General features: G+C 37.3%; 34 protein-coding genes, 18 pseudogenes and 1 other annotated feature. Of the genes and pseudogenes, 27 read left to right on the top strand and 25 right to left on the bottom strand.

All coding sequences use genetic code 11. The features are described 5' to 3' along the window. Positions 1-201 precede the first annotated feature (201 nt). Together FTV31_RS12335 and FTV31_RS12330 are read left to right on the top strand one after the other, a co-directional pair. A protein-coding gene (locus FTV31_RS12335) for an IS3 family transposase (RefSeq protein WP_119285041.1) occupies positions 202-1,367 on the top strand; the annotation gives its coding sequence in 2 pieces (ribosomal slippage) (positions 202-460 and positions 460-1,367; 1,167 coding nt in all). Positions 1,368-1,417: 50 nt separating this feature from the next. After that, positions 1,418-1,579: pseudogene (locus tag FTV31_RS12330) on the top strand (DUF523 domain-containing protein); the annotation flags it as partial. Between the two features lie 126 nt (positions 1,580-1,705). Here FTV31_RS12330 and FTV31_RS12325 read toward each other — a convergent pair. Beyond that, positions 1,706-2,494 carry an aminoglycoside adenylyltransferase domain-containing protein gene (locus tag FTV31_RS12325; protein WP_038350081.1) on the bottom strand — a complete coding sequence of 263 codons (789 nt, stop codon included), beginning with the start codon at positions 2,492-2,494 and terminating at the stop codon, positions 1,706-1,708. Between the two features lie 277 nt (positions 2,495-2,771). Here FTV31_RS12325 and FTV31_RS12320 point away from each other — a divergent pair. Then, a protein-coding gene (locus tag FTV31_RS12320) for an IS3-like element ISAba14 family transposase (RefSeq protein WP_099046175.1) occupies positions 2,772-3,916 on the top strand; the annotation gives its coding sequence in 2 pieces (ribosomal slippage) (positions 2,772-3,036 and positions 3,036-3,916; 1,146 coding nt in all). A gap of 172 nt (positions 3,917-4,088) precedes the next feature. On the opposite strand, the gene FTV31_RS12315 is transcribed toward FTV31_RS12320, so the two are convergent. Next, positions 4,089-4,310: a helix-turn-helix transcriptional regulator gene (locus FTV31_RS12315; protein ID WP_004658364.1), complete on the bottom strand. Its 222-nt coding sequence runs from the start codon at positions 4,308-4,310 to the stop codon at positions 4,089-4,091. Positions 4,311-4,504: 194 nt separating this feature from the next. Between FTV31_RS12315 and FTV31_RS12310 the strand changes: the two genes are divergently transcribed. After that, positions 4,505-4,756 (top strand): hypothetical protein, encoded by a 252-nt coding sequence (locus tag FTV31_RS12310; protein WP_004658363.1) that lies wholly within the window; start codon positions 4,505-4,507, stop codon positions 4,754-4,756. Between the two features lie 252 nt (positions 4,757-5,008). Here FTV31_RS12310 and FTV31_RS12305 read toward each other — a convergent pair. Then, positions 5,009-5,152: pseudogene (locus FTV31_RS12305) on the bottom strand (antitoxin HicB); the annotation flags it as partial. Between FTV31_RS12305 and FTV31_RS12300 the strand changes: the two are divergent. Next, positions 5,152-5,376, top strand: a pseudogene (locus tag FTV31_RS12300) (efflux RND transporter permease subunit); the annotation flags it as partial. The pseudogenes FTV31_RS12305 and FTV31_RS12300 sit on opposite strands and share 1 nt — an antisense overlap. An 84-nt stretch (positions 5,377-5,460) precedes the next feature. On the opposite strand, the gene FTV31_RS12295 reads toward FTV31_RS12300, so the two are convergent. Continuing rightward, positions 5,461-6,348: a cation diffusion facilitator family transporter gene (locus FTV31_RS12295; protein ID WP_127800877.1), complete on the bottom strand. Its 888-nt coding sequence runs from the start codon at positions 6,346-6,348 to the stop codon at positions 5,461-5,463. Further along, positions 6,335-6,739, bottom strand: a complete 405-nt coding sequence (locus FTV31_RS12290; protein WP_180004480.1) for a hypothetical protein — start codon at positions 6,737-6,739, stop codon at positions 6,335-6,337. The genes FTV31_RS12295 and FTV31_RS12290 overlap by 14 nt, the downstream gene beginning before the upstream one ends. A gap of 79 nt (positions 6,740-6,818) precedes the next feature. Here FTV31_RS12290 and FTV31_RS12285 point away from each other — a divergent pair, with 79 nt between their 5' ends. Then, the gene (locus FTV31_RS12285) at positions 6,819-7,232 is read left to right on the top strand and encodes a Cd(II)/Pb(II)-responsive transcriptional regulator (RefSeq protein ID WP_005245163.1); all 414 of its coding nucleotides are present in this window, start codon (positions 6,819-6,821) and stop codon (positions 7,230-7,232) included. Between the two features lie 41 nt (positions 7,233-7,273). Here the strand turns inward: FTV31_RS12285 and FTV31_RS12280 are convergent, their stop codons facing one another. After that, positions 7,274-8,473 carry an integrase arm-type DNA-binding domain-containing protein gene (locus tag FTV31_RS12280; protein WP_005245164.1) on the bottom strand — a complete coding sequence of 400 codons (1,200 nt, stop codon included), beginning with the start codon at positions 8,471-8,473 and terminating at the stop codon, positions 7,274-7,276. A 642-nt stretch (positions 8,474-9,115) separates the two neighbouring features. On the opposite strand from FTV31_RS12280, the gene FTV31_RS12275 reads away from it, so the two are divergent. After that, a complete protein-coding gene (locus FTV31_RS12275) occupies positions 9,116-10,498 on the top strand; it encodes an IS200/IS605 family accessory protein TnpB-related protein (RefSeq protein WP_159153749.1) in 1,383 nt (460 codons plus the stop codon). Between the two features lie 30 nt (positions 10,499-10,528). Further along, on the top strand, positions 10,529-10,747 hold the full coding sequence (locus tag FTV31_RS12270) for a hypothetical protein (protein ID WP_000550047.1): 219 nt from the start codon (positions 10,529-10,531) through the stop codon (positions 10,745-10,747). Between the two features lie 144 nt (positions 10,748-10,891). Here FTV31_RS12270 and FTV31_RS17575 read toward each other — a convergent pair whose 3' ends face one another. Genes FTV31_RS17575 through FTV31_RS12255 form a run of 4 tightly spaced genes read right to left on the bottom strand, consistent with a single transcriptional unit; the run spans position 10,892 to position 17,082 of the window. After that, complete coding sequence (locus tag FTV31_RS17575) at positions 10,892-10,999, bottom strand: hypothetical protein (RefSeq protein WP_372551473.1); 108 nt, start codon at positions 10,997-10,999, stop codon at positions 10,892-10,894. Between the two features lie 60 nt (positions 11,000-11,059). After that, complete coding sequence (locus FTV31_RS12265; protein ID WP_127800785.1) at positions 11,060-14,260, bottom strand: site-specific integrase; 3,201 nt, start codon at positions 14,258-14,260, stop codon at positions 11,060-11,062. A gap of 4 nt (positions 14,261-14,264) precedes the next feature. Further along, entirely contained in the window at positions 14,265-16,604 is a 2,340-nt protein-coding gene (locus FTV31_RS12260) for a hypothetical protein (protein WP_127800787.1), read from the bottom strand. Beyond that, a complete protein-coding gene (locus tag FTV31_RS12255) occupies positions 16,591-17,082 on the bottom strand; it encodes a hypothetical protein (protein ID WP_000943375.1) in 492 nt (163 codons plus the stop codon). The genes FTV31_RS12260 and FTV31_RS12255 overlap by 14 nt, the downstream gene beginning before the upstream one ends. A 275-nt stretch (positions 17,083-17,357) precedes the next feature. Between FTV31_RS12255 and FTV31_RS12250 the strand changes: the two genes are divergently transcribed. The 7 genes and pseudogenes from FTV31_RS12250 to FTV31_RS12220 all read left to right on the top strand — a co-directional run. Then, positions 17,358-17,525, top strand: a complete 168-nt coding sequence (locus FTV31_RS12250; RefSeq protein WP_000946583.1) for a YhfG family protein — start codon at positions 17,358-17,360, stop codon at positions 17,523-17,525. Positions 17,526-17,537: 12 nt separating this feature from the next. Beyond that, on the top strand, positions 17,538-18,134 hold the full coding sequence (locus FTV31_RS12245) for a putative adenosine monophosphate-protein transferase Fic (protein ID WP_179990952.1): 597 nt from the start codon (positions 17,538-17,540) through the stop codon (positions 18,132-18,134). A 349-nt stretch (positions 18,135-18,483) separates the two neighbouring features. Then, complete coding sequence (locus FTV31_RS12240) at positions 18,484-18,741, top strand: hypothetical protein (RefSeq protein ID WP_004726728.1); 258 nt, start codon at positions 18,484-18,486, stop codon at positions 18,739-18,741. Between the two features lie 920 nt (positions 18,742-19,661). Next, on the top strand, positions 19,662-19,967 hold the full coding sequence (locus tag FTV31_RS12235) for a helix-turn-helix domain-containing protein (protein WP_000366814.1): 306 nt from the start codon (positions 19,662-19,664) through the stop codon (positions 19,965-19,967). After that, positions 19,967-21,232, top strand: coding sequence for a type II toxin-antitoxin system HipA family toxin (locus FTV31_RS12230; protein WP_000934717.1), 1,266 nt, complete (start codon positions 19,967-19,969; stop codon positions 21,230-21,232). Before FTV31_RS12235 ends, FTV31_RS12230 begins: the two co-directional genes overlap by 1 nt. A 748-nt stretch (positions 21,233-21,980) precedes the next feature. Further along, positions 21,981-22,175 carry a heavy-metal-associated domain-containing protein gene (locus FTV31_RS12225; protein ID WP_179990953.1) on the top strand — a complete coding sequence of 65 codons (195 nt, stop codon included), beginning with the start codon at positions 21,981-21,983 and terminating at the stop codon, positions 22,173-22,175. 176 nt (positions 22,176-22,351) lie between these two features. Then, positions 22,352-22,573, top strand: a pseudogene (locus FTV31_RS12220) (cation transporter); the annotation flags it as partial. Between the two features lie 113 nt (positions 22,574-22,686). On the opposite strand, the pseudogene FTV31_RS12215 reads toward FTV31_RS12220, so the two are convergent. The 6 genes and pseudogenes from FTV31_RS12215 to FTV31_RS12190 form a co-directional block, all read right to left on the bottom strand. Continuing rightward, positions 22,687-23,151 (bottom strand): annotated as a pseudogene (locus tag FTV31_RS12215) (reverse transcriptase N-terminal domain-containing protein); the annotation flags it as partial. Positions 23,152-23,726: 575 nt separating this feature from the next. Continuing rightward, positions 23,727-25,085: pseudogene (locus FTV31_RS12210) on the bottom strand (IS66-like element ISAba25 family transposase); the annotation flags it as partial. Between the two features lie 74 nt (positions 25,086-25,159). Further along, a complete protein-coding gene (gene tnpB, locus FTV31_RS12205) occupies positions 25,160-25,495 on the bottom strand; it encodes an IS66 family insertion sequence element accessory protein TnpB (protein ID WP_179990954.1) in 336 nt (111 codons plus the stop codon). Continuing rightward, entirely contained in the window at positions 25,492-25,875 is a 384-nt protein-coding gene (locus FTV31_RS12200) for a transposase (RefSeq protein ID WP_179990955.1), read from the bottom strand. Before FTV31_RS12200 ends, tnpB begins: the two co-directional genes overlap by 4 nt. Positions 25,876-26,305: 430 nt before the next feature. After that, on the bottom strand, positions 26,306-27,217 hold the full coding sequence (locus FTV31_RS12195) for a ParB/RepB/Spo0J family partition protein (protein WP_119879449.1): 912 nt from the start codon (positions 27,215-27,217) through the stop codon (positions 26,306-26,308). Between the two features lie 7 nt (positions 27,218-27,224). After that, entirely contained in the window at positions 27,225-28,004 is a 780-nt protein-coding gene (locus FTV31_RS12190) for a ParA family protein (protein WP_179990956.1), read from the bottom strand. Between the two features lie 856 nt (positions 28,005-28,860). Between FTV31_RS12190 and FTV31_RS12185 the strand changes: the two genes are divergently transcribed. From FTV31_RS12185 to FTV31_RS12155, 7 genes and pseudogenes are all read left to right on the top strand, one after another. Then, positions 28,861-30,033: a replication initiation protein gene (locus tag FTV31_RS12185; protein ID WP_127800989.1), complete on the top strand. Its 1,173-nt coding sequence runs from the start codon at positions 28,861-28,863 to the stop codon at positions 30,031-30,033. 162 nt (positions 30,034-30,195) lie between these two features. Then, positions 30,196-31,360: pseudogene (locus tag FTV31_RS12180) on the top strand (IS3 family transposase); the annotation flags it as partial. Then, positions 30,471-30,587, top strand: a sequence feature (AL1L pseudoknot). It overlaps the preceding pseudogene by 117 nt. 107 nt (positions 31,361-31,467) lie before the next feature. After that, positions 31,468-31,866 (top strand): annotated as a pseudogene (locus FTV31_RS12175) (aldehyde dehydrogenase family protein); the annotation flags it as partial. After that, a complete protein-coding gene (locus tag FTV31_RS12170; RefSeq protein ID WP_177155611.1) occupies positions 31,866-32,252 on the top strand; it encodes a carboxymuconolactone decarboxylase family protein in 387 nt (128 codons plus the stop codon). The pseudogene FTV31_RS12175 and the gene FTV31_RS12170, both read left to right, overlap by 1 nt. A gap of 301 nt (positions 32,253-32,553) precedes the next feature. Then, positions 32,554-32,872: pseudogene (locus tag FTV31_RS12165) on the top strand (helix-turn-helix domain-containing protein); the annotation flags it as partial. A gap of 214 nt (positions 32,873-33,086) precedes the next feature. After that, the gene (locus tag FTV31_RS12160) at positions 33,087-34,391 is read left to right on the top strand and encodes a type II toxin-antitoxin system HipA family toxin (RefSeq protein WP_180004308.1); all 1,305 of its coding nucleotides are present in this window, start codon (positions 33,087-33,089) and stop codon (positions 34,389-34,391) included. After that, positions 34,384-34,659: a helix-turn-helix domain-containing protein gene (locus FTV31_RS12155; protein ID WP_016658816.1), complete on the top strand. Its 276-nt coding sequence runs from the start codon at positions 34,384-34,386 to the stop codon at positions 34,657-34,659. Before FTV31_RS12160 ends, FTV31_RS12155 begins: the two co-directional genes overlap by 8 nt. A gap of 370 nt (positions 34,660-35,029) precedes the next feature. On the opposite strand, the pseudogene FTV31_RS12145 reads toward FTV31_RS12155, so the two are convergent. Then, a pseudogene (locus tag FTV31_RS12145) lies at positions 35,030-35,248 on the bottom strand (IS66 family transposase); the annotation flags it as partial. Between FTV31_RS12145 and istA the strand changes: the two are divergent. Next, a pseudogene (gene istA, locus FTV31_RS12140) lies at positions 35,246-36,091 on the top strand (IS21-like element ISAba8 family transposase); the annotation flags it as partial. The pseudogenes FTV31_RS12145 and istA overlap by 3 nt on opposite strands. Continuing rightward, positions 36,091-36,864 carry an IS21-like element ISAba8 family helper ATPase IstB gene (istB, locus tag FTV31_RS12135; protein ID WP_180004306.1) on the top strand — a complete coding sequence of 258 codons (774 nt, stop codon included), beginning with the start codon at positions 36,091-36,093 and terminating at the stop codon, positions 36,862-36,864. The pseudogene istA and the gene istB (FTV31_RS12135), both read left to right, overlap by 1 nt. A 22-nt stretch (positions 36,865-36,886) precedes the next feature. On the opposite strand, the pseudogene FTV31_RS12130 reads toward istB (FTV31_RS12135), so the two are convergent. The 3 genes and pseudogenes from FTV31_RS12130 to FTV31_RS12120 all read right to left on the bottom strand — a co-directional run. Then, positions 36,887-37,120, bottom strand: a pseudogene (locus FTV31_RS12130) (integrase core domain-containing protein); the annotation flags it as partial. An 863-nt stretch (positions 37,121-37,983) separates the two neighbouring features. Further along, positions 37,984-39,768 (bottom strand): hypothetical protein, encoded by a 1,785-nt coding sequence (locus FTV31_RS12125; RefSeq protein ID WP_180004305.1) that lies wholly within the window; start codon positions 39,766-39,768, stop codon positions 37,984-37,986. Continuing rightward, positions 39,761-41,197, bottom strand: coding sequence for a phospholipase D-like domain-containing protein (locus tag FTV31_RS12120; protein WP_174763292.1), 1,437 nt, complete (start codon positions 41,195-41,197; stop codon positions 39,761-39,763). The genes FTV31_RS12125 and FTV31_RS12120 overlap by 8 nt, the downstream gene beginning before the upstream one ends. 86 nt (positions 41,198-41,283) lie before the next feature. Here FTV31_RS12120 and FTV31_RS12115 point away from each other — a divergent pair. From FTV31_RS12115 to FTV31_RS12105, 3 pseudogenes are all read left to right on the top strand, one after another. After that, positions 41,284-41,556, top strand: a pseudogene (locus FTV31_RS12115) (integrase core domain-containing protein); the annotation flags it as partial. A gap of 85 nt (positions 41,557-41,641) precedes the next feature. After that, positions 41,642-42,091, top strand: a pseudogene (istB, locus tag FTV31_RS12110) (IS21-like element ISAba8 family helper ATPase IstB); the annotation flags it as partial. A 75-nt stretch (positions 42,092-42,166) separates the two neighbouring features. After that, positions 42,167-42,679 (top strand): annotated as a pseudogene (locus FTV31_RS12105) (DUF4113 domain-containing protein); the annotation flags it as partial. Here FTV31_RS12105 and xseB read toward each other — a convergent pair. From xseB to FTV31_RS12080, 5 genes and pseudogenes are all read right to left on the bottom strand, one after another. Continuing rightward, a complete protein-coding gene (gene xseB, locus FTV31_RS12100) occupies positions 42,676-42,870 on the bottom strand; it encodes an exodeoxyribonuclease VII small subunit (RefSeq protein WP_004644823.1) in 195 nt (64 codons plus the stop codon). The pseudogene FTV31_RS12105 and the gene xseB overlap by 4 nt on opposite strands. Continuing rightward, positions 42,863-44,125: an exodeoxyribonuclease VII large subunit gene (gene xseA, locus FTV31_RS12095; RefSeq protein ID WP_180004301.1), complete on the bottom strand. Its 1,263-nt coding sequence runs from the start codon at positions 44,123-44,125 to the stop codon at positions 42,863-42,865. Before xseA ends, xseB begins: the two co-directional genes overlap by 8 nt. Before the next feature lie 231 nt (positions 44,126-44,356). Further along, a pseudogene (locus FTV31_RS12090) lies at positions 44,357-44,944 on the bottom strand (recombinase family protein); the annotation flags it as partial. A 205-nt stretch (positions 44,945-45,149) separates the two neighbouring features. Then, positions 45,150-45,320: pseudogene (locus tag FTV31_RS12085) on the bottom strand (IS4 family transposase); the annotation flags it as partial. Between the two features lie 49 nt (positions 45,321-45,369). Then, positions 45,370-45,444 (bottom strand): annotated as a pseudogene (locus tag FTV31_RS12080) (IS6 family transposase); the annotation flags it as partial.

Here is a 45,444-nt window from a genome sequence, read left to right as displayed (position 1 = left end):
ATGAGGCATGTTCCGCGTCCTTGCAATACTGTGTTTACATACAGTCTATCGCTTAGCGGAAAGTTCTTTTACCCTCAGCCGAAATGCCTGCCGTTGCTAGACATTGCCAGCCAGTGCCCGTCACTCCCACTCTATTGATGTGTGCTTAAAAAACAGGAGGGTTTAACTTGGTAAACTATACATACTCATTAGGAGTTTACCATGAGCAAGAAACAGAAGACTTACACCGCAGAATTTAAAGCTGAAGCCATAAAAGCCATTGAAGAGAACCAAGGTAATGTATCGGAATCCGCTAGACAACTTGGCATTTCAATGCAAACCCTTTCGAACTGGAATAACAAAGCAAAGGCTGGAACTTTAGCAGGCACAAAACAGTATTCGCCCGATCTAAACGCCTTACTCGAAGAAAATAAGAAGCTTAAACAACAGCTCAAAACAGCTGAAATGGAACGTGAATTTTTAAAAAAGGCAGCAGCGTACTTTGCCAAAGAAAGTCAGTGAGGTACGCCTATATGAAATCGCAAAGCCACTTATTTCCGATTATTTTAATGGCTCGATTACTTCGTGTATCCGTTTCTCGCTTTTATGATTGGCTAAAGCGAGGCATGAGTAAAAGATCAATTCAGCGAAATCAGCAGACAATTTTGGTCAAAATAGCCCATGAAGAAACCAAACAAAGCTATGGCTATGTTCGATTAACCAAGCATTTACAAGCGCAAGGTATCAAAATAAGTACGTATGCTGTGCGCCAAATAAAAAAATCAAATCAGTTGTATTGTAAGCGCCATAAGCGTTTCAAAAGAACCACGAACAGTGATCACAACCGTTCTATTTATGACAATTTACTCAAGCAACAGTTTTCAATGACGAAGCCTAATCTTGCGTGGTCGAGTGACATTACCTACATTTGGACGGCTGAGGGCTGGTTGTACTTGGCAGCTGTCAAAGATCTTTACACGAAACAGGTTGTTGGCTATAGCTTAAATGAGCGCATGACAGCCAAGCTTGTTTGTGATGCATTGAATATGGCTATTCGCAATCAGAAACCTGCTAAAGATCTCATTGTACATTCAGATAGAGGCAGCCAATATTGCAGTAATGAATATCGAAACTTACTTGAGAAATTTGATTTTCAGGGTTCAATGAGCAAAAAAGGCGACTGCTTTGATAATGCACCGATAGAGAGTTTCTGGGGCATACTCAAAAATGAACTAGTCCATCATCGCAACTACAAAACAAGGGAAGAAGCCAAAGCGGATATTACAAAATATATAGAGTTATTTTATAATCAGCGAAGAATTCAAAAAGGCTTGGATTTTAAGACACCAAATCAAATGGCAGAAGACTTTTATCGGTTAGCTGCCTAGAATCTCCCAAGTGAAAGTCTCCTGCTAATTCAGCACACATCACTACTCTGGTAGTGCTTAAAGAAAATAGCCCTTCATGTGGTAGTTCAATGATTTACGATGGTCAATTTAATGGGAATAAGATCTATGGCAATGGAGTTACCTCCGCTTTGCTTAAACGTCATAATATAAAAGTCATTTCAGAAGAAACTTTTTGGCAACTTTTACCCTAGTTCCTCCGCTTTTATTTAAAATCTTCATGCAACTCCAACCACGCCCCCCTTTGCAATATCAAGTCTCTTCGGTATTTAGAGATATAGTGAGGTAATAATCTAAGAAGCATATCCATTACTTCCACATCAGTTAAAAAGTAGTGGTTCAATTTTATGCTGTAATTCTTTAACAATTTTAGCAAGCTGATCATGTAAAACTAACCAACATTGCTCATGACCTTGCCCAATATATTCATCTATTATGAGTTGCAAAATGTCTTGATCTATCTGACTTAAGAATTCTAAAAACCATGTCGCAGCAACATCCTTGGCAACTATTGTTTTATGATCTAATGTATAAGCTATACGGCATAGCGCTAAAATTTGATTACATTCATCCTGATCGTCTTTCCAATGAGCAATAATTTGTGGATAAGTTTTTTGCATGGCAAATATTAATTGTTCATAGCTAATTGGATTTAACCAATCGCAAATATCAGGTCCAAAGATAGTAATGTTATGTAATTGGGCAGTTTTAAGTAAAATACTAATATCTGGATCAGATTGACTATAAAGTAATTCACCTTTGAGTAATTCTTCTCTCAACCACTCGCCATATTGTAGCTGATATGTATATGGATGATTTTTATTGGTAATACTCCCTTTTTCTAATATCGTAATTTCTAAGGCACGCGCTGTAGCATGACCAATCGGAACAGATATATTTAGAAAATTCTGCGCTAATTGTTTTCTTTCCTGATCGGTAATTTCACGTTCAATAATAACTAAAATATCAAGATCACTTTTATGTTTTAAACCACCATCAACATACGAACCATATAAATAAATAGCATAAAGCTTATCTTTAAAATTTTTTTGTAAAAGCTGTTTTACACTTTCAACTTGGCGACACTCTTCATCATTTAAGCTTTGCATATGATTTTTAATTTAAAAAAATAAGTAATGAATTCATAGAGCATTATACAGAATAAGTGTAAATAATTTAATCAATTAGTAAATAACATACTATTTTTACAATATATTTACTTTCAATATAGAGTTTAATACATAAAACTCTATCAATCAAAAAAAGCTTGAAACAACATCTGAATAGTAAGAGTCATTTCCTCCTCACTTAGAGATGGATCCGGAAATTTGAACAACTCCTATAAGTGATACTCTGCTCCTCAAATGATGTTATAAACATCAATATATGGAGTATTTTATGGCACGTAGACCAAGAAGAAATCATTCAAACGACTTTAAGGCTAAGGTAGCACTTGCTGCGATCAAAGCAGAAAAAACACTTGCTGAATTGAGTTCTGAGTTTGATGTTCATCAAAACCAAATTATTGACTGGAAAAATCAATTGATCTCAGCTTCCTCACAAGCTTTCGATCAATCAAAAGCTCCATCAGAACCTCCCATTGATCTTAAAAAGTTACATGCAAAAATCGGTGAGCAGGCATTAGAAATTGATTTTTTAGAAGGTGTGTTGAAGAAACTGGGCCGCTTCAACCACAAAAGTTAATCGATCACTCACTTCAGATTTCAGTATCTAAACAAGCTAAGTTACTGAAAGTCTCTCGTGGTTGTTATTATTATCGCCCAAAACCTGTTAGCTCATCAGATCTGAAGCTGATGCGATGTATTGATGAATTACATATGCAATATCCTTTTGCAGGCAGTCGTATGATGCGTGATTTGTTGAATCGTCAAGGGCATCATATAGGACGACGTCATACACGTACTTTAATGAAGAAAATGGGTATTCAGGCGTTATATTGCAAACCAAATTTAAGCCAGGCTAATCAAGCTCACCGTAAATATCCATATCTGCTCAAAGGATTGGCTATTCAGCGCAGTAATCAAGTGTGGTCTACGGATATAACGTATATCCCTATGGCAAAAGGCTTTGTTTATTTATGTGCTGTGATTGATTGGCATAGCCGCAAGGTACTTGCGCATAGGGTATCGATTAGTATGGAGGTGGATTTTTGTATTTCGGCTTTAAATGAAGCGATTGAAAAATATGGATCACCTGAAATATTGAATACAGACCAAGGCAGTCAGTTCACCAGTGATGCATTTATTGATGTATTGAAATCAAATGGCATTCAAATCAGTATGGATGGTAAAGGTCGATGGGTAGATAATGTGATGGTTGAACGATTATGGCGGAGCGTTAAATATGAAGAGGTGTATCTCAAAGCTTATAGCAGTGTCACAGATGCGAAAAAGCAATTGAGTGCATATTTTGAGTTTTATAATCTGAAACGACCTCATTCGAGTCTAGACAAAATGACACCAAATGAGTTTTACTATGATCAGCTACCCCAACAAAACAAGGTGGCTTAACTAGAGCGGAATATCACTTATAAATACGCTTTTAGTTGTTCAAACAAGTGGAACCACCTCTGTTTGTAATGATATTTTATAAAATTCAATATTAGATCTGCAGAGAAAAACTTATCAAACTAAGTATTGGCTAGTCTTTTTCTTCGAAAAACTTATCAAACGAAGTATTAAGTTAATCTTTTTCTTCAACTTCTTCCTTAAACTCAAACAAATCATTCATCGTACAGTTAAAGTACTTACACAACTTATCGGCGACTGGTAATTCAATACGTACAGCACGGTCATAATACATACTTGTGAGCGTGTTGCGATTGATACCTGTTGCATGCACCACTTCACTTAATTTTAAAATTTTTCTATCGCCCATGAGGCTAGATAACTTACAAGTAATCATATTTAAATTAATTTACAAAAAATAACTTGCTGTGGGTTATTTGAAGTTGTTGACTGAGTAATACTTTGCTAAAATTAACCTACAGCAGGTTATTACAACTTATAGAAAGTATATTTTATCCATTTCAACTAAATTATAACTTTTTAAATATAAGGATTGAACCTGCATTAGATTATTTTGTGGAGATGACCGCCGTGTTACCAAATGAGTTATTGATCAGCCAGCAAGCTCGTGACTTAGGAAATCAATTAATTAAAGAAATGAACATCAATAGAAGTTATGGAATGGCTAATTTTCTTGGAGTAAATACTTGCTATGATAATCATCAGGCTGTACTTATTTGGACATTTCAACTGCTTGAAAGGGAACCTGCCTTAAATGAATTAGCAGAAATTAAAAAATATTTTCTTTTAATCTTTCCAGATAGTGTTTATCAATTAGCCTAAGTTGTTTTTAAAATTAATTTATTAAATAAAAAGCACTAAATCAAAGAAAGCTTTATTTAAAAATACCTATTAATTCAAAAACATACCATTTACTGAATATATGAAGCATAGGTTCCTGCTCTATCACTCACTCGTACTAAAATTACATCGCTCTTTTTACTGATACTAAACAATTTATGTCCACGCCACGTTCTGCGGCTTCGAGGGCTAGTTTTTGTTGAACCACTGAGAACAAGGACAACAAACTGCCTACTATATTTTCCCGGAGAGTGGTGTAGGAACTTTTTCATTATTGCTAATCATATCAGCGACAACATCAGCAACGAGCTCCTCTATTCCTGAGAATGCTTTAGACTGATCCGCATCAAGCCAAGACAATGATGGAAACTCAGCACATCATTCGTTTAAGACCTATTTTAATGACGGCACTGGTCGCAAGTTTAGGTTTTATTCCAATGGCGTTAAACACTGGAATTGGTGCAGAAGTACAACGACCACTAGCAACAGTTGTTATCGGCGGTATTGTATCTTCTACAATTTTAACTTTGTTTGTATTGCCTATTTTATATCAATGGGCGCATGGCTCTGAGAGTAGCAAACAGCAATCCGACGAAATTTAAAATCAAAAAAAGCAGCTTAATTACTAGGTTATGCCTAATTAAGCTGCTTTTAATATTGTATGCCCAACATTTTATTGATAAAGCTTACTGCGCTTCATCCCGACAATTTTCATTTAAAAACTCAAACTCTATCGTTGTATGCGATAAATGATAGGAAGATAATTTAGCTGCAACTTCTTGTTTAAGCCTAATTAATTCTTTAACGTCAAAGTTGTCACTCAGCTCAAGGTGCGCTGTTAAAACGTGACTTTCACCATCTAGTGACCAAAAGTGCATGTGGTGGATACCATTAACTTCAGGAAATTCCATTAGTGATAGTTTAATACGCTTTTGAGTCTCTTTATCGGGTGCAGCTTGAAGAAATAAAACGAGTGTTGATTTCAGGTTTTTGAAAACATTAAACAAGATGAACAGCGTGAACCCTATTGATAAAAGGGGATCTAATATCGGCAGTTCAGCGAACAACAGTACGATAGAGACTATAAGAACGGCAACCCATCCAAGTACATCTTCAAGAAGGTGCCATGTCAGCACTTTCTCATTTAATGTTTCACCCGCTTTTAATTTTAATACAGCATATCCGTTAACGGCAACGCCGAGTATCGCTAGCCCTAACATCCCCTCGACTACAGGCATTTCAGGATTGGACAGCTTTGGAATTGCTTCAAATAAAATCCAAATTGAGCCAATGATTAAAACAATACTGTTTATCAATGCGCCAAAGAGAGTAAGTCTACGATAACCATAACTAAACTTATCTGATGCTTCTTTATCTGAAAAACGACTTAAAATCCACGCAAAACCTATTGAAAGACTATCACCAAGATCGTGAACTGCATCTGCCATTATCGCCGTACTGTTAGTGAGCCAACCACCTATAAATTCGATAATAGTGAATGTCACATTAAGGAAAAATGCCCAACCAATACGGTCATCTTTACCATGTTGATGACTATGATTATGGTTGTGCATTTTGTACCTCTAGTACTTTTCTATTTCTTAGTTTTGATACATTCATATTAATCAAGTGACGTATCAAGCGTTGATATATCCAGCGTTTGAACCCCGACAAGTTAGTCCCTTTTTCGAAATAGAACTCATCAGGGGAATCATAAAGCCCAAAGTCATCATGAATACCTTCTTTTTGAATATAGGTATTTTCTCCACGCCAATCTGTATCTGGTGATGAAAAGCACTTTGTTGCAACACCATAACCACAAAAATCATCTTTTACAAACTGATAAGCGGCACCAATTTTGTTGAAGTTATCCAAGTTTTTCCACCTACGTTGATCGATCAAGGATTGGATATCTTTGTGTTCAAAATTAACGATATTCGTATTGTTTAAATATTTCTCAGTCATTTTTTATATATCCTTTTCGTTGCATACTTATACTATAGACTCTATAGTAACTATAGAGTCAAATGTCTGGGGGAAATTGATGAAAATAGGCGAATTGTCAAAAAAATCGGGCTGTTCAATACAAACGATTAGATATTATGAAAGAGAAGGATTACTGTTAAATCCAAATCGTTCAGAAGGTAATTTCAGGCTGTATGATAGCAAAGCACTTAAACAATTGGAATTCGTAAAGCATTGTCGCAGCCTAGATATATCACTCAATGATATTAAACGTCTTATCGAATTAAAAAATAAGCCAGAAGAAAGCTGCTCTAGCGTTAATGCATTAATTGATCAGCAACTTGCACTAGTGAATAAACGCATGAAAGAATTAAGGGCGCTTAAAGCTGAATTACAACAAATGGCTAGTGCTTGTGGTTCGAACAACCCAACATACTCATTATATTCTGCTGACCATGTAACACGGCAAGTATATTGTTTACTATCCATTTGAAACCCCATAATGTTTTAAGTCTATGTATAAAAGTACGATTTTCACTTAGCAGTACTTAAATAATCACCCCACCACTGCATCATTTCAGTCCGCTGGGCTAAATAGTCAGCGTGATTATAGCTGGCACGGGTACGGTTCTTATCAATATGTGAAAGTTGTGCCTCAATCCAGTTATCCTGGAACAAACCTGAGTCATTCAAAATGGTACTAAAAGTGGAACGTAGTCCATGAGAGGATAATTGATGTTTTCCATAGCCCATCTTACGTATAGCCATATTTAATGTATTAAAATGAATCGGTTGATTATGTTTCCGTGGGCTAGCAAAAATGTACTTTTCACCGTATGACCATTGCATGACGTCTTTTAAAATATCTAAAGCCTGATCTGAAAGTGGAACTAAGAAGTCGGGAATCTCATGGCCTAATATGACTTTTCGTCGAAACTGTTTAATATGCAAGGCAGGTATTTTCCAGACTTTTTCATTTAAATCAAAATGATGAGGCTCAGCCAATAACAATTCAGCCCCTCGCACGCCAGTATGTAATTTGAACAGCAGTGCTTTTTTAATAATCGGATGGGCATCCAATTTTTGTAATTTATACTTAAAATCAGATATATCCTCCGCTTTCAAATACGGATAATTTTTCTTGATTTTACTGTTAATGGCGATTTTATTTAAACCATGCGCGATGTTGAATTCACAATAACCCATCGCTACAGCGTAGTCATAAATTTGGTTCAAATAACTACAAGCTTTCTTGACAGGTTCTTTTACTTGGCGTCCCTCTATTTTTTTGATTACTGAAACCAGGTCATAACGCTTGATGTTTTGAAAAGGTAGATCCTGAAGGTCTGGATAAATATCTTGCTGTAAGCATCTTTCTGCTAACTGTAGTACACCACAGCGGGGTAGATCGTTGAAGGCATTTTTCAGTTTGAACTGTAACCACTCCTCCCCGACCTTACCAAAGGTGATGACATTAGAGGCAGTATCTTGTTCAAAACAGAAATCATTGTCTTTAAAGTCATCTCTGACTTGTCGTGCCTTTTTCAGCGATAAATCAGGATAACGACCTAACTGAATGCGTCGACGTTTTTTAGTTTGTGGATCTGTATAGCGATAGCACCAAGATTTTCTTCCACTCGGCTCAATCTTCAGGCTAAGCCCATCTTCATCGGATAAAAAACTGGTTTTTTCCTTACAATGAGCTTGGCGAACTTTAATTTCAGTAAGACTCATGGAATTTAAATGAAACCTAACAATGGGTTGATTGGATCAATTATATCAAAATAGAACGCTTTATGTATGATGCGTACACTACGCATCATATATATTTGTAATATATTGTTTTATATATTTAATATTTTAAGTATTTGTATTTTAGTAACCATTATAAGTACCACCTCTTCTTTAAGTTCCCAACAACTCACTTTTTCTGTCATCAATGTTAAATAAGTCTTGTGCTTTAAATTCTTAGATGACCTCCTCTACCCTTTATTATCATTTTTATAAAAGTAACTATATGTACTCATTAAAATTTGTAGAGCTCAAAAACAAAAAAGACCGCTATATAGCAGTCTTTTAACTTAATTAAATAATAATTAATTCATTTTCATCATAAGTGCATAAGCATCACGTTTGTTTTGACGCAATGATTCTATCTCGGACTTCGTCAGCTGTTTTACGAGAGTAATTAACTATAACTAAAAATATAGACAAATATTTGCATAAGTTCTCATTTTGTCTATGTCGATTCAGTAGTGGCAAGGTGGGTATTTATTAGAGATTTAAATGATTATCTTTTGTATTTTAGGTGAGTGTCTTGGTATATTAGCATCCATATCTATTGATTATCCAATCCCTTAACCTAGGCATGACTTTGTGAAATTAACACGCATCCACCATTGTAAAAACTTGAATGTGCAAAAGTACAAACAGCTTGAGAAACAAGCTGTTTTACTTGGTCGTATTCGTAGCGAGGTGTGGGCTAAATATGGTGCTATTTCAGGTTTGAATATCAGTGACAGAGCTATTCGTGATGCGTGGATGAAAGAAAGTCGTGACTTTGGTGTTTCTGCAAATGCGTGGAAAGAAACGCTACGTGATTGCATAGGTGATATTAAAGCCTATCGAGAAGCATCAAAAGACAAAGTAAAGCAGGCGATCCGAAAACGCACCTCCTGTAATAATGAACAAAAAAGACTATACACCTTGCTTAAAAAAGATGAATGGATGACTGATAATTTCCTCCATCGTCAAATGCGTAATCACTTTAAGCATGGTGTTAATCACACACATAATCAAATTATTGTTCGTGCGGATATGTGTAAAACCTTTGAGTTAAATGGTCAATGTTGGCTTAAAGTACCAAGCCTAATCCCTCGACAAACCATTAAAATCCCATTAAATACGACTGTTGATTTTGCGCCACAAGGCACACTTAGAATCATTCTAAAAAACGGTAATGTTGAAGTTCACTCAACTTATGATGCAGTTGAAACACAGGATTGTGGTCAGGAAACCGTAGGTGTTGATAAAGGGTACTCAGAAGCTTTTGTGGACTCTGATGGCGATGTATATGGGAGTGGTCTAGGCAAGCTGATCTCAAGTGAATCAGATTATTTAAATCAAAAGTACAAGCACAGAAACAAGCTCAGAGCGATTGCTAAAGCTAAACCACACAAGAAACAGAAAATTGAGTTAAATAATCTAGGTCGAAAAAAACTAGATAAGCGACAAGATACTCAAAAAGCAAAGCTCAAAACATTAATATTTACAGCAACTCACAAGTTGGTTGATAAAGCCAAAGTGATTGTTGCGGAAGATTTAACATCCCCAATTCAAAGTAAACGCAACTATGGCAAAAACACCAATAGACGCTTAAATACATGGGCTAAAGGTTTGTTAGCTAATGCCCTAACTTCTATATCTCACCGTAGAGGTTCTACGGTGCATCTAGTCAATTCTGCATATACTTCGCAAAGTGATTCTTTCTTGCATGGCCTTTTAATAGGTACACGTAAGGGAGATCGTTTTCACCGTTTCAATGGGGAAGTTGTGCAAGCTGATTGGAATGCTGCGAGAAACGTGCTTGCAAGATTAAACGACAATGAGATAAGTCGTTATACGCCTTACAAAACTGTAAAGCGTATATTGCAAGAACGGACTGACCGCTACAAGTCGGAACTGACCGACTCAGGCTCTAGTTACACGCTTGGCAACAAGACATTAACAGAGTGCGAATTAGTCCTTGAGTATGTTTGAATACATTTTAAGGAACAGTAGGATAAAAACATGCACTTATTTAAATTAACTGACGAACAACTCGCACAAATTCTTATCCCGAAACGATTTGTACCACCTACTCCACCTGAACATGAAGGCAAGAATATGGTCTATGTATTTGATAGTGAGGATAAGTTTGAACTGACTTATGATGAGCTGGTGGAAATCATTAGCAAAGCTAGAATGGCTGGTCCGAAGTTGATACCTGTCTTAGGCACCGTGAATTAAATTGTGCAGTGTTCGCACGCCACTTGAAACATAACTTGATTGGAAATGAATTTGGGCTGAGAAAAATTCAGTTCAAATTTAACCTGACGGGCACACTAAAAAATGGGTAATTGTCAGATCGAGTTTGGACTACAACACTTTAGCTCATCGATTTACCATACCGCTAATCTTCACACCATTTTCGTAAATCCAGCGATCAAACTGTGATACTACATTCCGCTTATTAATCCAAGTCAGCATGGTGCTTTTCATAAAGGCAGTTTACTTATAAACAGGGAAATTTCTAAACAATTCCCCTTTAACATGCTTAGGCTATTTGATCCAGAGTTCATCTTTTTGCATCATTTTTAACATTAAATTAAATATAACCAGCGGAGTAACATTTTTTTTGTTAGAGCCGACAACTCTTTGAAAACTAAATTTAACGGTTCGCTCAGGAGCATCCAAATTAACTGGGTAGTTTTGTTTTTCTAAATACAGATGATCTCCTAACATTGGCTCTATACCAGTAATAAAATTAACAATTTGTTGCTCATCACCTTTCATTCGGCATTGAAAATGTAGAAAATTCTTACGCAGTTTTCCAAATAATAATAATATTTTAAGCGCCTTAACCATGTTCTTTTCTTTCAGTGCATCTTGCTGCCTATCATCTTTATAATGAAAATCAAGGAGAGGAATTATTTCATCTGGACGAGTCAGTTTTTTAGCCTTTTCGTAAAGTTCATCAAACCAACTCTCTTCTAAATTCTTACTATAAACATAATTCGTTTTTAAATTAAATTTTTGGCGATCCATCCATTTAGTGCTCATCCATTGACATCGTTGCATCCATTCTTGAGCTTGGGTATCTTCGCTTAATCGACCTTCTCTAAAACTTATCAAACGTTGAAAAGGTGTCAGAGTACTCTTCTCTATACTAAACTTCTTTTCTTGTCGGCCAGCCATCGTAACTGGCTGTGTTTGCTGATAAGAATTAAACCATTTCTGCTGCTGAGTATAACGATTTAGGTTTATGTAGTCTGTACTTGACTTCACTGGACTAAAACACTGTTCTAATACTTTTTTTGAAATGATACACGGCGAATTATAAATTCGATCGACTGCTAATAAATCCAAAACATGAAGGTAATTTGAAGCCGTTTGCTCAATACTGCTATGCCCCATCCAAGAGGCGAGCACCTGCCATTTATGTTGAATAATCTCTTCTTGAGCACGTGCTTTCATACCAAACAATAAATCCCTCATCTTTTTTGCTTTTACCCAAGGACAATCTGTGTAGGTCTTGATCATTTCTTTTGAACCGAGCAAAGTTATTGCTAGATAGTTAGCAGCACTGTGGCGTAATGTATGAAAACTAAAGCCATGATGCATACCTAATATTTGACTAAACAAATCTACTGTAATTTTGCTGATACATTGATCAGTTAATACACGATGATTCACACTAAAAAGTAGATCATCCTGCTGATTAACCAAATATTGCTCATAACGATGTTGTATGTAACGTTGTACTACTAAAAACTCATGTTCTGACAATGCAATTTTCAATGGTATTTGACGATTCGCACTTCGCGTTTTCAGACGGCGATATGAATTGTCTTGGATATGAAGCGTGATATTATTAAAAACTGTATTTTCTTTTTCTTTATAAAGTAGCTCTGGGCAAATAATATCTTGTATTTTAAGACAACGAACTTCATTTAATCGAAGTCCAGTTCTATAACTTAGTAAATACATCAGCTTTAAACAACTCAGATGATCGACCCACTCTGATGCCGTTGGCTCTTGACTTAAATTTTCTAGTTTTTCCAATAATTTGCCAAATAGCAAAGGACTCACTAGCCGTGCATTGCAAATTTGTAAATGCTTAAAACTTGAATTCTGTAACACCAATACCCCTGGAGCATCATAATTCTCTATACAGAATTGATGAAAATCTTTTAGGCGACCAAAACGGTATTCTGCGCTTTGGTGCATCTTACGAGAGGTTTTTCCTTTCACCGAATCTCGTTGAACTGCTTTTTCATCACGTTCACTGCTGTATTTCAATAGCTGCCGATATAAATCCTCATAGTCATCTATGGATTGTTGCTTTAAATCTAATTTATTGAGCCAAATCTCAAATATAAATTCTTTGCCAAACGATCCTAAGTAGCTTTCAATAGTTGATAATTGAAGCCCTCGTTTTTTTAAATGCATTAACCAGTGAATTAAGCGTAGTTGAGCATCAATTAAAGACTTTTCCTCCGTATTAGCATCAACTATCTTCTCCTCTAACACCCTTCTAGTTTCTTGCCAAAAACGTAGCGTGCGTTCTTCTTTATTCCTCTTTTTATCTAAACGCTCAACTTTTTGACCTTTACGTTTCTTTTGACCAAACAACATCAACTCATACGGAATCGTTTGTAATTTGCTTTGAACAGTCGGAACTTCAGGAAGTAACTGCTCTTGTTCAAAATGAATAGGGCGATTATCTGGTTCTGTGACTTGATTGTAATCATTATTCCACAGCAATCTAAATTCGGATGGCCTTAAAGCAACAGTATTAATCTCTTGCTGAAGCACATTACTCAAAAATATATCTATGCTGAGGTTTGGATTAAATTCGAGTACCATTTGCACATCATTAAATGCACGAAATCCACGGCGTTTAATTTGATATTGCAGATCCCCAAGACTTTTTTTCCTGCCTATCTTACTCAAGCTTTCTAAAATACAATCTTCAACTGAATGTTGCAGACAAAATTCTTTCTGAGCAGCTTTCAACTTTTTTAAATATTGCAAAATGAACTGCGCATATGGGTTAAAAAAAACATGTTTCCATTGGTACAACTTTCCCTGTTCTACATCGTTGCCATATTGAGAGTTTTCAACACGATAATGTAGTAACAATGGATTAGTGATTTTTTTGTAGTCCGAATGGTATAACCGAAAACAATTCAGATCTGTACCAAGCTCAATGGCCTCCTGCAATTGCTTCTGAATAGCAATCAAATGCTGTTCATCTGCACAGCCTGAAATATATATAAAACTTAAGCATAAATTTCCCCATAAGTACTTTGGTTCATTCCAATATTCAAATGAATCTTGCCAATACTGCCTTAATTCCTTAAGTACATGGATATGTAGATGCCCCTGTTCTAACCGTGACTCTGTACTCTCAATTTTTCTAGGCAGTACGATCCGTTTAGTATGTGGATTTAGCTTAATTCTGTATGATTTTTTATCTACATTCTGGTTGAATTGCTTCCTTCTTTTATTAAATTCATCTTCAGTAAATTGCATCAGTTTTGATTGTTCGTCTCGGCTCAACTTTTGACTCAAACAATCAACACTATCTTTAATGTCATGCCATTTTTCAGCGATCTGCTGATCAAGTTTTTGCTGCATTTCTTTCGTCAATACTTCAGGTGGAGAAGGCTGTCTATCTAGCGACTTTTTCACCATTTTATGAATATCAACAAATAGATCATCTAGTTGTGGTTTTATTAGTTCTTTGATTTTTTGCATACAACTATTTTCGCTCTAAGTGTTTAATCGATAAAGATTTGACATTATCTTGCAATTGCTGGCGGGCTTGCTGTACATAGACATTCGGGATAAGTGAAGAATGCGGATGAAAAGCCTCTCGGTCACGTTGGTCATGACCATACAGGGCCTGAATTAAGTGAAAAGCTAATGCTGGTTTACCCTCTTGCTGCTCATGCATCAAAAAGTTCATGTCAAAATGACGTAACCAATTCGAATACATATTCTTTGGAAAGACTCCTTGCATATATGAATTCACCCATTTTCTCGATAAAGGGATTAACTTAATTTTCCTGCTCTGCCATTCTTTGACAGTTATCGGCAAGATATCTTTACTAAAAATGACCTTACCAAAAAGATCATTTACAGTTATCTTCTTCTTTGCAAAGACTTGTCTAAAAAATGAACCGTACGCTTCAATAATTTGTTCTAAAAAGGCAGTGTAATTTTGCAGTGTTTTTATGAAAAAATCAGATAAAGGGATAAAACGACCATCTTTTCTTGCTTTACTATTTTTTTTATCATTCACATATAAAAGCTTGAGCTCAACACAATAATCATCCAAATTCCCCAACAGGTTTTTTTTAGGCCGACTTGCCAAACTCAACAAACTGATATGCCACATCCAACACGCATATGCATTAAGTTGATTAATAATGTGCTTATCTTCTTGGATGTTTTCGTGACAATGTCTATGTAAAATATGGAATTGCTCTTTCACAAAATTGGGTTCAAGTGCCAGTTGGCTCCCTATCCTTCCTATAGATAATGCAGATTGCACTTTGAATTGTTGTTGCAATATTTTTAGTTCAGCCGTGTCTTCAGTAAAATGTGTGGAATGTGGTGTAAGTGCTTTTTCTAAAAAGGCTAGATATGTGCTACTGAGTTGAGTTTTCGGTAGCCCGCCATAATAGATACCAGGCATGTGATGCTGACTATCCCGCCCAGCAATTACATGAGCAAGATATTCATTATATGTTTCATAATATATATGAAAATATAATTGAGCCTGCAGTTTTTCTACAGTGATCGAACCTACAAACCGATTATCAAGCCAATTCTTAAGTTTCGTATTAATGTGTGTTGATGAAATTAGTGGATTCGATGCTTGTTCTATATAGTCAAACCAAGCAGAAGGTAAATGTAGTTGATGTGTCATCACTTCATTCCACCGCACATGATTTAAGCTCTTAATCTTCTGCTCTGTAATTTTAAGATTTAATTTGAGTAAATATTCGCGACGTCTACTTGAACCATTCTGGATCAAAATTCCATCTTGAATAAGCTCGTTAAAATCCATCAGTGCGACGGGTGATAATCCCGTCAAAAGTGACAATAAACATGCTGCAGCGATTGCAGCATCCCTCCAGTGCCCGGATAACTCGGTTCTCAACACATAAACAATTTGCTTCAGTATATCTGGCGCCAAATAATGTGGATTTGTAACAAAAGGAGCATGACGGCGCTGGCGATGCCGCATTAGATGCGTCGCATTATCGCTGAGTATATAATTTAAATTTTTAGACTTTTCATCTTCTGAATAAAACTCCATTTCAGGATCTAATAGATCAACTTCACCCTCTTCATCTTTGTGAAGAGCGGCATCATAAATACTAATCTTTGCGTTATGTCCAATATCTACTTGCTTACCCGTTTTAATTTCACGAAATTTTTTGAGTTCATTTTTCGTCGGCCATTGCAAAACTTTGCTTTTTTTTGACTTACGCTGACGATGAACTACACGACGATCATCTAGTCTTTTAAAAATTATTAATAGAGCCGATAAATACTCTATGACTTGTACTTGTTCGAAATCTTTAATATTAAAAAGTTGATTACGATCCTCTTTTTTCAAATTACGTTCGTACGTGACATAACAATTTAGCAGCTTACTACATTCATGAAATAATTCAGCATGATTAGAATCCAGCACATATCGTGAGACATAGCGTAATAGGTCACAAACATGTTTTTGCTTATTCTCAGCTTTATCAATTTTTGCAAATTCTTGATACTGCCGATATGTTAAAAAACTCGCTTGTAGAATCAAATAACGTTGCGATGACAGCTCTTGTGTATTACTAGAATCTGGACATGCAAAAAAACTCACAGCAGCTAAAAAAGAATACTTACCGATCTGTCTGGAGCCTGATATATAGCTATAAATTTGTTGTGCTAATTTGTATAGAGCGTAGACATCTTTATACAAATCATCTGATAGATCGACAAATTGTGTATTTACAATATCATCACGTAATAGACAATAATCTTGTTGATATTTTTCTGCTAAATCTAAGAATTGCTCTTGTGTTTCAATGTTTGGCATATTCATTTTCGCTTAATATTTTTATCACGTTGCATTGTTTAAATTCATTGTGATCAGAACGATTTGGTAAAAGTTGATCCTTTATTGAATTCTTTGTTAGCTTAAAAAATCTTGCAAAAAATTTAGCATCCAGTTCTTTCTGAGCTTTTCTTTCAAAGCACAAGTGTTGTTGTGATTTTTCGATAAAATCATCAAGATTATGTATCAACTGTAAGATTGCAACATAATTAGAATGCACACGTAAGCCTGGCTCCGTTTGCATCAATAGCAAGATTTTTTGCCAAATTTTCACATAGATTATTTTGAACTTTGCTTGTACTACTACTTTCTGACTCTGTTTAATCTTTTTGATTTTCAGTAGTTCTGAGTTAATTTTTACTATCTCAAGTTGAACATTTTTTCGGTCAAAGCAAAAGGGCATGATAAATTGCCCCATAAAAATTTCTATATTTTTTACCAAATAGTCAAATCTTAACATTTTTATCGATTTAAAAAATGAGCATATCTTTGTATATGAAACTTCATTTAATTTATCAACTAAATTTTCTCAAAATTACAATTCTCAACAAATACATACGGTTTGCTTATCTATGACGGTCTAAATTTTAAGAATTCTTCCACTTTTTTTTAGTTTTCTGTTATTACATGAAACAATACCGTTGTATTACATTTTAGAAATGCTGTGTATGCAGCATTGATCAAAAAGATTCTCTGCTATACTTACTTCACGTGTAGCATCAATGGAGTTTCGAAATGCTCAGAACCACTGAACAGAAAAGAAAATATATTCAAGCGACACGTTCGCAAAACTATCAAGCCAGCCTAAAGCTTGAAGGCATTACAACGACAGCTCAAACAACTCAACAAAGTAAAGCTGAAATCTTGCAAAAATATAAGAAGTATTCGCAACCCGAATCTTAGTCAGGTGCATGTATGGATAAATATGGGGAAATGGGTGACAGCCTGTATTGTTACCCTGGCACAAATATCCTAAAGAACAAACTCAATATTCGTGATGAACAAATTTTAGAACAAGCTGAACTAGAACTGTCTGGATTGGCAAGTAACTTAATTGAATATGCTGAACCACCTTACGACTTACAATACTTAAAATCAATTCATGCGCAGCTCTTTGGCGACTTATACGACTGGGCAGGAAAGTTAAGACAAATCGATATTTCCAAAGGTGACACCCGTTTTTGTAATTTTTCCCGTATTGAAATTGAAACCAATAAACTACTCAAACCGCTTCAAGAAAAAAAATACTTTCAAGGCTTAGCACCACAACAACTGATTCCTCAACTTGCCGACTTGTATTGTGAGCTTAATGTCATACACCCATTCCGTGAAGGTAATGGACGTACACAACGGATTTTCTTTGAGCATCTGATTGCTCATTGTGGTTATGGTATTGATTGGTCTCGCATTGACTCTCAACAACAATGGATTCAAGCCAATATTGAAGGTTTTTATGGTAATTTAAATCCATTAATTAAGATTTTTGAAATATGCTTTATTCAAAATACCTAAAATTTAAGTAGTCGAAGCCCACAATCCTTAATGAGCCATCATCTTTGCTTCAATCCACTGATTAATTTCCCAAATAAACCAACAATCACGATTCTTAGAAATCTTAATACTCTTCGGGTAATTTAGGATCGTAATATTCAGATTACTTATCCAGAATTGAATAGATCGTTAACTTAGATAGACTTTTAAGCAATGTAACTTGCCGCATGTTTATCAACATATGTCTCAAAAAAGTCTGCCCATACATAGATTTATGGTGTTTAGTGCTTAAATTTCAGATTAATCTTCGTCTGATGACCTGAATGGATGTTACAGATTACATGCAGGTGAATTACTCTGTGGCTGTATCATGGCTTTTGTGCAATCCAATCCATTTGATCCGAATGTTCTCTTTTGCAATAAAGCAGCCTCTTCTGCTTTTCCTGAACCAACGAACTATGTCATTGATTTGATTCAACCGACAACAGTGATGCTGAATCAAATCTCCAAAGAAGGGATTAAATGCAAGAAATGTGGTAAGAAAAAGATAGGGGATGGAAGTTATTATCCGTCTAATTGGAACCAGCCCATGAGTCGAGATCAGTTGAGTAAGAATCATTTTAAATGAATAAGAGAAGGATGGCTTACCTCACTTCTCCGAATAACAATGCTATGCTTTTCAACCAAGGTTATAAATTGGCAACTACATTTCATTCTTCTTCATGCTGGTCCTATAGCCTGTAGACAATTACTACATCATTTGCATTCAATGCTCAATACAGCCTGTCAGCAGAACCGCAGCGATACTTTTTTTCGTGCATACATGTAGTGTTTAAATCCATTCATTTTTCAATGATCCTCTGCCGTTTATCACATTTATGGTCGATCTTTAACCTTGTGAAAAATGCACATACCGATCCCTTCAAACTGTCAAATTTATGTATGCATGACATTTAAAGAAAATTATCTGATCAATTTTTTTAGGTAAAATTCATCAAGAAAAAAGTTATTATTATTCATAACATCACCAATAACCACATAAAAACAATAATTTAATAAATTATTCTTCCAATTTTTTTATATTTAGTGTTATTACCTCTAAATCCATGTTTACCACCTTCTATTACATAAGTAATTTAGAAGTATCCACGATATAAATTGCTTGCCCTCACACCTCTCCCCTCTCACGCCCAAAAAATTTATACTGAAAGGCAGATTAAGCCCGTTCGAGTTACATATAGCCGCATGCTATATTGAAAGCATTAAGAAAATATCCTCAATATTTATAGGATTTTTAAAGTATGAACTAATTTTCGAAGAACCCTTTCTAAGTAATGTGACCTATTAGGAAAAATGAAAATACTGAAATCTCCGTATCAACAATCAGTCAAAGTACATCCTGATGATTTTCTGTAACCGATACCCAAGGACTATACCTACCCTTCTGATGTGCTGTGCAACAAAGCCCTCCTTAGCCACACTATAGCTATAGATTAATTCCATTATTTTGTGATTTAATTAAATTATTCATTCTTAAGACCCAATTTAATGGATTTATATTTCACTAAACCAGAAGAAGTTGTGACTCTTTTAGGTGAGCGTTTACGTAAGCAACGACTCTTTCTGGAGATGTCTCAAGCTGAGGTAGCAGCACGCGCTGGTGTCGGCGTGAATACAGTTTCGAATCTTGAAGCGGGACGAAATGTATCTGTTGAAAATTTAGTCCGTATTGCAATGGTCTTGGGTCGATTAAACGAACTTCAGGAACTATTTAAACCTCAGCTTAACAGTGTGAATGACATTCTTCGCTATGAGAGTCAAAGTAAGCGCCACCGTATTAAGAGGAAGGGATAATGCTCAATAGACTTAATGTTTATTACAACGGTTGGGGCGAATCATGGTTATGGGGAACGCTGATTAGTTCAACAGCCACGACAGGTAGACCCACCATTGCTTTTGAATATAGTCCAGAAGCAATACAGCAAGGTGTTGAGCTCTCTTCTTACTTGCTGCCTTTAAAAGGTCTACCATTCAGACAAGGTTTTCCTACTCATCAAATGGGACTCCCAGGTCCAGTCTATGACGCTTTACCAGATGGTTGGGGCATGATGTTGATGGATCGATATTTCAAAAAAATTGGCTTAAATTCAGCACGAATTGGACCTTTGGAGCGTCTGACCTATATTAGTAGTCACGCAATGGGTGCCCTCTCCTTTGAACCTTGTGTTGCTGACATGCAAACCTCAGAAAATATCCCTTTACAACAACTGGCCCAGGAAGTTCAAGAAGTACTCAAAGGTGAAGGTGGTGAATTTCTACAGCATTTATTGGTCATGGGTGGCTCCCCTCAAGGTGCCAGACCAAAAGCGTTGGTTTACCGAGATCCTGTCAATTTAGAGTTTTCGACTCAAGATTCTGATCAACATGAAGCCTGGCTGATTAAGTTTCCTGCTCAGCAAGAGCATCCTGAAGTCTGCGCCATTGAAGCCGTCTATGCAGAATGTTTGCGACTTTGTGCAATTGAGACTCCAGATACCCATTTCTTTAATTTGCCCAATGGTTTAACGGCTTTTGCTTCTAAACGATTCGATCGTCAAAATGGTATGCGGATTCCAATGCAGAGTTTGGCTGCATATACAGGAGCAGACTATAAAGTTCCAGGTAGCCTAGACTATCGCAATTTTCTCCGGGCAACCTTGATGTGTACGCAAGATGTACGAGAAAGATTGCATGCTTTTAAACGTGCTGTGTTTAATGTGCTTTTCAATAATCGGGATGACCATACTAAGAACTTTTCATTTCTCATGGAGAAAAATGGTCAATGGAAATTGGCTCCAGCCTATGATGTGACCTTCTGCGAGGGTCCAGGTGGTTATCATCAAATGGACATTATGGGAGAAGCGCTCAATATTTCCCGAAATGACATACATAAACTCGGTACTTCAGAAGCTAATCTGACTACTCTAGAAGTCGATGAGATCATCTTGACCATGCGTGAAATTGCACTTCAATTTAGTCAAATTGCGCAGCGCCTGTATCCCCATCAAATTCGAGAATCTACCCTACAGATGATTCAATCACGGATTCAACAGAATATTGATTTTTTAACTGAAACCTAAGCGTAAATATAAACTAAGCGCCAACCATCAACTGCAAATAGACTTTGATATAGTTAGTCGCTACATAATCTGTAGAACCTGTGAATTAGCTCTCTTTATAATCACGAATATTAGATGGATCACCGCCAAGATATATTCTGCAAACGTGAAATCACTACATCCAGATCGAAAATCACTAAGAAAAAACTGTCACCAAAAAAAGGTCTGCACTATGGATAGATGCAGACCAAACTCTGGATAACTACCAGCACGAGAAATATGTCGCAATTTTGCATAGACATGAATTTGATAAAATCAGCCCAGAAAGCCAGAAATTCATAAAAACTATTTCATCAATCCCCTATAACTTAATCACGTTCATGGTCGATCTTAAATCTTGTGAAAAGTACTCATGCTGACCTAGCCAAACTGTAAAACTCATGTATTCATAGCCTTTAAATGAATCTTTCAATCGGTATATTTAAGGTAAAAACTAGTAATCAGAAGTTATTATCACCCCCATATAAAACAAGGATCAACTTAAAAACAATAACTTAGTAAATTATTCTTCCATTTTTTTTATATTTAGTGTTATTTACTGTAGTCATTAGAACACTCTTCTTTGGAATACTCTGAAGAAAACTGTAAGGTTGTAAACAGACCAAGTTACAGCGAGTAACTGATTCAGAAAAAGGCTGGTTGTATGGTGAAAGTTTAGAGTTACTGTTCTAATGTTTTAAACAAATGTTTTGTTAAAAAGGAGCAACATATGAAATTTCACATCGCTAATATGACTTGTGGTGGTTGTGCACGCGGCATTACTACCGCAATTAAAGAGCTCGACTCGAATGCCTCACTCGATATTGATTTACAAAACCGTATTATTGAAATCAACACAACGGTGAGTCAGGATCAAGTCATTGCCACTCTCAGTGAGCGTGGATTTACAGCTGATCCTGCTTAATCTCTGTTAGAGTAACAGTGGGAATTCCTTACCACTTTTACTCTCTTATTTTCCTCATCGTACAGATAAAACCTGTACTTGCTTGAAATAAAAGTAATCCCTGAATTCCACCTAATCTTGGTTCGAGCTGATCTTCGCATATAGAACTCAGCATATCTAAATGATAGAGATCGTATATGAGTACCGAAATGACTGATACGCCACACTACAGTGAAACATTAGAGATTGAGGGGATGACATGTGCTTCTTGTGTAGGCCGTGTGGAAAAAGCTTTAAAATCTGTTGAGGGTGTTGAATCGGCTCATGTAAATCTGGCTACCGAAAAAGCAGTCATTTATGCGCATCAACCACTTGATCGCGCTACTTTAATTAAAGCCGTAGAAAAAGCAGGCTACGAAGGGCTTTGTTGCATAAATATGTAAGCATCTGATTTAAATAAATTTAATTTTGGATCAAAAAACAATCAAAACTTTTAAAATCATATAGTTATGAAATCTTTGTGCAACAAAGCCCTGAATCCATAAGAGTTCCGATCAGCAGTGGTCTCCGCGATGGGTTCCAAAGCCAGCAGATGGAGCGCCTGCATGGCCCGGCATTTCATCGTGGGTATCCCGAGAGGTCTCATCTTGCCATTTTTCTTCGGAATAAGGACTCTCCGAAGCGGAAGGGGCGTGTAACCTCGCCTCTTCAACGACATCATCGCACCGGTCTTGGCCTTGGGTGTATTCCAAGTCACCTTGTCGACCCCAGCCGTGTTTTTGCCTTTGTTTTCAGACACTCGTTTGACGGCCAATGCTTTGCCACTAAACGAGTGAGTCAGCAGCCATTGCAAAGCTTTCGCCTTGTTATGCCTGCCGTCTTGTACCGCCTTCACAATACGCGCTTGCAGCCCTCTGACATGACGCTGTACAGCAATCCAATCGATGCTGTCCCACGATGTGCTGGAAGGTGCACACGCTGATACTGCTGCATTCATTTGCTCTCCCTCCATTAAAAGGGTTCTACACACTCTCTTGTGATGAGAGACCATAAGGACGTCAGCCCGCTTTCGCGTGGGGTAATGTTTCAACCTCTATCCAACCCATTACAGACTGGCATTCGCTTTTTCCTCGTTCCTTCGCCCGCATCACCATGGGCAGTTTTTGCAAACTGCTTTCCCAATGGGAGTAATACGGGATTTCCACGTTCCGCTTACTGAAGTACATCGGCTTAGGTGCCTGCTATCGACCGGGAGGCGTATGGGTCACGAATGCGTAGTCGAAAGACGCAATTCCCACCTCCATTACCGTTTTGGTTCGAGCGTATCAGCCATTTCCGCTCGTTCAACTTGACGATCGTTACGCAGATTCACATGTGTTCACCATACCGATTATCTAGCCCTTGTCCGGCTATGGCTGCCAGAAGGGTACGCCTCTCACGATTGATACCCCGCACCTTGCGGTGCCTCGTTACATTGTCGAAGGCGCTCTTTATTCAGCCTTCTAGATTCACCCGGTGACACGGGTGGTTCCCGCAGGGGGAACAACTTCATTAAGCGACTTCGTGTCGCACCTCGACCCAATTATTGCAAATCGGTAGATTGCCATCATCCAGATAGCGGCTTAAAGCTGGCCAACGCTTCAGAGTGTAATTGATGGCCTTGGCGGTGGGAGAACTCGATGGCACTGTCAGATGATGTTGGTTGAGCCATTCATATAGTTGTTGCATCACTGGTTGACTATGCTGTTGTCGGTATTCGCGGCGGTCTTCCGCTGTACCATCGGTCTTTTTCCTGAGCTCTGCTTCTATCGCATACAGTTTCTGAATCAGCACTAATGCCTGTTCAGCGACCTGACTTTTCCCAGTTACATGCAGTTCATGGAATTTACGACGTGCATGCGCCATGCAGCCCACCTCAATGACATCGCCTGATTTAAAGCGTGCTTTATAACCACTGTAATCATCACAGACTAGATAGCCCTGCCAGCCTTTCAAGAACTCTTCAGCATGCTGGCCTGAACGACTATCCTGAAAGTCATAGATCACCGCCTGAACTGGATTGTACTGTGTAGTGGCATAGGCCCAGACATAACCTTTCTTCGGTTTTTTATTATTCTCACCCATCCGCATGATGGTGACCGGTGTTTCATCTGCATGCAGCACCTGCTGTTGTAGTACCACCTCTTTTAAGGCATTGGCCAGAGGTTCCAGTTCTACACCGCAGCGACCTATCCAGTCAGATAAAGTTGATCTAGAAAGTTCGATTCCCGCCCGCTGATAGATCAGACATTGACGGTACAGCGGCAAATGATCGGCATACTTCGATACCAGCACATGGCTGAGCAATTCAGGTGAAGCAATGCCTTTATCAATCACATAGGCGGGCATCGCTTGCTGAGTCAGAGTGTCACACTGATCACAGACCCATTTACCACGCACATGCTGTTCCTTATAGAACTGTGCCGGTCTGAAATGCAGTTTTTCACTGACATCTTCGCCGATACGACGGAGTTGGCAGCCACAAGCACATTGGGTTGATGCAGGTTCATGCTCAATACGGATGGTGTGTAGATGATCTGGCAGTGGTCGACGTTTAGGTTTATTGGTTTTGGCTTTCTGTGTCGCTGCATTAGTTTTATCTGCATTTAGCCGTTCCAGTTCTAGATCAACCGCGGCAATATCTTCTTCAACCGCTTCATCCCACAGATGGATTTGTTTTGCCGTTAAGTGTTCATTCTTTTGGGCGAATTTGTGCTTTTTAAACAGCGCCAGTTCATGCTCGTATTTTTGATTGAGAATAGAAAGATGTTGAACTTTAGAATCTAATTGCTGGTTTGATTGTGCTAGAGACTGATGCTGCATCGCCAACTGCCGGGTAAATTCCAGCAGTTGTTCATGGGTCAGTTGGCTTAAGTCAGGCAGCGTATTCATGACCGCAGTATGCCTGAGGTCATGAAGAGAATGAAATAGAACGTTTGGAGAATAGCAGAATAGCCGAGCTTGGTTTAGAGCATTGTTACCACTTGCTGTCGTCCAATGCGCTGCCAGGGCAAACCCTGGATTAATGCCTGTAACTGTTCCGGGTTGAGGACCACGGTTTCACCTTGGTGAACTTGAGCCCAGTGGAATTTTCCCTGTTCCAGCCGCCTGGCACACAGCCAGATGCCCAGTCCATCATGTACCAGCACTTTCATACGATGACCACGTTTATTACAGAACAGGTAGGCGCAATGCGGTTTGATGTAGCCAAAGGCTCTCACCACCTGAGCCATGGTCGTATCCATACCTGCACGCATGTCCATGGGCTGGGTAGAGAGCCAAATTTCATTGATACGGATCATGTTGCCAGTGCCTTGAGTAATTCTGCCAAGGCAGGTATTTCTGATGTCTGCCATTTTAGCTGAATATCATTATTCGTATGAGGCACGGTGATACACAACGTGATCCTCTCATCAATAGGTTGGCTGATTGCAGCAGTGTAAGGCAAAGCAATAAATGCTGGATTCACATGAGTAGGATCCTGCACGGCACCATCATGATGGCTGAAGATCCTGATCCAACGACTGACAAGGTTGGCATTAATACTATGTTGCAGTGCGACCGAAGCGATCGAGGTATTAGGATTTTTGCAGGCATTGACAATACTGAATTTGAATTCTTTGCTGTATGTTCTGCGTTTTTTAGCAACAGGAGGTGTTGCTGAATATATATCCATGTTCATAGATTAAGTCCCCACTTGTTTTTAGGTGGGAACTAAATTAAGGCTTATAGGATCGCTTGGTAAGGCTGTGTTAGCTGGATGCTTACTTTCTTTTACCTTAATAACGTATTTTTTTAACGGCAGCATACCTTTTGAAACACCACCAAATTATTTATGTTCCACCAGCACATATACTTCCCTATCGAAAAATCTGATAAGAATTGATTATTTTGATACAAAACCTGAAAACTGGGAGTGCTTATATGGACATATATAATATTTCCGGATAAATATAAAACTACTCCACAAGAAGAAAGGCAGAATTTAATCTCAGTCCGAAGTAACAGTACTCTCAAAGACCAAATGTAAAGAAGCATACTTAAGAAAATAAATTTCAATAATGCATGAGGATGTAATTAGTTTCAGGGTGCTAAGAAAGTGTAGCAACTTGCTACACTTTTTCGCTTTTTTGAATCAGCTGTTTTAAGAAATCTTCTAATTGTAAGAGACTGGCTTCGTCAATTTCCGAGATATTCAGAGAAACCTTAAGCTGTTTTTGATTCAGTTTGATATTCCCCGCAATCTTACCGGCATATTCAATTTTTCTGACCACGGATGTTGTGGTCAGTTTTTCTGGATTCTGACTCAATAGTTTTTCAGCATAAGTAGTAACTTTGCTTTGCTCGAGTTTTTTGTCTTTTAATTTTTCCCAAGCTCCGAGTAAGGCCACTTCGGCTTCAGAGAGTTGTTCAAGATGATCCGATAGAAATTTTTTGAATGCAGTTGCAGCAGTACGGCCTAGCAAGCCTGGTTCCACATCAAGGTCATTTAAAATTGCTTGCGGCAGTTTTTCGTATGCTAAATACTTGTACATATCTTCGCGATTTAAACCCAGTGAATTGGCTAAACGTTGCTTGTTTTTCTTTAATTTCTCATCAAGTGAGTTCAGGCCAATAAAAATCTCATAATCTGTCAGATCCTGACGCTTTAAATTCTCTGCCAGGGTTAACAAAGATGCTTCTACATTATTTGCATCAATTATAATGGCTTCAATCACAGACTTTCCGAGTAATTGATGTGCCCGTAAGCGTCGCTCGCCTGCAATCAGTTCATATTTCAGATTATCCAGTTTACGCACTGTAATGGGCTGCAAAAGGCCGATTTCATTAATAGAATCCGCCAGTTCTTTTAACTGTGACTCTTCAAATATTTTACGCGGCTGGTTTGGACTTCGGCTGATATCCTCAATAGGGACATTACGTCTAAACTCTTTCGGCTCTTTAATATTGTCTTTCTGTGCTTGCTGATGTTTTTCTGTATTCTGTTTCAGTTTCTGAGCTAAAAGCTCTTTGGTGCTTGCCATAATGCTCTCAGGTTTTAATTTTCACTACAATTTCATTGGCAAGGCTTTCAAAAGCCTTACGTACTTTTGAATTTTTTTCTACTTTCAAAAGTGGTTGTTGCAGAATCGCTGCTTGATTGACTTTAGTACTTTGAGGAATTGTGGTTTCTAAAATTTTACCTACCTGTTTCAAGGCTTCATCCCGAATCAGCTTACAGACATTCTGACGTTCATCATGCTTAATTAGTAAAGCGCCTAAAAGCTCTAAATCTGGATTAATACGTTTGATTTTTTCAAGATGATTTAAAAGATCTGTTACCCCATACAATCCATATTGTGATCCTGATTCGATAGGGATAATGACATGTGTTGAAGATGCCAAGGCATTGCTTGTTAATAATTTAAGGCTAGGTGGACAGTCGATCAATATAAAATCATAAAGATCTTTTAATAGTTTTAACTTGATATTTAACTCTTCAGAAGGACGGGGAGCTTCTTCTTTTAGTTGATCTTCAGTTTTTCCTAAATTTAAGGAACCATAAATTAATGATACTTTTTCAAAGTTCGTTTCTTCTTGTAATGCATCTGCCAACAACGAAATATCGCCCACTAGTAATTCTGCTGTAGTGACAGCAATTTCGCTTGGATGTTGGATCCCAATGTGTAAACTTGCGTTTGCTTGAGGATCTAAATCAATGACTAAAACTTTGTAGCCAAGATTGGCAAGTTCTGAGGCTAGGTGTACAACAGTCGTTGTTTTGCCACATCCGCCTTTATGGTTAGCAACAGTAATAATTTTTGCAGACATGCGTGTCAGATGCTTCCTTATTTCAATGTTTAGTAATATAAATAACTTTCATTCATCTTACTATAGTTTTTAAATTTATAAATCCTATTTATTCAGCTGTAAAACAACTTAAAAAATAAATTTTTAACTAAGCTAGCTTAATTAAAAATTAGAATAATTAGTTATTTAGCTAATTAATAATTAGGATCATATTTTTATTATATAAAACAAGTGCTTGTAACTTTAAAAGTGGAAGGTTTGTCACTATAAAGTGGAAGGTTTGTCACTATAAAGTGGAAGGTCTGTCACCGTAAAGTGGAAGGTCTGTCACTATAAAGTGGAAGGTTTGTCACTATAAAGTGGAAGGTCTGTCACTAGGGTGGAAGGTTTGTCACTACTATTTTTATAACTGCTATTTTTATTTAAAAATAATTTAAAAAACAAATATTTAAGCTGTTAATAAAGTCTCATAACTAAGCTTTAAAGGTGGAAAGATTGTCACTGTATCTTCTTAACCTGTGGATAATCTGTTTTTATTGGATATTTCCTGATGATTATATGTGCAGTTATACCTTTTAAATCTAACAAAAAGGTGGAAGCCTTGTCACATCAGGGTTTTTATCTGACTTAACCTAACTAGACCTGAATGAAAAAAGTAAAAATAGACCTTCTGAACTGTAATTTCGAGACTAAAGGTGGAAGGTCTGTCATCATGGGGTGGAAAGATTATAATTAATTCCACTTTAAGTGCAGGAAATCGGCTAAAATGCTTCTTTTTGATGACAAACTTTCCACTTTTAGAATATTGTGGTGAAAGTCTTGAAAGTTTTTCCACTTTTGTATATAAAAACTAAGTTAAATTATAAATATCACGGTTATGACAGAATCTGAACCATTGCAAGAAGAATCGAATTATATTCCTTACTGTATAGGCAACATTCGCCATAATGGCGTTGTCAGTACCAGTAACCGTTTAATTCGCCCAATCGAATTATCAGCCAATGAATATAAGGCACTTTTATATGCAATGGCGGTTGCGAATTATAGTGAGAAAAATAGGGTAGATGGTGAAATTACCGAACAAACTTATATTTATTTGTATAAGGATGATTTGGCAGATTTACTAGGATTAAATAAACGTAATTCAATTAATGTTGCAATAGATCGGATTTATAAAGAGCTTTCATCCCGGGTAGCTCATTTTATTATTGAGGAGCCAGCTGATAATGGTAAGAGAAAGACTAAAAAAGTACATTCTGTCGTTCCCATTATCCGTGAGTTAAGATGGGAAGATGATTCTAAAAATGCGATTCAGATTCGTTTTACCAGTGAGGTGTTGCCGTATTTCACTCAACTGGCTGGGGGTAATTTTACTACCTATCAGCTAAAACATCTTTTTGCCCTAGATTCTGTTGCCAGTATGAGTCTTTATACTTATTTCATTAAAAACGAATTTAAGTACGCCAATCAAAAGAGTTATGAAGTGCCATTACTTTTAGAAAACTTGAAAGCACTGATTGATATTAATGAAACCAAATATGATCGCTGGGTAGATTTTAGACGCTATGTATTAGACAAAATAGTGGCAGAAATTAACGAAAATACAGATCTACAGTTAGAGTATGAAACCGTTAAGAAAGGCCGTCCAATTGTAGGTGTGAATTTTAAACTGCATCATCGGATTGCTGATAAGGCACTGGATGAATTTGCAGTGATTGAAAAAATCTATCTTGATGTTCCATTTGAAGACAATGCATCCGTAAAAGAATTAGGGGCTAAATTCGATATGAATGTACGTTCTTGGTATATTTTTAATAATGATGAAAATTATCAGCAGTTCAAGAAGTGGTTTAAAAAAGTAGGATGCCTCACTGACTCTCAAGCAAATATTGTCATTAATGACACTTTATTCCAAATGGATTTTGCTGAAATTGGTATGGGGTTGAATGACTTTAAACGAAATATGAAGCATAAACTTAAAAGTAATCCGGAATTCGTCCATAGTATTCGTGAAAGACTGAATGATATTTTTGGTAAAGAGTTGATCTAGCGAAAAGTGTAGCAACTTGCTACACTTTTTAGATATATGTTCGTAAAGAATACAAGTGGTAAGGACCTTAGGATAAAAACGACTCTGTTGCATAAAGTGTGAAAATTGAGACTGAACCGTACCGGGTTTGTCGGAGACCAACTTTCTTGAGAGAATGTTCCAATGACAAAACCAAAATATACCCCTGAAATCAGAGAAAGAGCGGTTCAATTATTGATTGAATCTGAAAAAGATTATCCTTCTACTTGGGCTGCAATCACAGCTATTGCACCTAAGATTGGTTGTACTCCTGAAACATTGCGTGTTTGGTATTTAAAGCATATGGATCAACTAAATCCTGCCAAAGTACAACAGATATCTGACCAAGAAAAAATGAAGCAAATGGAACGTGAAATTAAAGAATTAAAACGTGCCAATGAAATTCTACGTAAAGCAGCCGCTTTTTTCGCCCAGGCGGAGCTCGACCGCCCACACAAATAATGGTGGATTTTATCCAGAACAATAAAGATCGATATGGTGTTGAAGCGATTTGTAGAATTTTACCGATTGCAGCTTCGACCTATTATCGGGCTTTAGATCTCGTTGATAACCCAGAACATCGAGCGAAACGTGCTCTGCATGATTTATATCATGCAGAGCAAATCAAACGTATTTGGAAAGAAAGTTTAGGTCGATATGGTGTGCGTAAGGTCTGGCAACAATTGAAACGTGAAGGTTATGTTATCGCACGTTGTACAGTTGCTCGATTGATGCAGAAGCTAGGTATACAAGGTGTTTGGCGTGGTAAGAATAAACAAACCACCCGTAGCCGAGATGATCAAAAACGAGCAGATGACTTAGTAAAACGCAATTTTAATGCAGATCATCCTGACCCTTGCGAAGCAATGCTTCTCAGGTCGCTGACTTCACGTATATTCAAACTCATTCAGGCTGGGTCTATACCGCCTTTATTATTGATGTGTTCTCGCGAGCAATTGTTGGATGGAAAGTATCAACACGTATGAATACAGATATGGTGCTCGATGCACTGGAGCAAGCATTGCATGATCGAGGCATGCCAAAGAACGTGATTCATCATAGTGACAGAGGCGTGCAATATCTTTCCATTCGTTATACCAATCGTTTAGAAGCAGCAAATTTACGAGCATCAGTCGGTACGACCGGTGATTCATACGATAATGCTTTGGCTGAAACGGTGAATGGCTTATACAAAACAGAGGTGATTGAATATTTAAAAGCGGATTGGCAAGGTTTAGCAGATGTACAACTTGCGACACTAAACTGGGTAGATTGGTTCAATAAAGAGCGTGTACACAGTGCACTGGGTGGCTTTGTTGCATAAATATGTAAGCATCTGATTTAAATAGATTTAATTTTAGATCAAAAAATAATCAAAACTTTTAAAATCATATAGTTATGAAATCTTTGTGCAACAAAGCCGTTGCAGGTGGAAAACAACACAGCGCTGGTGAGTTATTTTACGAACCGACCATTATTGCCGATGTAACTGCAGAGATGGATGTTGCAACTCAAGAAACTTTTGGACCATTAGCTGCAATTTTTAAGTTCGAAACTGAGCAACAAGCAATTGAGATGGCCAATGCCACAGAATTTGGTTTAGCTGCTTACTGCTACACACAAGATTTAGGTCGTGCGTGGCGCATGAGTGAACAACTCGAGTACGGTATGGTTGGAATTAATAAAGGCTTGATTTCAAATGAGGTTGCACCGTTTGGTGGAATTAAACAGTCAGGTTTAGGGCGCGAAGGCTCAAAATATGGCATTGAAGATTATCTCGAAATCAAATACACCTTATTTGGAGGATTAGGCTAATGAGTAATGAAAAATTTGAAAAAGGTTTAGCGATTCGTAAACAGGTGCTTGGCGAAGCTTATGTCAATAATTCGATCAACAATGCTGATGATTTTAACTTACCTTTACAGGAACTGGTCACGGAGTATTGTTGGGGGGCGGTCTGGGGACGTGAAGAACTGAGCAAACCTGAACGTAGTCTAATTAATCTGGCTATGATATCAGCCTTAAACCGTCCGCATGAATTGAAGCTACATGTTAAAGGAGCTTTACGTAATGGCGTGCCTAAAGACAAAATTCGAGAAGTACTCTTGCAAGTAGCAATTTACTGTGGCGTGCCAGCTGCTGTAGATAGTTTCCGTATTGCAAAAGAAGCAATTTTAGAATATGAACAGGAAAATATTTAAAAATTTTACCAATCAAAGGTTAAAATTATAACCGCATTATTAAATGCGGTTATTCTATTTGCGATTGAAACCTATGAATACTTTCAGCATAAGAAATATTGACAATTAAAGTGAGTAAATCATTACCATATATCAAAATTAATGAAAATTTTGCCACTTGATATCAATTTAACATAATCAATGTTATACGAAGTACAGCAACAACATTTGTAACTCCAAAATAGAAATGTCCGGTTTCTCCAAAGTAAAGAATACTCGCTTTTGCGATTATCGAAGCGTACGGTTTGATATGTTGGTGTTTATGTCGGATAAAGAACTTAAACGATTGTCGGTCTTGCAAGAAATCTGTGATCAACGCATCACCCAATCTCAGGCTGCTCAGCTACTTCACATTTCAGAACGCCAGATCAGACGCTTACTGAAAAAATATAAAGCTCAAGGTCCATCTGCATCAGCTCCTACTGCACATGGTCAAACCTGTAATTCCAAGCTCCTTTTAGACTCAAGTGGCTGAATCTAGTGCATGAAAAGCTGACCAGCATTCATGGATTCAATATTTTAACGAAAACACCGCATTCTTGGATGATTGCAGCTGACTTATTAACGGCTCATATCATGATTAATTTGAAGGACATGCTGATAAATGTAGTCTGCTAATGTTTATTGACGATGTTGCCTCAAACTATAGCAGCCGGTGAGATCAACTCACATGACTTGTTATTCCCATGTAGAAATATACTGGCTAACAAGCAAATAGAAAGATAATTAATATTATTTTATTAAAATAGGTATATAATAAGAATATTTAATATATTTTACTATTTTAATAAAGTTATGAGTAAATATTGTACCATTCAAATTTATCAGGATGACCAGTGGCTTGACTGTGCAATTGTTGAGTTGATGGGTGAAAATGAGCATGGTTGGCAAACACCAACTCGTACTTCATATTTATTTGAATATGCAATTTCTTATATGGACTTACATGATGGCCATGCACTCGCCTATCATTTTCCTGTGAATGTACAAAATAAAATTAATGAAACTTGGCCTGCTTTCTTAATGGATTTACTTCCACAGGGCTATGGTCGTAAAGAATTATTAAGACAACTAAATTACAGTGAAAATGCACAAGAACAAGCAGATTGGGCACTTTTAAAAGCTGGAGCTGGCAACCCGATTGGACATTTACGTATTAAAGAAGCTCATGAGTGGCTGCAAAGGAGCTTTCCGACTGATCAAAATATAGGCTTTAGCCTAAGTGAGATTATAGAACGAAAAGAGCACTTCATTGAATCGCTCGCCTCTTATGGCTTATTCATTGCCGGCTCTTCAGGTGTTCAAGGTGAATGGCCAAAGCTACTCCTCTCCCAAGGACATGATGACCTATTTTATTTAGATCACACACTTGCAGATCATCAGGTAAAAAAACATTGGTTAGTGAAGTTCAGTCGTGGTAGTGACGAAAGCCTGAATAAAATTTTAACTAATGAAGCACACTATATGAAAATTGCTCATTATTTGGGTTTACGCGTACATGAGGAATTACAATTACATGGTAAAACCCTGTTTATTCCAAGATTTGATCGCTACGTACAGGATGGAAAAGTCCAGCGTATTGCACAGGAAAGTCTTGCATCTCTAAGTGGAAAAGCTGGTTTTGGTATTAGGATGACTCATAATCAAATCTGTGAATTACTCACACAGTGTTGTAGTCATCCGAAAGAGGAGATCTTCGAATATCTTAAACGTGATTTGGCCAATGTTGCCTTAGGCAATAAAGATAATCATAGCCGCAATACAGCGATACAACGCTTGAATAATGGCATTATACAACTGACTCCACTCTACGATTTTGCACCGATGTGGTTACATCCTGATGGTATCGCACGAACGACTCGTTGGGAAAAAGATGATCATGGTGGTATGCCAATTTGGCGTTCAGTGATTGAACAAGTCACAGCGAAAACTGGTATTGAACATCATGAAATTCAGGCAGAGTTAGTCAAGCAATTACCCCTCTATCGAGGATTGATGGCCGAAATGAACAAATTGCAGATCTCTCAGGAGATTTTGCAAAATAGTCAGTACCGGATTGAAAATATATGCCAGCAGATTCAGGAGTTAGCACGTGGATAAGCGCTATAAACCTATGACGGCAATTGAGCAGTTAAGAAAGCGCCAAGAAATATTGGAGACGATTAATCAAAATCCTGACTGGCCATTTTACAAGGTTGCTCGTTATATCCGAACTGAGCTTCATTTGACTTTAAATGAAATGGCTAAAATCACAAAAATAGCACCCCAAACTTTGCAAAAAATGGAACAGCCCAATAGTAATCCGACTTTGGAATCTATGATGAAACTCCTAAGCACCTTTGGTTTAAAGATTGTTATTAGATATTGAGTTAAAAGTTATTAATTCAAAGGTAAGCATCCGGCTAACACAGCCTTACCAAGCGATCCTATAAGCCTTAATTTAGTTCCCACCTAAAAACAAGTGGGGACTTAATCCATGAACATGGATATATATTCAGCAACACCTCCTGTTGCTAAAAAACGGTAAGCGTCCGCTGAACACACCTTCTGAATTCATCCTATAAGCCTTAATTTAGTCCCCACTTAGAAACAAGTGGGGACTTAAATTTATGACTACAAATAATCAGACATCCATCGCATCTCTTGCGAAAAAACGAAGAACATACAGTGCTGAATTTAAACAGCAGATCGTTCAGGCTTGTAAAGCGTAAGCGTCCGCTGAACCCCATGCCTATTTTTTAATTTGAGTTGGATTTCCAGCGATGTGGCAGTAATTCTTCTATTTGGGTCGCTTTATGCGTCGGCAGCCTTTTCAGCACATCACTTAAATAGGCATACGGATCCAAGCCATTCAGCTTTGCTGACTGGATTAAAGTCATGATGTTTGCCGCTCGCTGACCACTGCGCAGCGAACCTGCAAACAGCCAGTTCTTGCGCCCTAAGGCCCAAGGTCGCATAAACCCTATTTACTCCAACGTGTAAACGCAGCTCATCCTGAATGGATTCCTGCTGTTGTGCTCTACCAGGAAATTTTAGGGTTGGGATATCCAGGAAAGATCAGGATCTTGAGGGAATATCTTGCAACATTAAAACCAGTTGCTCAACCGGAACCGATCATTCGTTTTGAAACCCAACCTGGCCAACAAATGCAAGTGGATTTCACCACGATTCGACGTAACAACACGACTTTAAAAGCTTTTGTCGCAACATTAGGGTATTCCAGAGCGACTTTCGTGAAATTTTATGATCATGAACGTACGGATGCATGGATCGATGGTCTAGAAAATGCATTTCAGTTTTTTGCAGGAGTACCTCAAGAAATCCTGTTTGATAACGCTAAAACGATCATGATTGAACGGGATGCCTATCAGGAGGGGCAGCATAAATGGAACCCCAAACTGCTCGACTGCGCCAAGAAATACAGCTTTCGTCCTCGCGTATGTAAGCCCTACCGTGCACAGACCAAAGGCAAAGTTGAACGCTTTAATGGATACCTCAAATCAAGCTTTATTGTGCCATTGAAAGCAAGCCTGAAGACTTCGGGTTTACTGTTAGATGTTGATGTCGCCAATGCCCACATTGGCCGGTGGCTGCATGAAACCGCCAATCAGCGGATTCATGCCACCACGCAAGAAAAACCGGCTGTTCGACTGCAACAGGAGCAGCAAAAATTTACGCCATTACCGCAATCAGATACAGGTTCTAGCACTGTACCTGTTGCAGCAGCACAGCATGTCATGCCCTACGAGAGTTTGCAGCATCCCTTATCGGTATATGACCAGTTGCTGGGAGTTTCCTGATGAATCTGCAATACGACCGTATAGAGCAGCTTTGCCAAAAGCTCAATCTGCCTGCCATCGCATCACAATGGTCACATCATGCACAACAAACATTAGGTCAAGATGGAAGTTATGCCGACTTTGTTGAAGCGATCTTGACGCATGAATATGCTGCCAAGCAACAGCGCAGTCAGCAGGTACTGATGAAACTCTCAGGCCTGCCTCAAGTCAAAACCCTGGAAGACTATGATTTTAATTATGCCCTAGGGGCCCCTAAATCACAGGTGATTGAACTGTTCAATCTGAGCTTTATTGCTAGAGCAGAAAATGTGGTGTTTCTGGGGGCTAGCGGAGTAGGAAAAACGCACTTATCTATGGCATTAGGCTATAAGGCCATCATGAACAACATTAAGATCAAGTTCATTACCGCAGCGGATTTAATGCTGCAACTGAGTACAGCCTATCAGCAAGGTAAATTGAAAACCTATATGCAGCGTGCGGTACTGGGACCAAAGTTACTGATTATCGATGAAATTGGTTATTTACCGTTTGGACGTGAAGAAGCGAATCTGTTCTTTAACGTGATTGCCAAGCGTTATGAAAAAGGCAGTACGATATTGACGAGTAACTTACCCTTTAGCCAATGGTCTAAGTCATTTGCGGATGATGTTACGTTGACCGCTGCGATGTTAGATCGGTTGCTGCATCACTGTCATGTGGTACAAATATCGGGTGAGAGTTATCGTTTAAAGGATAAAAAAAGAATTGGGATTCAGCCTCAGGTTGAAACTTAATACGAGATCAAAGGGGTCAATTTTACTTTGCCATTTGTAAGGTAAAAGGGGTCAATTTTAGAATGCCGTTGACAACATAACCTAGTGCACTATGTACACGCTCTTTATTGAACCAATCTACCCAATTTAGTGTCGCAAGTTGTACATCTGCTAAACCTTGCCAATCTGCTTTTAGATATTCAATCACCTCTGTTTTGTATAAGCCATTCACTGTTTCAGCCAAAGCATTATCGTATGAATCACCAGTCGTACCGACTGGAATTTTAAAAATTACCCAAGATAATCCTCCCTTAAAATGGGCATATATACCACTGCAGGATTTCACAATAAATTCTGATATTGATTGGAGTAAATCTATTGCTGAGATTGACCAACAACTTTATCAAAAATATAATTTGACACAGGATGAGATTGACTTCATTGAAAATAGAGCTAAAGCAATGGACTAGTCCAATTGTATAAAACTTAAGTACCCATTGAGGTAGCTTTTTTATTTAACATAAAATCTCTTATTCGAAATTCGACTATAAGCCCAACTTGATGTTGGGCTTTTTTAATACTTAAGCACTAAAAATGTTACTTTTTTGTTTAAAACTTATTTTATTTACTTTCAACAACTTAAACCAAAATATGCAACAGCATGCAACTTTTTTTTAAAAGTGCTTTTTTAAACTAAAAAATGAGTGCTACTTCTAGCAAAGATTTTTATTAAAAATCAGTGTTTTAAGTACCATTTTGCTACAGCTTTGATTTGAAAAAAAGAATCTAACTCTATAATTCAATTGGATTTATGGCATCCCGGAGGGGGCGTATGGTGTGTAAAAAAATCGGGCGTCTTTTTTCCCGATTTTAGGCGTCCCTCCCAAGGGAAAGTCTCCTGATAATTCAGCACACATCAAATTCCTTGAGGATTAAAAACCTGATGGATTATCAGCTAATTTTTGATTATCTGTCATTGGATGTATTCTCAAATATCCCAAGTTTTTAGAAAAAGCTTCTAGATTCTATATTTAGTTTAAGTGCTGAAAACAGTGTGATTATTTCACCATGAAAACAATTTAGAAACACTATGTTAGATGTTTTGTTGTAGGGAATACCCCTACAACATTAAGCTATTCTTTAAATATTCTGCTCGATATATTTGTGGTGGTCTAGAACACTACACATCATTTCATATTCTAGAGTTGGGAATTTAAGATTTGCATCACTTAGAACATACTTCCAATCCAACTGATCTTTAAACTTTTCAACTAATTCAATAGACCATGGTAAAGATTTATTATCAACAAGCCCCCCATGATATTTAATTATGCATCCTCCCCCAAAAAAGGTTTTCCCACCCCAAAATAATCTATCTTTAAATTTCTGAATTAACTCAATAGACCATGGTAAAGCTTCATTATACGAAAGATGTTCCCAATCCCACTTATCTATATACTTTTGAATTAACTCAATTGACCATGGTAAAGCCCCATTATCAGTAAGGCCTTTTATATACATAGAAGATGGTAAACCCTTTATCCAAACACTCCCTCCAAAAAATAGTTTATCTTCATATTTTTCAATTAACTCAATTGACCATGGCAAGGCTTCATTACATGAAAGCCTCCCCCAATCCCATTTATCTTCATATTTTCTAATTAATTCAATTGACCATGGTAAGGCTTCATTACATGAAAGCCTCCCCCAATCCCATTTATATTCATATTTTCTAATTAGATCATTAGACCATGGTAAGGCTTCATTACATGAAAGCCTCCCCCAATCCCAATCATCCTCATATTTTTCAATTAGCTCATTAGACCATGGTAAATTTTCGTTTCGAGAAAGATAAATCCAATCCAATTTATATTTAAATTCTTCTATTAGCTCAATAGACCACACAAAAAGATCACTAAAAATAAATCTATTAAGCGTCTGTGTGTTCCAAATGATTTGATCTTGCAACCCATAAAGAAGCTCAATTGACCATGGCAGGGCTTCATTACATGAAAGCCTCTCCCAATGCCATTTATCTTCATATTTTCTAATTAATTCAATTGACCATGGCAAGGCTTCATTACCTGAAAGATTATACCAGTCCCACCGATCTTCATATTTTCTAATTAGATCATTAGACCATGGTAAGGCTTCATTATACGAAAGACAGTCCCAATCCCATTGATTTTTAAATTTTTCAATTAAATCTATCGACCATGGTAATGATTCATTAGATGAAAGATTCTCCCAATCCCATTGATCTTTATACTTTTCAATTAAATCTATCGACCATGGTATTGATTCACTATATGAAAGATATTCCCAATAAATTTTATCTTTGCACTTTTCAATTAATTCTGTAGTCCAAATTTCTTCTCTAACCCCATCAACAACATCCCAGTTCCATTTATCTTTATATTTTTCAATTAAATCTACCGACCATGGTAATGAGTCATTTTCTGCAAGAATATTCCAATCCCATTGATCTTTATACTTTTCAATTAATTCAATTGACCATGGTAATGATTCATTTTGTGAAAGCCTACGCCATTCCAACTTATCTTTATACTTTTCAATAAACTCGACAGACCACTGTAAAACTTCATTGCTTGATACTGCCGAGGCGGGCAATCTTTTCTTGTATTTTTCAATAAACTCAATAGACCATGGTAATGATTCATTTTGTGAAAGCTGTATCCAATTCCACTGAGCTTCATATTTTTCAATTAATTCATTAGTCCAATCTATCTGAGTATTTTTAGAAAAGTATGTATATACATATTCACTCTCAATGAACTTAAGTATATTTACGAATCTACTGGCATCATCTTCTTGAATTAAATTTAAGAGTAAAGAGGTTTGTTTTCTGCTTCTTTGGATCTGAGTTTGATTCAAAACACTAAGGGCGATCTCATTCTTACTCATAATTTTCTCCCTTTTTTAAATTATCTAAAGCAGCAAGCCAATATAACAATTCACTTTCAAGTCTTTCTCTTTTGCTTTTGAAAAATGCAATCCACTTTTCTTCATTCTCACCAATGCTCTGCATTGCAACCACTACATCATCTTGCTTTAAGTTCTTAAGAATATTTAAGTTGCTTTCAATTTTATATTTGATTTCCATTATTGCTGAACGCAAAAGTTCATTTTCTTTTAAGATACTTGCTTTCGTATGCGTAAAATTACCTTTCTGCAAGTTAGCGTAAATGATTTTTACTTGTGCTATATCATTATTGTCATAAGCATCTTTCAGTTTTATAAATATTTCACTAGCTTCTTCTTTTTGAGCTTCTGGTACTTTATCTGGATGACAAATGTTACAAGCCTTTTTAAACATAAGCTTTAACTCTTTTTCTGACATTTCATCCAGACTATCTACAATAGTTTGTCGTATTTCTTCATATTCTTCTGAATAATCCGTGAAGTCTTGCTCTGCTTGTTCTGCTTCCTCTTTTTTTGAATTAGCAGTTTCCTTATTATTATCTTTTTCGTCTGAAAGATATTTGTGATATTCAGCTTTAGCTCGTAAAATTTCCTTTGTTATATCGCCTAATATTTCAAACTGTCTGCGATTAAATAATATTAAATTACGCTCAATATCAGACTGTTCATTAGTTATTGCTTCAAGTCGGAGTTCGAGAATTTTTAATTCAAATTTTAATTCTAGAATTTCGTTATCTTCACTTACTATCACTGCTGTAAAATTTTTAAGATAGTTAGCGATCTCCTCAACAGCTTGCTGATATTCTCCTTGTTCTAGACAACGACATATCCCCCCTAAAGAGTATGTTTGAATAACAGGTTTTAATTTACCTACTTGTACTGCTATATTTTCAACTTCATCAAGTAAAATACTATTTTTGATTATTTCTAATCTTGTTTTTACTGCATTTGGTGATATAGCGATCTCAAAGCTAGATGAAGATGGATTAAGTAGTTTTTCAAAAATATCTAAATAATCCTGACAAATTTGAACATTCCCCTCAATCACGGTAATGTTTTCTTCATTTTTTCGTGCTTGGTTTGTCCAATTGTAAGAGCCAGTGATCACCACACTTCCATCAATCACACAAAATTTGTGATGCATCTTATTAAATTTTTCAACGTCTAAAAATTCAACCTGACAACCATAGTTCTTTAACCTAATAAAGTTAAGCTTGCCTTGACCACAATTTATTTGATCATTGATTAATATTATTTTTATATCTATACCTTGTTGTGCTTTCTTACACAATTCATTAAATAACTCTGGATCTGTAAACCAAGCAACAGCAACTCGTATTTCTTTTTCAGCAGAGCGCAAATTGGCAATAATAATTTTATGTATATCTTCAAAATATGCCTTAACCCTCAAGAAACCACCTCTTTTTAAATATCTATATTAATCACCAATAAGATGCTTATTTTGCTATGTATCACTACTCAATACTAGGAAAAACTCTCACACAACCCAATTTACGAGCATCAGTCGGTACTACTGGTGATTCATACGATAATGCTTTGGCTGAAACAGTGAATGGCTTATACAAAACAGAGGTGATTGAATATCTAAAAGCAGATTGGCAAGGTTTAGCAGATGTACAACTTGCGACACTAAACTGGGTAGATTGGTTCAATAAAAAGCGTGTACACAGTGCACTGGGTTATGTATCGCCTTTTGAGTTTGAAGCAATGTACTATGATAAGATTAACCCGTTAGGTCAGGTGGCCTAACTTAAATAAAAAAGTCTCCGACAAACCCGGTACGGTTCAGTTCAGATAAGCAGGTGCTGTCTTTTAAATCTTTGTGCAACAAAGCCCTAGCGGAGTAGGAAAAACGCACTTATCTATGGCATTAGGCTATAAGGCCATCATGAACAACATTAAGATCAAGTTCATTACCGCCGCCGATCTCATGCTGCAACTGAGTACAGCCTATCAGCAAGGTAAATTGAAAACCTATATGCAGCGTGCGGTACTGGGACCAAAGTTACTGATTATCGATGAAATTGGTTATTTACCGTTTGGACGTGAAGAAGCGAATCTGTTCTTTAACGTGATTGCCAAGCGTTATGAAAAAGGCAGTACGATATTGACGAGTAACTTACCCTTTAGCCAGTGGTCTAAGTCATTTGCGGATGATGTTACGTTGACCGCTGCGATGTTAGATCGGTTGCTGCATCACTGTCATGTGGTACAAATATCGGGTGAGAGTTATCGTTTGAAGGATAAAAAAAGAATTGGGATTCAGCCCCAGGTTGAAATTTAATACGAGATCAAAGGGGTCAATTTTACTTTGCCATTTGAAAGGTAAAAGGGGTCAATTTTAGAATGCCGTTGACATGGTCAACGCATCTACCACATTGATGATCTTAAAGAAGCCATTTCCTTGTATGTTATGGATGCGGTTAGCAGACTGAGAGATGATAATTTGTTGTGTGGTTGTCTGATTGGTTTCGTTCAATCAAACCCATTTGATAGCTCAAAGCCCTTCTACAACAAGTCTTTATCATTAGCTTTACCAGAACCTACCGACAACTTATTAGTGCTCTCTAAACTCGCTACAACGATGATTGATGGCCTGTATGCAAAGGATATAGCATTCAAGAAATGCGGCGTGATTCTGACGTGTCTCGAACCAAAGGAAAACCATGTGTATGACATGTTCACTGATATGAAACACATCGAAGTCAGCAATGCCTTGATGGATTCCCTTGAAGCGATTCATCTTAAGTATGGCAAAACCAAGATTGCCTTGGGCGCGAGTTTAATGCCGAACAGAACATGGAATATGTCACGAGATCGGCTAACACAGAACTACTTTAAGTGGGATCAACTGCTAACAATTAAAGATTAATCCTTAAAGCTTTCATTCAATGCTTGTTGTACTGCATCAATGCGTTGCTTACAGTTTTTATAAGCTGCCATGGATTCTTCAACAACTTTCATCAGGTTATCAATGTCCGGCTCCTCTTGAGACTCTAGAAGCTCAGCATTCTTCTTTAAGATGTCATAGCCTTCTTTAAATGTTAGTTGTTGTTCACTCATTTGGTTTCACCTGTAAAACTTGTGTATTGATTAAACCATCATGTAATTGAATCGCCAAAGTTTGATCCTTGGCTTGATGAATGGATGTTATAGCCTTCCCTCCACTACGAACGATGGCATAACCTCTAGCCAATACATTTGTAGGGTTTTGGATCAGCGTCATTCGCATCAGCGTTTCCACATTAAGCGTTGCTCGTTTCAATTGTTGCTGAGCAAAGTAATGGACATTCGTCTTCACTTGGTCAGCTTGTTTGCTGGCTTGATTAAGTTGTGCCTGAGCCATAGATTTGGTGATTTGCATTAACTGATCATTTTGGCTTTGGTACGCTTGGATCTGCTGCTGAGAGTACAGTTGGATGGATTGAATGAAAACCTTGACCTCATCTACACGTTCAGCAATATGGTTTCTAATACCGCCAATCACTTTACTTGGTGTATCAAAAGATCGATGTGCAATTTCATCGAGAATGGTCTTATCTCGTTCATGTCCAATACCAACCCAAATAGGTACTGATCGTTTGCAAAGCAAAGCAGCTAGATCGTAATCATTCAAGTAAGCCAAATCATTGACAGCACCACCACCACGAATGATGACAATCAAGTCAGGAGGTGTTTTGTATTCATTGGCCCACTGTCTTAATCCTTGGCTTAAAGAAGCAATTATACTTGCTGCTGCTGTATTACCTTGAAATGTTGCTGAGTGATAGATGAATTCACAGACCCCTGCTTTATACAGAATATCAGCATCCTTTCTAAAGTCTCCTAATCCTGCAGCTTGTTCAGGTGCAATGACGAGAACCTTGTTCATGTCAAATGGTGTAGGGAGTTTCTTATTCTTGTCAATCAAGCCATCTTCTGTGAGTTGCTTTACGATCTGTTGGTAACGTCTCGCAAGATCACCGAGCGTAAAGCTTGAATCAATGTCTTCAATGTTTACTGAGAACCCATATTGTGGGCTAAAGCTGGCTTTGACTTTAATCAGAATATTCAGGTCCTTTGACAGCTCCATTCCACTTTCGTTCTGAAACTTGTACAGAAGCTTAGCTGCAGTGGACTTCCAAATGGTTCCTTTACAAGATGCAATGACTTTATCAGTGCCCTCTTCTTTTTCAGCAAGTTCTAGGTAGCAGTGACCACTCTTGGTGTTCAGGCTTCTAATTTCAGCTTTAACCCATACAGGATCACCAAAGGCAATCTTTACGATCTCTTGAACTGTTTCGAGGTATTCACTGAGGGAAAGCTGTTGATCAGGCATACTTAGTTTTTATGAATTGTAATTGTCAAAGACTATAGAAAGTTTGGCTTATAGGCAAACACCTATAGGTTATGATAATAATGCCACTTCATGTATCGCAAGTCATGCCGGTTAGGACCAAAAAAGTGGCTAACATTTCAACTAAAGGTCTTCAATGGCTACTCGAATCCTGCCTTGTTGTGCACGAGATTCGACAAGCTGATTCAGCCCTGCATCTTCTCCTCGGTTCATTACTCGATACACAGTAGCTACCCCACAACCAACAGCTTTCGCAATTTCCTGCTTAGTCATGTTATTTGTAGCAAGCAACTCCTTGATTCTTTTGTGCTTGGCTTCATTTGGTTTCTTACCTGATGGTTTGTACCCTGAACGCTCTAAGCCTTGCTTGATCCTTTCTATACGTTTCTCGTTATCCAAACGAGCCATAGTAGCAAGTAGATCAATCAGCATATTGTTGATGAGATCTAGTATCGAACTTGTAATACTGTCATTGGTTTGGATTAGTTGATGAGTAGTCGGAAGGTCAGCAACAACTAAGCGAAGCCCCTTCTCTTGGATTCTACGCTTAAGCTCTTGGAAGTCTGCTTGGCTTAGACGGGACAGATGATCAACGCTTTCTACCAATAACGTGTCGCCTTGGTTTGCTTCTGTGAGCAACCTGTTTAGTTCAGGACGATCCAACTTCGTCCCTGAGAAATTCTCAATATAGGTAACCGATTCACCTAACTTGAGCCTTTGGTTTAAGTCATCTAATTGGTTTAGTGCTCTCTGTGCATCTTGATCTTTGGTTGAAGCTCTTAAGTAGATTCTAGTCGTCATGGTTTATCATTTGAGATAATTGAATATACTACAATGATATAGCTATCATTAAATCAACATAACAACTCTAATGATATTTCGTTGTAACTAACTGTTTCCTTATCATTCGGGTATACTCTTTTGATAAAAAAAGCATAACTAAAAGCCATGCCTTGGGAATTCGTATAACGTGTATTATGTTAATTTTCTCTGTACACGACAAATTTCACAGAACCCTTATCCTATCAGGATTCTGCTTTCTTAAAATTGCCAAAATTTCCTTAAACTCTTCTTTTTTCCCAAAACCAATTAAACGCTGAATCGCCATTTGAACATAGTCTAAACCATAGCGAAATAAACTCATTGAGAGTCGTCCATGCTTCTTTATTTTTATGGCACTGTTGCAAATAGAGATTTGAGTCGATGATGTTCCCTTTAAAAAGTACTTAGAGACCGAAAACCCTGTTGATTAGACACACTTCACCCTGAGGCTGACCATAATAAAATGACGATGCTTGTCC

The sequence above is a fragment of the Acinetobacter sp. YH16031 genome (genome assembly GCF_013417335.1).
Taxonomy (GTDB): domain Bacteria; phylum Pseudomonadota; class Gammaproteobacteria; order Pseudomonadales; family Moraxellaceae; genus Acinetobacter.
Note: the sequence above shows the minus strand (reverse complement) of the source record. Positions and strands in the feature narration are given on the sequence as shown.

Bases quoted from the DNA above. Each gene is read 5' to 3' on its own strand.
- FTV31_RS17575 (WP_372551473.1), bottom strand. From the start codon at position 10,999: ATGAAAAGCACCATGCTGACTTGGATTAATAAGCGGAATGTAGTATCA.
- FTV31_RS12245 (WP_179990952.1), top strand. From the start codon at position 17,538: ATGGATAAATATGGGGAAATGGGTGACAGCCTGTATTGTTACCCTGGC.
- xseA (WP_180004301.1), bottom strand. From the start codon at position 44,125: ATGCCTGATCAACAGCTTTCCCTCAGTGAATACCTCGAAACAGTTCAA.
- FTV31_RS12170 (WP_177155611.1), top strand. From the start codon at position 31,866: ATGAGTAATGAAAAATTTGAAAAAGGTTTAGCGATTCGTAAACAGGTG.
- FTV31_RS12230 (WP_000934717.1), top strand. From the start codon at position 19,967: ATGCTCAATAGACTTAATGTTTATTACAACGGTTGGGGCGAATCATGG.
- FTV31_RS12160 (WP_180004308.1), top strand. From the start codon at position 33,087: ATGAGTAAATATTGTACCATTCAAATTTATCAGGATGACCAGTGGCTT.
- FTV31_RS12190 (WP_179990956.1), bottom strand. From the start codon at position 28,004: ATGTCTGCAAAAATTATTACTGTTGCTAACCATAAAGGCGGATGTGGC.
- istB (WP_180004306.1), top strand. From the start codon at position 36,091: ATGAATCTGCAATACGACCGTATAGAGCAGCTTTGCCAAAAGCTCAAT.
- FTV31_RS12235 (WP_000366814.1), top strand. From the start codon at position 19,662: ATGGATTTATATTTCACTAAACCAGAAGAAGTTGTGACTCTTTTAGGT.
- FTV31_RS12195 (WP_119879449.1), bottom strand. From the start codon at position 27,217: ATGGCAAGCACCAAAGAGCTTTTAGCTCAGAAACTGAAACAGAATACA.
- FTV31_RS12265 (WP_127800785.1), bottom strand. From the start codon at position 14,260: ATGCAAAAAATCAAAGAACTAATAAAACCACAACTAGATGATCTATTT.
- FTV31_RS12290 (WP_180004480.1), bottom strand. From the start codon at position 6,739: ATGACTGAGAAATATTTAAACAATACGAATATCGTTAATTTTGAACAC.
- xseB (WP_004644823.1), bottom strand. From the start codon at position 42,870: ATGAGTGAACAACAACTAACATTTAAAGAAGGCTATGACATCTTAAAG.
- FTV31_RS12260 (WP_127800787.1), bottom strand. From the start codon at position 16,604: ATGCCAAACATTGAAACACAAGAGCAATTCTTAGATTTAGCAGAAAAA.
- tnpB (WP_179990954.1), bottom strand. From the start codon at position 25,495: ATGATCCGTATCAATGAAATTTGGCTCTCTACCCAGCCCATGGACATG.
- FTV31_RS12225 (WP_179990953.1), top strand. From the start codon at position 21,981: ATGAAATTTCACATCGCTAATATGACTTGTGGTGGTTGTGCACGCGGC.
- FTV31_RS12240 (WP_004726728.1), top strand. From the start codon at position 18,484: ATGGCTTTTGTGCAATCCAATCCATTTGATCCGAATGTTCTCTTTTGC.
- FTV31_RS12255 (WP_000943375.1), bottom strand. From the start codon at position 17,082: ATGTTAAGATTTGACTATTTGGTAAAAAATATAGAAATTTTTATGGGG.
- FTV31_RS12250 (WP_000946583.1), top strand. From the start codon at position 17,358: ATGCTCAGAACCACTGAACAGAAAAGAAAATATATTCAAGCGACACGT.
- FTV31_RS12285 (WP_005245163.1), top strand. From the start codon at position 6,819: ATGAAAATAGGCGAATTGTCAAAAAAATCGGGCTGTTCAATACAAACG.
- FTV31_RS12325 (WP_038350081.1), bottom strand. From the start codon at position 2,494: ATGCAAAGCTTAAATGATGAAGAGTGTCGCCAAGTTGAAAGTGTAAAA.
- FTV31_RS12270 (WP_000550047.1), top strand. From the start codon at position 10,529: ATGCACTTATTTAAATTAACTGACGAACAACTCGCACAAATTCTTATC.
- FTV31_RS12280 (WP_005245164.1), bottom strand. From the start codon at position 8,473: ATGAGTCTTACTGAAATTAAAGTTCGCCAAGCTCATTGTAAGGAAAAA.
- FTV31_RS12200 (WP_179990955.1), bottom strand. From the start codon at position 25,875: ATGAACATGGATATATATTCAGCAACACCTCCTGTTGCTAAAAAACGC.
- FTV31_RS12185 (WP_127800989.1), top strand. From the start codon at position 28,861: ATGACAGAATCTGAACCATTGCAAGAAGAATCGAATTATATTCCTTAC.
- FTV31_RS12315 (WP_004658364.1), bottom strand. From the start codon at position 4,310: ATGATTACTTGTAAGTTATCTAGCCTCATGGGCGATAGAAAAATTTTA.
- FTV31_RS12125 (WP_180004305.1), bottom strand. From the start codon at position 39,768: ATGAGTAAGAATGAGATCGCCCTTAGTGTTTTGAATCAAACTCAGATC.
- FTV31_RS12295 (WP_127800877.1), bottom strand. From the start codon at position 6,348: ATGCACAACCATAATCATAGTCATCAACATGGTAAAGATGACCGTATT.